Source organism: Amycolatopsis sp. NPDC045836, assembly GCF_056431745.1.
The window spans coordinates 169,286-222,731 of sequence record NZ_JBWKKF010000007.1 but is presented as its reverse complement, the minus strand read 5'-3'; the positions used below and the strand labels follow the sequence as shown (position 1 = coordinate 222,731).

General features: G+C 72.9%; 62 protein-coding genes (2 of these 62 cut by a window edge). 30 read left to right on the top strand and 32 right to left on the bottom strand.

What is annotated here, in order from left to right; all coding sequences use genetic code 11:
- A protein-coding gene (locus AC07EG_RS15410) for a TetR/AcrR family transcriptional regulator (RefSeq protein WP_478253736.1) crosses the window boundary here: on the bottom strand, nt 1–58 show its beginning. Its footprint begins 530 nt before the window's first position; the window shows 58 of its 588 coding nt (coding positions 1–58); its start codon is at nt 56–58; its stop codon lies beyond the left edge, outside the window.
- A 74-nt stretch (nt 59–132) separates the two neighbouring features.
- On the opposite strand from AC07EG_RS15410, the gene AC07EG_RS15405 reads away from it, so the two are divergent.
- Entirely contained in the window at nt 133–1,035 is a 903-nt protein-coding gene (locus AC07EG_RS15405) for an NAD(P)-dependent oxidoreductase (protein ID WP_478253735.1), read from the top strand.
- On the opposite strand, the gene AC07EG_RS15400 is transcribed toward AC07EG_RS15405, so the two are convergent.
- Complete coding sequence (locus AC07EG_RS15400) at nt 1,032–2,033, bottom strand: LacI family DNA-binding transcriptional regulator (RefSeq protein WP_478253734.1); 1,002 nt, start codon at nt 2,031–2,033, stop codon at nt 1,032–1,034. The two genes, AC07EG_RS15405 and AC07EG_RS15400, sit on opposite strands and share 4 nt — an antisense overlap.
- Before the next feature lie 88 nt (nt 2,034–2,121).
- On the opposite strand from AC07EG_RS15400, the gene AC07EG_RS15395 reads away from it, so the two are divergent.
- From AC07EG_RS15395 to AC07EG_RS15370, 6 genes are all read left to right on the top strand, one after another.
- Nucleotides 2,122–2,940: a phytanoyl-CoA dioxygenase family protein gene (locus AC07EG_RS15395; protein ID WP_478253733.1), complete on the top strand. Its 819-nt coding sequence runs from the start codon at nt 2,122–2,124 to the stop codon at nt 2,938–2,940.
- Between the two features lie 6 nt (nt 2,941–2,946).
- Nucleotides 2,947–3,231, top strand: a complete 285-nt coding sequence (locus tag AC07EG_RS15390; RefSeq protein WP_478253732.1) for a hypothetical protein — start codon at nt 2,947–2,949, stop codon at nt 3,229–3,231.
- Nucleotides 3,210–4,085 (top strand): NAD-dependent protein deacetylase, encoded by an 876-nt coding sequence (locus AC07EG_RS15385; RefSeq protein ID WP_478253731.1) that lies wholly within the window; start codon nt 3,210–3,212, stop codon nt 4,083–4,085. Before AC07EG_RS15390 ends, AC07EG_RS15385 begins: the two co-directional genes overlap by 22 nt.
- A 386-nt stretch (nt 4,086–4,471) precedes the next feature.
- Nucleotides 4,472–5,377 (top strand): SDR family NAD(P)-dependent oxidoreductase, encoded by a 906-nt coding sequence (locus AC07EG_RS15380; protein WP_478253730.1) that lies wholly within the window; start codon nt 4,472–4,474, stop codon nt 5,375–5,377.
- A 66-nt stretch (nt 5,378–5,443) separates the two neighbouring features.
- Nucleotides 5,444–6,310, top strand: coding sequence for a sigma-70 family RNA polymerase sigma factor (locus AC07EG_RS15375; RefSeq protein ID WP_478253923.1), 867 nt, complete (start codon nt 5,444–5,446; stop codon nt 6,308–6,310).
- A 34-nt stretch (nt 6,311–6,344) separates the two neighbouring features.
- The gene (locus AC07EG_RS15370; protein ID WP_478253729.1) at nt 6,345–6,740 is read left to right on the top strand and encodes an SgcJ/EcaC family oxidoreductase; all 396 of its coding nucleotides are present in this window, start codon (nt 6,345–6,347) and stop codon (nt 6,738–6,740) included.
- Nucleotides 6,741–6,745: 5 nt separating this feature from the next.
- Here the strand turns inward: AC07EG_RS15370 and AC07EG_RS15365 are convergent, their stop codons facing one another.
- The 3 genes from AC07EG_RS15365 to AC07EG_RS15355 are packed head-to-tail and all read right to left on the bottom strand — an operon-like array spanning nt 6,746 to nt 8,487.
- Complete coding sequence (locus AC07EG_RS15365) at nt 6,746–6,886, bottom strand: hypothetical protein (protein WP_478253728.1); 141 nt, start codon at nt 6,884–6,886, stop codon at nt 6,746–6,748.
- A 3-nt stretch (nt 6,887–6,889) separates the two neighbouring features.
- On the bottom strand, nt 6,890–8,146 hold the full coding sequence (locus AC07EG_RS15360; protein WP_478253727.1) for a hypothetical protein: 1,257 nt from the start codon (nt 8,144–8,146) through the stop codon (nt 6,890–6,892).
- Nucleotides 8,143–8,487, bottom strand: coding sequence for a cupredoxin domain-containing protein (locus AC07EG_RS15355; RefSeq protein WP_478253726.1), 345 nt, complete (start codon nt 8,485–8,487; stop codon nt 8,143–8,145). Before AC07EG_RS15355 ends, AC07EG_RS15360 begins: the two co-directional genes overlap by 4 nt.
- 105 nt (nt 8,488–8,592) lie before the next feature.
- Between AC07EG_RS15355 and AC07EG_RS15350 the strand changes: the two genes are divergently transcribed.
- Together AC07EG_RS15350 and AC07EG_RS15345 are read left to right on the top strand one after the other, a co-directional pair.
- The gene (locus AC07EG_RS15350) at nt 8,593–10,404 is read left to right on the top strand and encodes a hypothetical protein (RefSeq protein ID WP_478253725.1); all 1,812 of its coding nucleotides are present in this window, start codon (nt 8,593–8,595) and stop codon (nt 10,402–10,404) included.
- Nucleotides 10,405–10,407: 3 nt separating this feature from the next.
- Nucleotides 10,408–10,863 (top strand): GNAT family N-acetyltransferase, encoded by a 456-nt coding sequence (locus tag AC07EG_RS15345; RefSeq protein WP_478253724.1) that lies wholly within the window; start codon nt 10,408–10,410, stop codon nt 10,861–10,863.
- A 41-nt stretch (nt 10,864–10,904) separates the two neighbouring features.
- Here the strand turns inward: AC07EG_RS15345 and AC07EG_RS15340 are convergent, their stop codons facing one another.
- Nucleotides 10,905–11,741 carry a poly(ethylene terephthalate) hydrolase family protein gene (locus AC07EG_RS15340; protein WP_478253723.1) on the bottom strand — a complete coding sequence of 279 codons (837 nt, stop codon included), beginning with the start codon at nt 11,739–11,741 and terminating at the stop codon, nt 10,905–10,907.
- Nucleotides 11,742–11,863: 122 nt separating this feature from the next.
- Nucleotides 11,864–12,808, bottom strand: coding sequence for a hypothetical protein (locus AC07EG_RS15335; RefSeq protein WP_478253722.1), 945 nt, complete (start codon nt 12,806–12,808; stop codon nt 11,864–11,866).
- 452 nt (nt 12,809–13,260) lie between these two features.
- Between AC07EG_RS15335 and AC07EG_RS15330 the strand changes: the two genes are divergently transcribed.
- Nucleotides 13,261–13,944, top strand: a complete 684-nt coding sequence (locus tag AC07EG_RS15330) for an AfsR/SARP family transcriptional regulator (RefSeq protein WP_478253721.1) — start codon at nt 13,261–13,263, stop codon at nt 13,942–13,944.
- Between the two features lie 25 nt (nt 13,945–13,969).
- Here the strand turns inward: AC07EG_RS15330 and AC07EG_RS15325 are convergent, their stop codons facing one another.
- A complete protein-coding gene (locus AC07EG_RS15325; protein WP_478253720.1) occupies nt 13,970–14,716 on the bottom strand; it encodes a glycosyltransferase family 2 protein in 747 nt (248 codons plus the stop codon).
- A gap of 154 nt (nt 14,717–14,870) precedes the next feature.
- On the opposite strand from AC07EG_RS15325, the gene AC07EG_RS15320 reads away from it, so the two are divergent.
- Entirely contained in the window at nt 14,871–15,833 is a 963-nt protein-coding gene (locus AC07EG_RS15320; protein WP_478253719.1) for a BTAD domain-containing putative transcriptional regulator, read from the top strand.
- A gap of 192 nt (nt 15,834–16,025) precedes the next feature.
- On the opposite strand, the gene AC07EG_RS15315 is transcribed toward AC07EG_RS15320, so the two are convergent.
- The 3 genes from AC07EG_RS15315 to AC07EG_RS15305 form a co-directional block, all read right to left on the bottom strand.
- The gene (locus AC07EG_RS15315; protein ID WP_478253718.1) at nt 16,026–17,180 is read right to left on the bottom strand and encodes a metallophosphoesterase; all 1,155 of its coding nucleotides are present in this window, start codon (nt 17,178–17,180) and stop codon (nt 16,026–16,028) included.
- Nucleotides 17,181–17,567: 387 nt separating this feature from the next.
- Nucleotides 17,568–18,443 (bottom strand): LLM class F420-dependent oxidoreductase, encoded by an 876-nt coding sequence (locus tag AC07EG_RS15310; protein ID WP_478253717.1) that lies wholly within the window; start codon nt 18,441–18,443, stop codon nt 17,568–17,570.
- Nucleotides 18,444–18,453: 10 nt separating this feature from the next.
- Nucleotides 18,454–19,710 (bottom strand): PP2C family protein-serine/threonine phosphatase, encoded by a 1,257-nt coding sequence (locus AC07EG_RS15305; RefSeq protein WP_478253716.1) that lies wholly within the window; start codon nt 19,708–19,710, stop codon nt 18,454–18,456.
- A 110-nt stretch (nt 19,711–19,820) separates the two neighbouring features.
- Here AC07EG_RS15305 and AC07EG_RS15300 point away from each other — a divergent pair, with 110 nt between their 5' ends.
- Genes AC07EG_RS15300 through AC07EG_RS15290 form a run of 3 tightly spaced genes read left to right on the top strand, consistent with a single transcriptional unit; the run spans nt 19,821 to nt 22,086 of the window.
- Nucleotides 19,821–20,714 (top strand): hypothetical protein, encoded by an 894-nt coding sequence (locus AC07EG_RS15300; RefSeq protein ID WP_478253715.1) that lies wholly within the window; start codon nt 19,821–19,823, stop codon nt 20,712–20,714.
- 2 nt (nt 20,715–20,716) lie between these two features.
- Nucleotides 20,717–21,562, top strand: coding sequence for an aminoglycoside 6-adenylyltransferase (locus tag AC07EG_RS15295; protein ID WP_478253714.1), 846 nt, complete (start codon nt 20,717–20,719; stop codon nt 21,560–21,562).
- 20 nt (nt 21,563–21,582) lie between these two features.
- Complete coding sequence (locus AC07EG_RS15290; RefSeq protein ID WP_478253713.1) at nt 21,583–22,086, top strand: hypothetical protein; 504 nt, start codon at nt 21,583–21,585, stop codon at nt 22,084–22,086.
- A gap of 212 nt (nt 22,087–22,298) precedes the next feature.
- Here AC07EG_RS15290 and AC07EG_RS15285 read toward each other — a convergent pair whose 3' ends face one another.
- The 3 genes from AC07EG_RS15285 to AC07EG_RS15275 all read right to left on the bottom strand — a co-directional run bounded on the left by AC07EG_RS15285 (nt 22,299) and on the right by AC07EG_RS15275 (nt 25,638).
- On the bottom strand, nt 22,299–22,571 hold the full coding sequence (locus AC07EG_RS15285; protein WP_478253922.1) for an ATP-binding cassette domain-containing protein: 273 nt from the start codon (nt 22,569–22,571) through the stop codon (nt 22,299–22,301).
- Nucleotides 22,572–22,840: 269 nt separating this feature from the next.
- Nucleotides 22,841–24,448: an ABC-F family ATP-binding cassette domain-containing protein gene (locus tag AC07EG_RS15280; protein ID WP_478253712.1), complete on the bottom strand. Its 1,608-nt coding sequence runs from the start codon at nt 24,446–24,448 to the stop codon at nt 22,841–22,843.
- A 218-nt stretch (nt 24,449–24,666) separates the two neighbouring features.
- Entirely contained in the window at nt 24,667–25,638 is a 972-nt protein-coding gene (locus tag AC07EG_RS15275; protein WP_478253711.1) for a helix-turn-helix transcriptional regulator, read from the bottom strand.
- A gap of 91 nt (nt 25,639–25,729) precedes the next feature.
- On the opposite strand from AC07EG_RS15275, the gene AC07EG_RS15270 reads away from it, so the two are divergent.
- Nucleotides 25,730–26,083, top strand: coding sequence for a YybH family protein (locus AC07EG_RS15270; protein ID WP_478253710.1), 354 nt, complete (start codon nt 25,730–25,732; stop codon nt 26,081–26,083).
- A 93-nt stretch (nt 26,084–26,176) separates the two neighbouring features.
- Here AC07EG_RS15270 and AC07EG_RS15265 read toward each other — a convergent pair whose 3' ends face one another.
- The 5 genes from AC07EG_RS15265 to AC07EG_RS15245 all read right to left on the bottom strand — a co-directional run bounded on the left by AC07EG_RS15265 (nt 26,177) and on the right by AC07EG_RS15245 (nt 28,920).
- A complete protein-coding gene (locus AC07EG_RS15265; protein WP_478253709.1) occupies nt 26,177–26,566 on the bottom strand; it encodes a hypothetical protein in 390 nt (129 codons plus the stop codon).
- A 27-nt stretch (nt 26,567–26,593) separates the two neighbouring features.
- Nucleotides 26,594–26,836 carry a hypothetical protein gene (locus tag AC07EG_RS15260; protein WP_478253708.1) on the bottom strand — a complete coding sequence of 81 codons (243 nt, stop codon included), beginning with the start codon at nt 26,834–26,836 and terminating at the stop codon, nt 26,594–26,596.
- 91 nt (nt 26,837–26,927) lie between these two features.
- Nucleotides 26,928–28,178 (bottom strand): PucR family transcriptional regulator, encoded by a 1,251-nt coding sequence (locus AC07EG_RS15255; RefSeq protein ID WP_478253707.1) that lies wholly within the window; start codon nt 28,176–28,178, stop codon nt 26,928–26,930.
- A 17-nt stretch (nt 28,179–28,195) separates the two neighbouring features.
- A complete protein-coding gene (locus AC07EG_RS15250) occupies nt 28,196–28,348 on the bottom strand; it encodes an alpha/beta fold hydrolase (protein ID WP_478253706.1) in 153 nt (50 codons plus the stop codon).
- 107 nt (nt 28,349–28,455) lie between these two features.
- Entirely contained in the window at nt 28,456–28,920 is a 465-nt protein-coding gene (locus tag AC07EG_RS15245; RefSeq protein ID WP_478253705.1) for an alpha/beta fold hydrolase, read from the bottom strand.
- A gap of 39 nt (nt 28,921–28,959) precedes the next feature.
- Here AC07EG_RS15245 and AC07EG_RS15240 point away from each other — a divergent pair, with 39 nt between their 5' ends.
- A complete protein-coding gene (locus AC07EG_RS15240; protein WP_478253704.1) occupies nt 28,960–29,643 on the top strand; it encodes an AraC family transcriptional regulator in 684 nt (227 codons plus the stop codon).
- On the opposite strand, the gene AC07EG_RS15235 is transcribed toward AC07EG_RS15240, so the two are convergent.
- Together AC07EG_RS15235 and AC07EG_RS15230 are read right to left on the bottom strand one after the other, a co-directional pair.
- Complete coding sequence (locus AC07EG_RS15235) at nt 29,622–30,269, bottom strand: class I SAM-dependent methyltransferase (protein WP_478253703.1); 648 nt, start codon at nt 30,267–30,269, stop codon at nt 29,622–29,624. The two genes, AC07EG_RS15240 and AC07EG_RS15235, sit on opposite strands and share 22 nt — an antisense overlap.
- A 46-nt stretch (nt 30,270–30,315) precedes the next feature.
- Entirely contained in the window at nt 30,316–31,251 is a 936-nt protein-coding gene (locus tag AC07EG_RS15230) for a GlxA family transcriptional regulator (RefSeq protein WP_478253702.1), read from the bottom strand.
- A gap of 71 nt (nt 31,252–31,322) precedes the next feature.
- Between AC07EG_RS15230 and AC07EG_RS15225 the strand changes: the two genes are divergently transcribed.
- Genes AC07EG_RS15225 through AC07EG_RS15215 form a run of 3 tightly spaced genes read left to right on the top strand, consistent with a single transcriptional unit; the run spans nt 31,323 to nt 33,092 of the window.
- Nucleotides 31,323–31,658, top strand: a complete 336-nt coding sequence (locus tag AC07EG_RS15225) for a cupin domain-containing protein (protein ID WP_478253701.1) — start codon at nt 31,323–31,325, stop codon at nt 31,656–31,658.
- Between the two features lie 55 nt (nt 31,659–31,713).
- Nucleotides 31,714–32,289 carry a TetR/AcrR family transcriptional regulator gene (locus AC07EG_RS15220; protein ID WP_478253700.1) on the top strand — a complete coding sequence of 192 codons (576 nt, stop codon included), beginning with the start codon at nt 31,714–31,716 and terminating at the stop codon, nt 32,287–32,289.
- An 11-nt stretch (nt 32,290–32,300) separates the two neighbouring features.
- Nucleotides 32,301–33,092, top strand: a complete 792-nt coding sequence (locus AC07EG_RS15215; RefSeq protein WP_478253699.1) for an alpha/beta fold hydrolase — start codon at nt 32,301–32,303, stop codon at nt 33,090–33,092.
- A gap of 35 nt (nt 33,093–33,127) precedes the next feature.
- Here AC07EG_RS15215 and AC07EG_RS15210 read toward each other — a convergent pair whose 3' ends face one another.
- Entirely contained in the window at nt 33,128–33,685 is a 558-nt protein-coding gene (locus AC07EG_RS15210) for a TetR/AcrR family transcriptional regulator (protein ID WP_478253698.1), read from the bottom strand.
- 97 nt (nt 33,686–33,782) lie between these two features.
- Between AC07EG_RS15210 and AC07EG_RS15205 the strand changes: the two genes are divergently transcribed.
- Both AC07EG_RS15205 and AC07EG_RS15200 read left to right on the top strand, forming a co-directional pair.
- A complete protein-coding gene (locus AC07EG_RS15205; RefSeq protein ID WP_478253697.1) occupies nt 33,783–34,802 on the top strand; it encodes an aldo/keto reductase in 1,020 nt (339 codons plus the stop codon).
- Nucleotides 34,803–34,837: 35 nt separating this feature from the next.
- On the top strand, nt 34,838–35,677 hold the full coding sequence (locus AC07EG_RS15200) for an LLM class flavin-dependent oxidoreductase (protein ID WP_478253921.1): 840 nt from the start codon (nt 34,838–34,840) through the stop codon (nt 35,675–35,677).
- On the opposite strand, the gene AC07EG_RS15195 is transcribed toward AC07EG_RS15200, so the two are convergent.
- Genes AC07EG_RS15195 through AC07EG_RS15185 form a run of 3 tightly spaced genes read right to left on the bottom strand, consistent with a single transcriptional unit; the run spans nt 35,664 to nt 40,040 of the window.
- A complete protein-coding gene (locus tag AC07EG_RS15195) occupies nt 35,664–37,385 on the bottom strand; it encodes an ABC transporter ATP-binding protein (protein WP_478253696.1) in 1,722 nt (573 codons plus the stop codon). The genes AC07EG_RS15200 and AC07EG_RS15195 overlap by 14 nt on opposite strands.
- Entirely contained in the window at nt 37,382–39,139 is a 1,758-nt protein-coding gene (locus AC07EG_RS15190) for an ABC transporter ATP-binding protein (protein ID WP_478253695.1), read from the bottom strand. Before AC07EG_RS15190 ends, AC07EG_RS15195 begins: the two co-directional genes overlap by 4 nt.
- A 1-nt stretch (nt 39,140) precedes the next feature.
- Nucleotides 39,141–40,040, bottom strand: a complete 900-nt coding sequence (locus tag AC07EG_RS15185) for an alpha/beta hydrolase (protein ID WP_478253920.1) — start codon at nt 40,038–40,040, stop codon at nt 39,141–39,143.
- Between the two features lie 95 nt (nt 40,041–40,135).
- On the opposite strand from AC07EG_RS15185, the gene AC07EG_RS15180 reads away from it, so the two are divergent.
- A complete protein-coding gene (locus AC07EG_RS15180; RefSeq protein WP_478253694.1) occupies nt 40,136–41,170 on the top strand; it encodes a PucR family transcriptional regulator in 1,035 nt (344 codons plus the stop codon).
- Here the strand turns inward: AC07EG_RS15180 and AC07EG_RS15175 are convergent.
- Nucleotides 41,142–42,059: an RNA polymerase sigma-70 factor gene (locus tag AC07EG_RS15175; RefSeq protein WP_478253693.1), complete on the bottom strand. Its 918-nt coding sequence runs from the start codon at nt 42,057–42,059 to the stop codon at nt 41,142–41,144. The genes AC07EG_RS15180 and AC07EG_RS15175 overlap by 29 nt on opposite strands.
- 139 nt (nt 42,060–42,198) lie before the next feature.
- Here AC07EG_RS15175 and AC07EG_RS15170 point away from each other — a divergent pair, with 139 nt between their 5' ends.
- A complete protein-coding gene (locus AC07EG_RS15170; protein WP_478253692.1) occupies nt 42,199–42,684 on the top strand; it encodes a carboxymuconolactone decarboxylase family protein in 486 nt (161 codons plus the stop codon).
- Here the strand turns inward: AC07EG_RS15170 and AC07EG_RS15165 are convergent.
- Both AC07EG_RS15165 and AC07EG_RS15160 read right to left on the bottom strand, forming a co-directional pair.
- Nucleotides 42,674–43,366 carry a class I SAM-dependent methyltransferase gene (locus tag AC07EG_RS15165; protein WP_478253691.1) on the bottom strand — a complete coding sequence of 231 codons (693 nt, stop codon included), beginning with the start codon at nt 43,364–43,366 and terminating at the stop codon, nt 42,674–42,676. The two genes, AC07EG_RS15170 and AC07EG_RS15165, sit on opposite strands and share 11 nt — an antisense overlap.
- An 88-nt stretch (nt 43,367–43,454) precedes the next feature.
- On the bottom strand, nt 43,455–43,655 hold the full coding sequence (locus tag AC07EG_RS15160; RefSeq protein ID WP_478253690.1) for a DUF3072 domain-containing protein: 201 nt from the start codon (nt 43,653–43,655) through the stop codon (nt 43,455–43,457).
- A 119-nt stretch (nt 43,656–43,774) separates the two neighbouring features.
- On the opposite strand from AC07EG_RS15160, the gene AC07EG_RS15155 reads away from it, so the two are divergent.
- Nucleotides 43,775–44,206: a hypothetical protein gene (locus tag AC07EG_RS15155; RefSeq protein ID WP_478253689.1), complete on the top strand. Its 432-nt coding sequence runs from the start codon at nt 43,775–43,777 to the stop codon at nt 44,204–44,206.
- Here the strand turns inward: AC07EG_RS15155 and AC07EG_RS15150 are convergent.
- On the bottom strand, nt 44,193–45,491 hold the full coding sequence (locus AC07EG_RS15150; RefSeq protein ID WP_478253688.1) for an FAD-binding oxidoreductase: 1,299 nt from the start codon (nt 45,489–45,491) through the stop codon (nt 44,193–44,195). The genes AC07EG_RS15155 and AC07EG_RS15150 overlap by 14 nt on opposite strands.
- Before the next feature lie 150 nt (nt 45,492–45,641).
- Here AC07EG_RS15150 and AC07EG_RS15145 point away from each other — a divergent pair, with 150 nt between their 5' ends.
- The 5 genes from AC07EG_RS15145 to AC07EG_RS15125 all read left to right on the top strand — a co-directional run bounded on the left by AC07EG_RS15145 (nt 45,642) and on the right by AC07EG_RS15125 (nt 50,431).
- Nucleotides 45,642–46,637 (top strand): adenylate cyclase, encoded by a 996-nt coding sequence (locus AC07EG_RS15145; RefSeq protein ID WP_478253687.1) that lies wholly within the window; start codon nt 45,642–45,644, stop codon nt 46,635–46,637.
- 3 nt (nt 46,638–46,640) lie between these two features.
- The gene (locus AC07EG_RS15140) at nt 46,641–47,615 is read left to right on the top strand and encodes a hypothetical protein (RefSeq protein ID WP_478253686.1); all 975 of its coding nucleotides are present in this window, start codon (nt 46,641–46,643) and stop codon (nt 47,613–47,615) included.
- The gene (locus AC07EG_RS15135) at nt 47,612–48,760 is read left to right on the top strand and encodes an adenylosuccinate synthetase (protein ID WP_478253685.1); all 1,149 of its coding nucleotides are present in this window, start codon (nt 47,612–47,614) and stop codon (nt 48,758–48,760) included. Before AC07EG_RS15140 ends, AC07EG_RS15135 begins: the two co-directional genes overlap by 4 nt.
- Nucleotides 48,757–49,389 carry an NUDIX domain-containing protein gene (locus AC07EG_RS15130; protein WP_478253684.1) on the top strand — a complete coding sequence of 211 codons (633 nt, stop codon included), beginning with the start codon at nt 48,757–48,759 and terminating at the stop codon, nt 49,387–49,389. The genes AC07EG_RS15135 and AC07EG_RS15130 overlap by 4 nt, the downstream gene beginning before the upstream one ends.
- A 457-nt stretch (nt 49,390–49,846) precedes the next feature.
- The gene (locus tag AC07EG_RS15125; RefSeq protein WP_478253683.1) at nt 49,847–50,431 is read left to right on the top strand and encodes an HAD family hydrolase; all 585 of its coding nucleotides are present in this window, start codon (nt 49,847–49,849) and stop codon (nt 50,429–50,431) included.
- Here AC07EG_RS15125 and AC07EG_RS15120 read toward each other — a convergent pair.
- The 3 genes from AC07EG_RS15120 to AC07EG_RS15110 all read right to left on the bottom strand — a co-directional run bounded on the left by AC07EG_RS15120 (nt 50,368) and on the right by AC07EG_RS15110 (nt 52,527).
- The gene (locus AC07EG_RS15120) at nt 50,368–50,679 is read right to left on the bottom strand and encodes a hypothetical protein (RefSeq protein ID WP_478253682.1); all 312 of its coding nucleotides are present in this window, start codon (nt 50,677–50,679) and stop codon (nt 50,368–50,370) included. The two genes, AC07EG_RS15125 and AC07EG_RS15120, sit on opposite strands and share 64 nt — an antisense overlap.
- 29 nt (nt 50,680–50,708) lie before the next feature.
- Entirely contained in the window at nt 50,709–51,428 is a 720-nt protein-coding gene (locus AC07EG_RS15115) for a MerR family transcriptional regulator (RefSeq protein ID WP_478253681.1), read from the bottom strand.
- A gap of 70 nt (nt 51,429–51,498) precedes the next feature.
- Nucleotides 51,499–52,527, bottom strand: coding sequence for a terpene synthase family protein (locus AC07EG_RS15110; protein WP_478253680.1), 1,029 nt, complete (start codon nt 52,525–52,527; stop codon nt 51,499–51,501).
- 360 nt (nt 52,528–52,887) lie between these two features.
- Here AC07EG_RS15110 and AC07EG_RS15105 point away from each other — a divergent pair, with 360 nt between their 5' ends.
- A protein-coding gene (locus AC07EG_RS15105; RefSeq protein ID WP_478253679.1) for a 3-oxoacyl-[acyl-carrier-protein] synthase III C-terminal domain-containing protein crosses the window boundary here: on the top strand, nt 52,888–53,446 show its 5' portion. Its footprint extends 368 nt past the window's final position; 559 of the gene's 927 nt are visible here — the first part of the coding sequence; it begins with the start codon at nt 52,888–52,890; the stop codon falls past the right edge of the window.

The following is a 53,446-nucleotide window of genomic DNA, read 5'->3' as shown; positions in this document are numbered from 1 at the left end:
CCAGCTGCGCCGCGCTGTAGACCAGCCGCTCCCGCGGCGGGCGCCCCCGCTCGGCCATCCCTCTTCCCACCTTCCATGACACCTGTCATAGTGACCGCACAGATCATGACAACCGTCATAGTAGGGGGAAGCATGGCAACGGGATTCCTCGGACTCGGCGTGATGGGCCAGCCGATGGCGCTCAACCTGGCGCGCGCGGGCACCCCGCTCGCGGTGTGGAACCGCACCCCGAGCCGGGCCGAACCGCTGTGGGCGGCCGGTGCCACCGTGCTGCCCGGCGCCGCCGCCGTGTTCGAGCGCGCGGACACGGTCTTCCTCATGCTCAGCAACGGCGACGCCATCGACGCGGTCCTCCGCCGCGGCACCCCGGACTTCGCGGAGCTGGTCGCGGACCACGTCGTCGTGCACATGGGCACCACGTCCCCGGAGTACTCGCACGGTCTCGAAGCCGACGTCCGCGCGGCCGGTGGCGCCTACGCCGAGGCGCCCGTTTCCGGATCCCGGCAGCCCGCCGAGGCCGGGCAACTGGTGGCGATGCTGGCGGGTGCGGCCGAGACCACCCGGGTGGTGCGCCCGCTGCTGGCCCCGATGTGCCGCGAGGTGGTCGACTGCGGGGCCGCGCCGAACGGCATGCTGATGAAGCTGTCGGTCAACCTGTTCCTGATCACCATGGTCACCGGCCTCGCCGAAGCGGTGCACTTCGCCGACCGGCAGGGCCTCGACCTGCCGACGCTGCTCGGCGTGCTGGACGCCGGGCCGATGGCCAGCGCGGTCTCCCGGGTGAAGGCCCGCAAGCTCGCCGACCGCGATTTCACCGTGCAGGCCGCCATCGCCGACGTGCGCTACAACAACGAGCTGATCGCCGCCGCCGCCGAGTCGGCCGGCATCGCGGCACCGCTGCTGAACGACTGCCTCGGCCTGTTCCGCGAAACCGAAGCCCTCGGCCTCGGCGGCGCCGACATGGCCGCGGTCGTCCAGGCCATCGAGCAGCGAACGGACGAAGCCGCCGGCGTGGTGACCAGTGGCGCGCCCTAGCCGGACCCGCGCTGACTGCTGCCGCGGACGATCAGTTCGTGCGGGGCGACGATGGCCCGCGGCGCGGGCGAACTCCCGGCCAGGCAGTCGAGCGCCGATCGGGCGATGGCGTCCTTGTCGGGGGAGATGGTGGTCAGCGACGGCACGCTGAACCGGCCGTCCTCGATGTCGTCGAACCCGGCCAGCGCCAGGTCCCCGGGCACGGCGACCCCCCGGTCGGCCGCCGCGCGCAGGGCGCCGAGGGCGAGTTCGTCGGTGAAGCAGAACACCGCGTCCGGCGGTTCGGCGAGGTCGAGCAGGCCGAGCATGGCGCGGTGGCCGTCGGCGCGGTGCAGCGTCTCGACCGGCACCTCCAGCTCCGGCACGGGAGCCAGCCCGGCACCCGCCAGCGCCTCGCGGTAACCCCGCAGCCGGCGGCGGGCGGTCGCGTTCGCCACGTGCGGCTGCAGGCCCAGCGCGGCGACGCGGCGGCGGCCGGAGGCGAGCAGGTGCTCGGTCGCCGTGCGCGCGGCGGCGACGTTGTCGATGGCCACGTGGTCGACGGCGGCGGTGCTGTCGTGCTCGCCGAGCAGCACCAGCGGAACGGTGTCGGTCCGCGCGGAGAGCTCGTCGGGGGAGACCGCCCACGGGTTGAACAGCATGCCGTCGACCAGTTGCGTGCGCTGGCCGTGCAGCAGCCGCCGCTCGCGCTCGGCGTCGCCGTCGGTCTGGTCGATCAGCACGGTCAGGCCGCGGGCCTCGGCGATGCGCACGGTCCGCGCGGCCAGTTCGGCGAAGTACGGTGAGTCGACCTCGGGGATGACCAGGGCGACCAGCCCGGTCCGCCCGCGCCGGAGCGAGCGCGCGGCCATGTTGGGCCGGTACCCGAATTCGTCGATGCTGGCCTGGACCCGGGCCCTGGTCTCGTCGGCGACGTAGCGGAAGCCGTTGACCACGTTGGACACCGTGCGCACCGAAACGCCGGCGTGCTCGGCCACCTCACGCAGGCTCGCGCCCATGCCACCTCCAGGAGAACTCCGCCCAGGCTACCTCTTGCAACGTTGCATGCCACGTTGCAAACTGGACGACACACCGAAGGAGGTCGTGATGGACGAAGCACAGCTGGCCGCGGTCACCGCCCGGATCGAGCGGGACGGCATCGCCGGGCTGCCCGGCGCCTTCGAGCGGGAGTGGGTGGCGCGCCTGGGCGAAGACGTGGACGCCGCGTTCACCGAGGCGCTGGCGCGCGAGGGCGGCGCGGTCGGCCGGGGCCCGAACCGGTACTACGTGGAGATCCACCCGGAGCAGCTGCGCGGCTTCACCGATCTGGTCACGCACCCGTGGATCGACGCGGTGTGCGAGGCGGTGCTCGGCCCGGACTACCGGATCGTCGAGGTCGGGTTCGACGTGCCGCTGGCGGGTGCGGTCGACCAGCCGTGGCACCGGGACTTCCCGATGCCCGCCGAAACCAGGGAAACCGGCAGGCTCACCTCGCTCGCCATCAACGTGACCACAGTGGACACCGAGGCGGACATGGGGCCGTTCGAGATCGCGCCGGGCACGCACCGGGAAACCGGCGAGGACTTCGAGCACGGCATGTTCCCGCCCAAGGAGAACTACCCGCGTTACCGTTCGCTGGCCACCCGGAAGTACCCGAAGATGGGCGACATCTCGATCCGCTCCGCGCTGACCGTCCACCGCGGCACGGCGAACGTCTCGGCCAAGTCGCGGCCGGTGCTGGTGCTCGGTGTCGACGCACCGGGCGCGGGCAACGACGAACGGCACGACACCGCGGTGACCCGAGAGTTCTGGGACACCCTGCCGGACTCGCTGCGGCACCACCTGCGCTGCCCGGTGGTCGACCGCCTCCAGCCGATCACCCAGAAGCACACCATCGAGGGGCTGGTGATGGGCGCCGCCGAGTAGGGGCTCGTGGCCGGTCGCCACCGGCTCGGCCGCGCCCTCGGCGAGGGTGGCGTGGGGGTGAGCTGGCGGGCCGTGGACGAACTGGCCGCGGGGCTGCGGCATCGGCCTGCCCCCGGCCGGCCGCTGCGGGACAAGGTGAACGACCTGCTCCAGGCCGCGCTGGACGACGGCCGGTGGCAGGCCCACGACCGCACGCTCGGCCCGTCCGGCTCGCCGGCCACCCGTCCCGCTCGACCGCTACTGGTCCGGCCGGCCGGTACGCTGGGATCATGCGGACTCGACCGACGCTGACCTGGGCGTCCACCGGTGAACCGCAGCCGCGCACCCGCAGCCTCGACGAGGTCGCCGAGGTGCTCGCCGAGCGGGGCGCGCTGGTGCTCAGCGGTGCCGGGCTGTCCACCGAGTCCGGCATCCCCGACTACCGCGGTGACGGCGGCAGCCTGCGCCGCCACACCCCGATGACCTACGACGAGTTCGTCGGCAGCGCGGCGGGCCGCCGCCGGTACTGGGCCCGCAGCCACCTCGGCTGGCGCACCATCGCCCGCGCCCACCCCAACGACGGCCACCACGCGGTCACCGCGCTGCAGGAACGCGGTTACGTCTCCGGGGTGATCACGCAGAACGTCGACGGGCTGCACCAGGCCGCCGGGGCCGGTGACGTGGTGGAACTGCACGGCAGCCTGGACCGGGTGAGCTGCCTGGACTGCCGCCGCACCAGCCCGCGCGAGGAGCTGGACCGGCGGCTGCGGGCGGCGAACCCGGGCTTCGGCGGCGCGGCCACCCGGATCAACCCGGACGGCGACGTGGAACTGGCCGAGGAGGACGTGCGCGGGTTCGAGCTGGTGGCCTGCGCGGACTGCGGGACCGGGGTGCTCAAGCCCGACGTGGTGTTCTTCGGCGAGAACGTGCCCAAACCGCGGGTGGAGCACTGCTACCGCCTGGTCGACGAGGCCGGGGCGCTGGTGGTCCTCGGCTCCTCGCTGACGGTCATGTCGGGCCTGCGGTTCGTCCGGCACGCCGCCAAGGCGGGCAAACCGGTGCTGATCATCAACCTCGGCCAGACCCGCGGCGACCGGTACGCCACGGTGCGCGTGGACCGCCCGCTCGGCCAGGCCCTCACCGAACTGGTCACCCGGCTCGGCTGAACTCCGGCCAGCCGCGCGAACGCCGTGTGCAGCGCGGCGAGCGGGCCGGCGAGCCCGGCCGGGTCCGGGCTCTCCAGCACGAACCGGGCGAGCACACGCAGGGGCAACTCGTCCGGATCGCCGCCCGCCTCCTCGGCGATGACCGGCCCCGCAACGCCGGGGTCGGACGGACCCCGCCGGGCCAGGAAGCCGCGGAGCGCTTCGAGGATCGGCACGCCTTCGCCGCGCTCGCGCACCGCCGCGACCGGCGCCGTACCCGGGCACCAGCGCCTCCTTGCCGCCGGAGGAGTGGGCGAACAGCGTGGCCACCGCGCCGCGTCCGCCAGCGCCTGCCGGGTCGCCGCCTTCTTGCGCTCACGCCGGGTGGGTGTGCTTTTCTGGCGGTCATGACCTGGGACGTGCACCGGCTGCCGCGTGCCGAGCGGAAGACCTTCCTGATCACCGGTGGCAACGCCGGGATCGGTTACTTCGCCGCCGAGCAGCTGGCCGGTACCGGGGCCACCGTGGTGCTCGGCAGCCGCGACCCGGCCAAGGCCGGGGCCGCGATGACCGCGATCCGCACGCGGGTGCCCGGTGCCCGCGTCCGCCACCTGCGGCTCGACCTCGCCGATCCGGCCTCGATCGAGGTCACCGGGCGGTTCGACGCGGTGGTCTGCAACGCCGGGGTGCTGCTCGACGGGCCCGGGCGGCGGGAAGCTCCCGGCGGCACCGAGCTGATGTTCACCACCAACCACCTCGGCCACTTCACCCTGGTGCGGTGGCTGCTGCCGTCGCTGGCCGCGGCCGGCCGGGTGGTCACCACCGGCAGCTTCACCGCGAAATCCGTCGAACTGGACTTCGACGACCTGCAGAGCACCCGCGACTACCGGGCCAAGCGCACCTACTCGCGGGCCAAGCTGGCCCAGATGCTGTTCGGGTTCGAGCTGGACCGCCGCCTGCGCGCGGCGGGCAGCGGGATCCGCAGCGTGGTCTGCCACCCCGGCGGCGCGCTCGACTCGCTGACCCCGTCGCGTCCGCCGGTCCGCGTGCGCTCCGCCGGTGAGCGGCTCCGCGGCCTGCCTGCCGGGCTGCTGCTGCAGGGCAAGCAGGCCGGGGCGTGGACGGCGGTCCGGGCGGTGCTCGACCCGGCGGTGACCGGCGGTCAGCTGCTGGGGCCAAGGGTGTTCGGCCTGCGGGGCGCACCGGTGGCCGAGCCGGTCCGCGGGGTGCTGGCCGATCGGGAGGCGGCGGCCCGGCTGTGGGCGGCGAGCGCCGAGCTGACCGGTGCCGAGCCCACTGTCACATCCGCTTGACCCGCGGGGTCATCTCCGGTGGAGTCCGGCGAGGAAGGATCGTGACGGGTGGAGACGGTGGAATCGGTGCGGGAAAGCGATTGGCTGGCGGCGGAGTTCGAACAGCAGCGGCCGCGGTTGCGCGGGGTGGCCTACCGGGTGCTCGGTTCGCTCAGCGAGGCCGACGACGCCGTGCAGGAGACCTGGCTGCGGCTGAACCGCACCGGCGGCGCGGAGATCGAAAACCTGGCTGGCTGGCTGACCACGGTGGTGGCACGCGTCTGCCTCAACCTGCTCCGTTCCCGGGAGAACCGGCGTGAGGAACCCCTGGACGCGGTCGACGGCCGTGAGGACACCGCGGACCCGGCCGAGGAAGCCGTGCTGGCCGATTCGGTGGGCGTGGCCCTGCTGGTGGTGCTGGACACGCTCACCCCGGCCGAGCGCGTCGCCTTCGTGCTGCACGACCTGTTCGCCGTGCCGTTCGAGGAGATCGCCGCGCTGCTCGACCGGACGGCGGCCGCGGCGAGGCAGCTCGCCAGCCGCGCCCGGCGCCGGGTCCGGGGCACCCACCCGGCGCCCGCCGACCTCGGCAGGCGGCACGAGGTGGTCAGCGCCTTCCTGACCGCGTCGCGGGGTGGCGACTTCGGCGCGCTGGTCGCCCTGCTCGACCCGGACGTGGTGCTGCACGCCGACGCGGAAGCCGGGCCCGCTCCGCGGCCGCTCACGCTGCGCGGCGCCGCGCACGTGGCGAAGGGTGCGATCGCCGCGGGCGCGGCGCGGGCGGCGTTCTCCGGGCCGGCGCTGATCAACGGTTCGCCGGGGGTGGTGCTGGCGCCGCACGGCAAGGTCTTCGTGGTGCTGCGGTTCACCGTGGAGGACCGGCGGATCACCCGGATCGACGTGATCGCGGCGCCGGACCGCCTGCGGGACCTGGAGATCGCGGTCGGTGGTTGACCTCCAGCACGATCGAGGTAGTTGGCTGGAAGTCATGGAGAACGAAGAGCTCGGGGCGATCGAGCGGGTGGTCGCCACCGTGGAGCACGCGCAGCAGCACGAACTCGTCGACGAGTTCGTCGGCCTGTTCCGGGCCGACGCGATCTGGACCACCGGCGGGGGCAAGCGGTTGCTCGGCCGGGACGAGATCGCCGCCTTCACCCGGCAGGTGCTGCCGGGTGCCATGCGGGGACTGCGCTGCACGATGGAGGTCGTGCACGTGGTGTTCATCCGCCCCGACGTCGCGGCGGTGAAGGTGCGCCAGCGCTACTGGAGCACGGACGGCACGCCCCGAGAGGACGAGGGGGAGGGCACGCCGTTGTTCGTCATGGCCGAGGAGGACGGTGACTGGCGGCTGGTCGCCTGCCAGAACACCGCCGTGGCGGCCTGAAAACCTCACTCGTCGGCGTCGTCCCCCTCTTCCGGGGGCGGCGCCTGCCGCCTGGCCAGCACGACGAGCAGCACGATGATGCCGACCGGGCCGCCGAAGACCATGATCTCGTCCCAGCCGCCCTGGTGCGCCAGCACCCCGTGCACCGCTCACCCTCCCGAAACCAGGTAGATGCCGATGGCGGTGTAACCGACCATCAGCGCCAGCACCGGGTACTGGCCCGCCTTCTCGTAGTGTGCCCGCAGCACCGCGAGGGCCCGGTCGTGGGCGGAGACCACGCCGAGCACGTGCCCCACCACGATCGCGCCGATCTGCACCGCGGCGATCAGCGCCGGGGACAGCACGGTGTAGTCGACCGGGCGCAGCAGGCCCTGCTGCCCCTCGAACACGGCGAACGAGAAGTAGTGCGCCACGGTGTACCCGACCGTGATCGGCACCAGCGAGTGCGCGAACTCCCGGTACGGCTCGGTGCCCTTGCGCAGGAAGGGGCGGGTCAGCCGGACCGCGCCGGCGTAGGCGGCGGAGATCAGGCCGATCGCCACCGCGAGACCCGCCGTGCCGAGCAGCACCGCGGTGGTGCCGTCCAGTTCCCGGGTGCCGTCCGTCCACAGCGGAAGGCGGGTCAGCCCGTCGAAGGCGGTGGCGCCGAGCAGCACCAGGATGAACGGGGTCGACCCCGGCGAGCGGCCGAGCGTGAGCAGGCCGTCGAGCGGGTTGCGCAGCACCAGCGCGCCGTCGGCGCGCCTGCCGACCGGGGCCAGGGCCGCGACCAGTCCGAAGTAGACCTCGAAGGCGTCACCGCGGGCGAACCACGCCGGTCCGTACCGCACCCCCGCCACGACCTGGGCGAGCACGTACGCCGAGAGGAACACGGCCACCGCGAGCGGGGCGTCGGAATGCGGGAAAACCAGTTCCAGCCAGAGGAAAGCGAGCATCCCGGCGATCGCGGCGCGGGAACCGGGCCGGGTGGGTGCCGGGCGGGTGACCCGCAGGGCGGGCACGGCCAGCCGCACCGCCGCGGCGATCGTGCGGGCCGGGTTGACCAGCCGCCACACCGGGCCCAGCAGCAGCGAAACCGCCACCAGGCCGACCCAGAACCAGGCGTAGAACCACGCCGGGGCCGGGTTTTCGCCGCTGTCCCCGCCGGAGAACGCGGTGCCAAGCACCACCGCCAGCGCGGCCACGCCGAGCACCCGCAACGCGGCCCTGATCACCGGCGAATCGGCCACCCGCGCGACGACCCGGGGCAGGGGCCGCCCGGCCCGTTCCCCTTTCAGGCGCGGGGTCTTCCACAGCGCGGTCAGCGCGAAGAACGAAATCAGCACCGCCGCGGCACCGGCGTAGAGGGCCAGCCACAGCGGCACGGGCAGATCGGAACGGCCGCCGAGGCCGTGCGCCAGGATCACCGCACCCGCAGCTGGGTCAGCGGGCCGGTCTCGTGCATCTCGACCTCGAACACCCCGGGCACGTCGGCGGTGAAGGTCAGCGACGCCGGGGTGCCGGGCTCGCACGGGGCGGCCTTGTCGTAGCCGTGGACGTGCAGTTCGTCGGTGGCGTCGCAGGTGACCCGGATGGTCACCGAGGAACCGGTGGCGGCTTCGATCCGATCAGGACCCTCGGTCCGGGTGCCGCCGCTGACGGCGAAGCGGTGGTCGGAGCCGGAACCGTCCTGCCCGGTTTCGCCGGATCCGCAGGCGGCCAGCCCCAGCACCGCCAGCACCACCACACCACGAGCGCACCAGTTCACAGGAGTTCCTTCCGCCGGCTCGACTTTACGTGTAACCAACGGTAACATGCTATTTCCAGTAACTGTTACCAGGGGTAACACGTAGTTTGCCGGAAGGGTCCATCAGTGAATCTCGCGCAGCCGACCAGTCCGCCCGCCGGTGGTGCCGAGTTGGGGCAGATCGCCATCGCCGGACTGATGTTCTTCGTCATCTTCCTGCCGCTCGCGGTGTTCGTGCTGCGTGAACGCGCGGGCAGGCGCACCGCCGCGGGCAGGCTGGCGGACTGGGCGGCCCGGCGGTCCGGCCTGCCGCGGTGGGCGGCGCTGCCGATGTTCCTCGCCGGGCTGTCGGGGCTCTCGGCGCTGATCGGCGTGTACTGGGACGTGCCGATCCACATGGAACTCGGGCGCGACGAGGGGCCGCTGGCCAATCCGTCGCACTACCCGATCTACTTCGGGCTGATGGGCATCTTCGCCAGCGGGGTGCTCAGCGCCGGGCTGGCGAAGGGCAAGCTGCCCGCCCGCACCTTCGCGCTGGGCCCGCACTGGCGGGTGCCGATGGGCAGCGTGCAGATGATGGCCACCGGCCTGGTCGGCGTGGCCGGTTTCCCGCTGGACGACGTGTGGCACCGGCTGTTCGGCCAGGACGTCACCGAATGGGGCCCCACCCACGTGCTGATGATCGGCGGCGGCATCGGCGTGGTGATCGGGCTGCAGCTGCTGCTGGCCGAGGCGCGGCAGGTCGGCGCCACCGGTCCGCTGGTGCGGCTGCTCGGGCCGCTGCTGGCCGGGGCCTGGATGATGGGCGCGTCGGCGTTCCTGATGGAGTTCGACCTCGGCGTGCCGCAGTTCCCGATGCTGGCGCAGGTGGTGCTGGTCGGCCTGATCGGCGGCTGGACCCTGCTCTACGGCAGGCTGGCGTGGGGACCGGGCGGCACGCTGATCGTGCTCGCGGTGTTCCTGGTGACGCGCGCGGTGTTCGCGATCATCCCGTTCGCCGACGACCTGCACGTGGCCTCGCTGCTGCCGTACGTGGTCGAAGCCGTGGTGATCGAGGTCGTCGCGCTGCTCGCCGCCCGCGCGGGGGTGCACCGGCTGGCGCTGCTGGCCGGGATCGGGGCGGGCACCATCGGCATGCTGGGGGAGTGGGCGTTCTCCCAGTGGCTGATGCCGAACCCGTGGCCCGCCGGCCACCTGCCGCTGTTCCTGGTCTTCGGCACGGCCGCCGCGGTCGCCGGGTGCCTGATCGGGGCCTGGCAGTACCAGCAGGTGGAAAGCATCGCCGAAACCACGGACGCGACCGCGGGCACGCCCGCGCGCAAGGTCCGGCACGTCGCCGGGCTGATCGGCGCCCTGGGGGCGGTGGGCCTGATGGCCGCGGTGGTGGTGCCGCAGGACCCCCCGGCCGGGCTGACCGCGGAGGTGGCGCTGACCGAGTCGGCCACCAGCCTGCCGGTGTCCGGCCCGCACGGCGGCGGTGAACCGCGCTGGGTCGACGCCACGGTGCGCATCAGCGATCCGGAACTGGCCGAGGACGCGCTCTGGCTGAACGGCTTTTCCTGGCAGGGCGGGGACTTCTTCACCGAACCGCTGGAGCGGATCGGCGAGGGCGTCTACCGCACCACCGAACCGCTGCCGGTCTACGGCGCCTGGAAGACCGGGTTCCGGCTGCACACCGCGAACCGGATGCTCGCGCTGGCCCCGGTCTACGCCCCGGACGACCCGGCAGCCGGTGCCCCGCCGATCGAGGCGGTCCCGGGGAGCCGCCCGTTCATGTCGGAGATCGAGTTCCTGCAGCGGGAACGCAAGAGCGAGACGCCCGCCGTGCTGTGGACGGTCGCCTACGTCGCCGTCGGCCTCATCTTCGGCGGCATGTGGCTGCTGTTCGGCTGGCTCTACACCGCGAGCGCCGGGGTGCGGCCGAAGGCTACCGTCTAGGGCATGGAGATCATCGTCGATGACCTGTCGGGACCGGAGATCGCGGAGTTCCTCGCCGAGCACGTCGCCGAGATGCGCTCGCTGACGCCGCTGGAGAGCAAGCACGCGCTGGACCTCGACGACCTCCGCAAGCCGGACGTGACCTTCTGGTCGGTCCACGACGGCGGGGCGCTGGTCGGCTGCGGGGCGCTCAAGGCGCTCGACGCCGAGCACGCGGAACTGAAGTCGATGCGGACGAGCACCACGCGCAAGCGCAGCGGGATCGGCTCGCACCTGCTGACCCACATCCTCACCGAAGCGCGGCGCATGGGTTTCAGCCGGATCAGCCTGGAAACCGGTTCGGCCGGCTTCTTCGCCCCGGCACGGCGGCTCTACGAGAAGTTCGGCTTCACCGAATGCGCGCCGTTCGCCGACTACCGCCTCGACCCGCACAGCGTCTACCTGACCCGGACGCTGTGACACGGGTGCGGCCCCGGGGAGCCGCACCCGTGTCGCGGGCGTCAGGCCAGGTTCTTCTGCTGCACGTCCCATTCGGTCGAACACAGGCCGCAGTCCGGGCCCGCGAACTGGGCTTTGCTCGTCTGGTCACCCTTGAGGTGCCACTTCAGCCAGTGCCCGCCGACGCGGCCGAATTCTCCGCCGTTCGGCTGGTCGAAGGTGCCGAAGTGCCCGACGTCGAGGTTGCCCATGAACGCGGGCAGCCCGGCGGGCAGCCGCTGCCAGTCGTCCATCGCGTTGGGGTAGGCGATGTCGCTCGGGCCGCCGATGAAGTAGGCGATCGGTGCGTGCAGCCGCTGCAGCAGGTGGTTCTGGCTGTCGCCGAGCAGGCCGCTGTTCCACAGCACGGTGGTGGTGATCCGCTGGTCGTCGGCCACCTCGTAGGTTTCGATGCCGCCGCACGACTGACCCATCACGGCGACCTTGGTGGTGTCGATCTTCCCGCGGTACTTGCTGCCGATGCGGGAGTTCTCCGCGATGGCCCAGTCGATCGACTCGATCAGCATGTCCGGGTCGGTCTGCCCGAACCCGCCCGGCCTGCCGTTCGCGATCACCAGGAAGCCGTGCGAGGCCCATTCGGTGAGGATGTTCTCGAACCAGGTGCCGTCCGCGCGGCAGGCGCCGTTGCCCCACGCCACGATCGGCAGCTTGATGCCGCTGGGCAGCGTGTTCGGCCGGTAGATGGTGTGGTCGGACAGCCGGATGGTGGTTTCGTAACCGGCGGGGTACGGCCCGGAACCACCGAGCGCGGACGGCGGTGGGCCCGCCGCGCCGGCGGTGGCGGGGAGCAGGGTGGCGGCCAGGGCGAGGACGCCGAGCAGGGCGGTGCGCAGTCGCATGGTTCCCTCCGGGGTAGGGGAGTCGGCCCTGCCGGATTGTGTCGGCCCGCCACCGCCCCCGGCCAGGGCGGCGGTGGCGGACCGGCGAAATCGCCGATAGCTCGCGAGTCCGAAGTGGACGGTCAGCCCTCGTTCGCGGTCAGCTGCACGTAGCCGACGCCCAGCTGGGCGAACGCCTCCACGGCGAACCGGGCCAGCTGGTCCACCGTGGTGTTGTTCGCCAGCAGCAGCTGGGTGTTCTGCAGCCGCGCGCCGGTGAGCCCCTTCAGCTCCTTGTACTCGATCTTCACCGTGGTCCCCGCGATGCCGGTCACCTCCACCTTGACGTCCTGGTACACCCCGGTCAGCTTCGAGGTGATCTTCGAGACCAGGTTCTGGATGGCCACCGCCGCGGTCAGCGTCGCGACCACCACCGCGATGGTCATCGGCTCGACGCCGACCGATTCGGCCTGCGCGGGAGTGGTCCACGCCCCGCCGCTGTAGAGCCGGGTCGCGCTGCTCTGCGAAGTCAGGTCGATCTCGATGGCATCCGACCGCGCCTCGCTGAACATGGTGCTGGTGGTGAGCTTCTGGTCGAACCACACCTGCACGCACTCCTTCGGGACCAGCAGGTCGTCACCGGGCACGATCGGCTCCTCGGCGACGTAGATCGGCGTCGTGGTGGTCTGCCCGGACAGATCGGTGCACACCGAGCTCAGCGCCGGGTGGATCGAGCCGAACTGGTTGACCAGCGTGATGCCCTCGGGCTGGCCGCCGGAGGCCGCCTCCCCGAGGTAACCGTCCGCGTCGAGGACCGCCTGCTGGCCGAGGCCGATGGGGACCTGGTTCGTGGACACGTCGACGGTCGTGCTGCCGTCGTCCTTGAACTCGTTGCTGCCGAAGAGCTCGTACACCGGCTGCCAGGAGAACTTGTTGCCGGTCAGGTAGTCGGTGGCCGACTGCCAGACCACGTTGTAGGTGTCGTTGACCTTCTTCGCCACGCAGAGCTTGTAGTGGGCGTGCTTGAGGGTGTGCAGGTCCGCCGGGGCGATCTGGATGTCGACGGTCTTGATCATCGGGTTCGGCATGGCTTTCTCCTTCGTTCTGCGGAATTCCCGGGCCGGTGCGACCCTGGGACCGAAGCTTCCGGAAAGGGCGTCTGCGCCGCGTCGCCCGAACGCACGCCCGCCGGTCTGCCGGGTGTGCGTTCACCCACTGGGCTGGACAAAGGCGGGAAAATGACGCTGGGCCATTGGCATTAACCGCCTCGGCGGAATTGCGCCGCGGTGCTGCACGCGCAGTCGCGTTACCGCCGGAAAGGTCTCTTCCGGGTGGTCGTCAGTGGGAAGCGGAACTCCCATCGGGGGGCCGCCACGCCTCGTACGTGCAGCTGACGGAGCCGGTGACGCCGGGCCAGTCACCGGGGAGATGCGCCCGAGACACCTGCGGTGCGATGCTCGGATTCCGGTGGAAGGTGACGAAGGAAATGAGGCTGGCGATGGGCGGATCGGCGGACGAGAACAAATCGGATCGGGCCGGGATGGCGGTTTTGACACTGCTCGGCCGGTTCGAACTCCTGGTCGGCAACGAAGTGGCCGCGTTGCCGAGGGGAGCGCAGCGCCTGCTCGCTTTCCTCGGCGTGCGGAACGGAACGCCGGTGCACCGCTCGGCGGCGGCCGAGCAGCTCTGGCCGGAGAGCCGCAGGCAGCGCGCGGCGGCCAACCTGCGGCAGGCGCTGTGGCAGGTGCGGCGCGAGCACCCGGTCGTCGAGACCACCGGGGAGCACCTGCGCCTGTCCCCGGCGGTCGCGGTCGACTTCTGCCGCGCGCTGGACTCGGCCCACCACACCGATCCGGGAGCCGACGAGTGGCTGGCCGGGCTGCTCGGCCGGGAACTGCTGCCGTACTGGGCCGAGGAGTGGCTGGTCGCGGAGCGCCAGCGCTGGGAACAGGTCCGGCTGCACACCCTGGAGGCCATCGCCAGGCGGCTGCTCTCGGCGGGCTCGCACCTGCCCGCGCTGGAGGCGGCGCTGACCGCCATCGCCATCGACCCGGTGCGGGAAAGCGCGCACTGCACGGTGATCGCGGTGCACCTGGCGCAGGGCAACACCGGTTCCGCGCTGCGGCACTACCAGCACTACCGCGGCCTGCTGCACCGGGAACTCGGGGTGCTGCCGTCACCGCGGATGACCAAACTGGTTTCCGCGCCGCACGCCACGCTGTGACCACGGCGGCCCGCCGCCGTGGGGGTCAGCCGGGTGTCCGCTCGCGGACCGGCCAGGTCCAGCCCGCTTCCCGCAGGGCGTCCGCGCGCTGCCGGGCGGCGGTGGCCCGCGTGGCCGATTCGGCCTCCCGCCAGTAACGCGGCGAAGCCGTGGTCTGCGTGGGGTGCTTCCGGTACAGCAGGCTGGGCTCGGCGATGAACCAGCCGTCCGCCACCGCTTCGGCGGCCAGGAGCAGGCCCACGGTTTCCGCCCCGGTGAGCGCGGGCCAGCCGCCCAGCGCCCGGACCAGCCCGGTGTGCGCGGCGAAGGTGGCGGCCTGCACCGAAAGGCGGTCCTCGGCGTGCTCGCGGTAGAAGCGCCCCGGCGGGACCGGGCCGTCCGGCGGGTCGTACGGGCCGGGTGCCGTGGTCCCGTCCGGCAGCAGGTCCAGGCACGCCGACGTGCACCACGGAACGCGCCGCAGCACCTCGATGTCCCGGTGCAGGGCGCCGGGGAGCAGCACGTCGTCGGCGTCGAGGGTGCGGACCACCGAGCCGTTCGCCCTGGTCAGGGCCATGGTGCGGGCGACACCGGCCCGGCCGGGCAGCCCGGAGCCGAACGAGATGCGCGGATCCGGGGGCAGCTCGACGGCCGAGGTCCCCCCGTCCTCCTGCAGGCACCACTGCCACGCCCAGCCGTCCGGCAGGTCCTGCTTGACCAGCGATTCATAGGCGTCGAGCAGGTACTCACCACCGCGCACCGCGGTGACGACGCTGATGATCGAGACCGTCACCCGTCCGGTCTACCGGAACACGATCAACACGGACAGCGGAAGTGAGCACGCGAACCGGGGCCGACCGGCCACGAATGGCCGGTGCCCGGCCTGGCCGGCGGCACGTTCCCGGCGGCACGATCCCGGCAGATCGCCGGACGAACGGAGAGCCGCCGTGGCGCTGACCCACTTCGACGCGCAGAACGCGCTGCTGACCCCGGGTGAACGGGGGGTGCTGCGTGCCCTCTGCCGCGGCCTGTCCACCGCGGAGGTCGCCGCCGAACTGGCCATCGCCGAGGGGGCGGTGGGCCACCACCTCGGGCGCATCCTCACCCGGCTCGGGCTGGACGAGGAGGACGACCGGCCGGCGCTGTCCGGCGCCGCGCCGGATCCGCTGCGGCTGGCCGTGCTCGGCCCGTTGCGGGCGTGGCGCGGTGAGGCGCCGGTGGACCTGGGACCGGTGCGGCAGCAGGCGCTGCTGGCCGCGCTGGTGCTGCGCTCCGGTCACCCGGTCGGCAGCGGTGAGCTGCTCGACGCGGTCTGGGGGCTGGAACCGCCGTCCGCGAAGGTGGTGCCGGTCTACGTCTACCGGCTGCGCAAGTGCCTGCACTCGGCGACCCCGCTGATCCACCGCGACCGGAACGGCTACCGCTTCTCCGGCGACGGCGTCCGGCTCGACCTGGACCGGATGGAACGGATCGCCGCCGAAGCGGGCGCGTTCCGGCGGGCCGGTGACCGGGCTGCCGCGGTGGACCGGTACCGCGACGCGCTGGCGCTGTTCCGCGGTGAACCGCTGGCCGGACTACCCGGCCCGTTCGCCGACGGCGAGCGCCGACGGCTGATCGAACGCCGGATCGTGCTGTCGCAGGAGAAGCTGGAACTGCAACTGCTGCTGGGCCACTACGCCGACGCGATCGGTGAGCTGACCGTGCTGACCTCCGCCCACCCGCACAGCGAACCGCTGGCCGCGTTGTTGATGCGGGCGCTGGACGGTGGCGGGCGCCGGGCGGATGCGCTGGGGGTGTTCACCCGGCTGCGCCGCCGCTTGGTGGCGGACCTCGGGGTCGAGCCGGGGGAGCTGGCGCGGCGGGTGCACCAGGCGGTGCTGCGGGGTGACGGTTTCGGTGTGGTGCCCTGAAGTCCACTGTGGACAGGTGCGGTCAGCGGGCGACGCGGGGTGCCTGGTGCGAACACCGGCAGCGGCAGGCCCGGAATTCGGTGCCCGGCTGGTGTGGCCGTACCGAGGCAGAGCCCCGTGAACGGGCCAGGGGTGGCGCAGGGTGATCCCGCGGTGCGGGCTGGGTGGTGCCGTGCCGGGCCCGTGAACGGATCAGTGGGCGGCGCGCAGGGTCAGCAGTGTGATCTCGCTCGGCGCGAACACCCGCAGCGGTGGCCCCCAGAAGCCGGTGCCCCGGCTGGTGTAGAGCTGGGTGCTGCCGTGCCGCGACAGGCCCTGCAGCACCGGCTGGTCGGTCCGCACGAGCAGGTGGAACGGCCAGATCTGCCCGCCGTGGGTGTGCCCCGCGAGCTGCAGGTCGACCTGCCCCGCGGTCTCGGCGATCTGCTTGGGCTGGTGGGCCAGCAGCACGATCGGCGTGTCGCCGGGAATTCCGTCGAGCGCCGCGTCCAGGCGGGCGCCGTGGCCGTCCAGGCCGGAAGCCAGTGCGGTGGCGTCGTCGATCCCGGCCAGTGCCAGGCGGTCACCACCGCGTTCGACCACGACGTGGCGGTTGTGCAGCGGCTCCCACCCGAGCGACTCCAGGTGGTCCAGCCACGCCTGCGCCTCACCGAAGTACTCGTGGTTGCCGGTCGCGTACACCTTGGCCAGGCGGGCGTTGATGGTGCCGAGCGGCGCGGCCTGCTCCCGGCGCTGCGCCACCGTGCCGTCGGCGACGTCACCGGCGTGGCAGACGATGTCCGGTTCCAGCTCGTTCACCGCAGCGGCCACGCGCCGCGACCACCGGGAGCGGTCGATCGGGCCGAAGTGGGTGTCGGTCAGCAGGACCACCGTGGTGCCGTCGAACCCGGCCCCGAGCCGGGGCAGCGTCACCTCGACGCGGCGGATCCGCGGCAGCCGCATCGCCTCGCGCACCCCGTGCAGCACCAGCACCACGCTGATCCCGAGCACCAGCCCGGCCACCAGCCGCGACCGCAGCGGCTCGGCGACGCCCAGCAGCGCGAGCCGGGCCAGCAGGCCGAGCACCGACCAGGCGAACAGCACCCAGACCACGCCGAGCACGGTGTCGCCCGCCACCGCTGCCCGGTCCCGTCCGCGCCCGTGACCGAGGAACATCAGCACCGGGAAGGCGATCGCGGTCAGTCCGAAGAGGACAGCCCCGAGCACGGGCACCGGCTGCGGCCACGGCAGCGCGATCGTCGCCCACGGCACGCCGAACAACAGCAGCAGGGCGAGCACCACCACACCCGCGAACACCCCGCGCCGGCGGGCTCGCGGTGGCCGGGTGCGTTGCTGGGTCTGCGCCATGCCACCACGGTACCCGCGTTGCACTTCAGCGGGATTTCACGGCTGGGGAAAGGATCTGCCGCACACCGGGAAGCCGTCCGGGGCTTCCGGTGACGCGGGGGGTGAGCCTGGGCACACCGTCCCTCGCCGCCACCCAGCCGATCAGGCCCGGCGAGCCGTTCCGCGTGGCCAGCCAGCCCAAGACCTTCGTCGCGGTCGTGGTGCGGCAACTGGCCGGGGCGCCCCGGACGAGCCGATCGAGCGCCACCTGCCCGGGGGCCACGGCAACGGCCACGACGGCACGTTCAAGCCGCCGGAAGCGGTGCGGGCCGGGCTGAGCACGGCGCGGGCGGCCTCCGTGGCAAGGTGATCGACTCCGCCCCTGCGAAACCCCCGCGTAGCCGGTCGTCAGCCCAGTTCGGCGAGCTTCGGCACGGCCGGGGCCATGCCGTCGATCCAGGCGGCCGGGGAGCCCGTGGTCGGCGTGACGATCACGGCCTGCACGCCGAGTTCGGCGTAGGCGGCCATGGCCCGGACGAACTCGTCCCGGTTCTCCGGGCCCGGCCGCGGGTTGTTCGCCAGGATGGTCTTGCGGATGCCGTCGTAGTCGCGGCCCGCGTCGTCGCAGTGCCGCCGCAGCACGTCCAGCTTGTGCCGCACGTCCTCCGGTGAGCTGCCGAACAGGTTGCACGCGTCCCCGTACCGCGCGACCAGCCGCAGCGTCTTGCGCTCCCCGCCGCCGCCGATGAGCACCCTCGGCCGGTGGAGCGGCTGCGGGGAGCAGAGCGTCTCGGCCAGCTGGTAGTGCTTGCCCTCGAACGGCCCGTTGTCCGCCGGGTCCCACATCTGCCCGCAGATGCGCAGGGTCTCCTCCAGGCGTTCGAACCGCTCGGCCACCGGCGGGTAGGGCACCCCGAGGCCGAGGTGCTCCCGCTCGAACCAGGCGGCCCCGATGCCGAGCGCGGCCCGGCCGCCGGAGAGCACGTCGAGGGTGGTGACGATCTTGGCCAGCAGCCCGGGGTGGCGGTAGGTCACGCCGGTCACCAGCAGGCCGAGTTCGATGCAGGTGGTGTGGGCGGCGAGGAAGCCGAGCGTGGTGTAGCCCTCGAGCATGCTGGCTTCGGCGGGCAGGCCGGTCGGCTCGATCTGGAAGTAGTGGTCCATGAACGACAGCCAGCTCGCCCCGGCGGCTTCGGCCGCGGCCCCCACCCTGGCCAGCTCGCCGGCGATGGCACCGGGGCCGCCGTCGATGTCGAAGATGGGCAGGTGGAAGCCGAGTTCCATGGGGCGCTCCTCAGTCGGGTGGGGTGGCACCCACGCTAGGACCTGGAGGGCGCTCCAGCGCAACCCGTTTGCGGAGCAGGAGCATGGCGATGTCGTCGGGCACCGGATCCCGGCCGACCAGTTCGGCCATGACCCGGGCGCACACCTGCTCCGGCGATCCGGCGGTGAGGGTGGCGAGCAGCTTGCGCATGCCTTCGTCGATCGACGCGCCCCGGCGCTCGACCAGGCCGTCGGTGTACCAGCACAGCAGCGCACCCGGCGGCACCTCGACCGTGGTGCTGCGGCGTTCGCCGACGGCGATCGGCAGGCCGATCGGCGGGTCCGGCTCGACCGGCAGGCTGATCGCCGGACCGGACGGCCCGGCCAGCGCCGGCGGCAGGTGCCCGGCCAGCGAAATGACCATCCGCTCGTGGGCGGCGTCCAGCACGCCGTAGCCGACGGTGGCCATCACCCCGGTCTCGAAGTGGCGGGCCTTGCGGTCGAGCTTGGTCAGCACGTCGGCGGGGTTGTCGTAGTCCAGCGCGTAGGCCCGCAGGGCGCTGCGGAGGCGGCCCATCACCACGGCGGCACCGAGCCCGTGGCCGGCCACGTCGCCGATGACCACGCCGATCCGGCCGCCGGGCAGTTCGAACTGGTCGTACCAGTCCCCGCCGATGCCGGTGTTCGTGCCGGGCACGTAGCGGGCGGCGAAGTCCAGCTCACCGAGGGCGGGCAGGTGCGCCGGGAGCAGCCCCCGCTGCAACGCGGTCGCGGCGGCCCGGTCGGAGGCGGAGTCCTCGAGCTGCACGGCCAGCGCCAGCCGGGTCCCCACCATCTGCAGGAGTTCGGTGTCGGTGTCGGTGAACACGCGCTGTTCGACCGAGCCGACGTGCAGCACGCCGACCAGGTTGTCGCCCGCCAGCAGCGGCACGCCGAGCAGGGTGGCCAGCCCGCGCTCCCACAGCAGGGGGTTGACCACGGTTTCCGGGCCGACCCGGTCCACCACCAGCGGACGGCGGGTGGCCGCGATGGTGCCGGCGAACCCGGCGCCGACCGGGACGCGCACCCCCTGGAAGACCTCCTCCTCGATGCCGGAGGAGGAGATGGCGCTGAGCAGCCCGGCGTCGGCGTCGTGGCGCAGCACCGTGGCGGTGTCCACCTCGAGCAGGGAGCGGACGCGTTCGAGCAGAGCCACCAGGAGCTTGTCGAACTCCAGGTGGCTCAGCGCGGAATCGGTGATGGCTTCGAGTACCCGGAGCCGATCGTCTGAGCGCGGCTCGTCGGACACCGGATCAGCCTAACAACGAACCAGGCGGTGGGCACGCGGGCAGCCCCTGGTCCGGCGGGAAAATCGGCGAATCGCCCGACCCGGTGCAGTTGATCTTGTAGCCTGCCGCCGTGCCCAACCTCACCGCGAACCAGTACGACCGGCTGCGGCACCTGGTCCGGCGCAGCCCGGTGTTCACCGGCATGCGGGTGGTGGTCGGCGAAGACCGGGTGGAGGTCCTCGAACCCGACCAGCTCGGCTTCGGCATCGACCCGGTGGCCGACGCCGTGACCGGGGTGCCGATGGACCAGTGGGCCGACTTCGTCGACGCCAAGCTGGAGGGCATCCTCGCCGCCCTGACCGGCGGTTCCGGCGCCGACGTGCCCACCGGGCAGCTCCTCGACCGCGTCTACGCCCGGCTGCGGCCGAGCGGGGGCAGCCCGCTCGACTGGTGGTCCTACGCGCCCGAGGTGGCGCCGGGCCTGCTGGCGGTGCTCGCCGTCGACCACCCCGAGCACCTGGCCATCCTCAACGACGAGCAGGTTCGGCAACACGGCTTCGACCGCCTGTTCGACGCCGGTCTCGAGAACCTGTGCGGGCAGCTGCCACCGGAGTACGCCGTCGGCGCGCACTTCTTCGGCTTCACCGGCGGGGACCACGTCGCCTCGACCGTGCTGGTCCTGCCGTACGTGCTCGCAGCCGTGACCGGTTCGCCAGAGGCGCCGCACGGAGCGCTGGTCGCGATGCCGAACCACGGCGTGCTCCTGTGCCACGTGCTCCAGGACGGCGCCCGTGCCCGGTCCGCGGTGCGGGAGCTGGCCGAACTGGCGGCCGAGCACCACGAGGAGGCCGCCACCGGCGGTCCGGCGCAGGTCAGCCCGGTGGTGTACTGGTGGCGCGCCACCGAACCGGTGCTGCAGCCGCTCGCCCACCACGACCACGGCGGCACCGGGGTGATCGGCGACAGCCTGGTCACCCGGTACCCGCCCGAATTCGACGACCTGCTCGAGGAGCTGAGCCGCTAGCCGTGGAAGACCCCGCTGAACTGCTGGCCGCGATCCTGCACTGGGCCCGCGCCGACGACCGCGTGGAAGCCGTGGTGCAGACCGGCTCCCGGGCCAGGAACACCCGGGTCGACCGCTATTCGGACTTGGACGTCGAACTGCTCGGCCCCCGCTGGCGGGAACTGGCGGCCGACCCCGCGTGGAGCGGCGCCTTCGGGCCGGTGCTGGTCTGCGTTTCCTCGGAAGCGGACGACGAGTGGGCTTCGCGCCTGGTCGTCTACCGGCGTGGCCGCAAGGTCGACTTCAGCTTCGCCGGGCCGGACCGGCTGCGGCGGATGAAATCCGGCCTCGACGACCTCTACCAGCGCGGTTACCGCGTCCACCTGGACAAGACCGGCATCACCGCGGCACTCCCGGCCCCCACCGGCGCGGCACCGGTGCCACCCCGGCCGACGCGGGCCGAGTTCGACGAGGCACTGGACGAGTTCTGGTTCGAGGCGTCCCAGATCCCGGTCTACCTCGCCCGCGGTGACCTCTGGGTGGTCAAGTTCCGGGACAACACCATGAAGGAATACCTCCTGGAGATGCTCCAGTGGTACGCCGCCACCGAGCCGTCCGGCGCGCCCGACACCTGGCACATCGGCCACCACCTGGACGAATGGCTGCCCGAGCGGGTCTACTCGGCGGTCGGGGAGACCTTCGGGCGGTTCGACGCGGCGGACAGCTGGCGCGCCCTGCACGCCACCACCGCCGTGTTCCGCGAGGTGTCGGCGGCCGTCGCCACCCGGTGCGGCTTCCCGCCGCGCACCGAACTGGCCGAGGGGGTCACCGCGCACCTGACCGCCATCGAACGGGCGGCACGCTCGTGAGGAACCGGCTGGTCTGGCTCTTGGCCCTCTTCGTGGTGCTGGCCGGTTGCGGTCCGGCGTCCACCGGCCGGGAGTCGCCGGACGCGGTGATCAAGGCCGTGGAGGCCTTCGCCGGTCCGGACGCGCGGGTCTCGCAGAGCCGGGTGCTGGCACACCCACCCGGCGGCGAACTCCGCTGGCTGACCCTGGTCGTCGGCTGCAAACCGGATGGCGGTTGCGTGGTGGTGGCCCCGGATGGCGCCACCCATCCCGATCTGGAGACCTTCGTCCAGGACACCTCGCTGCTCGAACCGGGTACCACCGTGCGGGGCAACGCGGACCTGGCTGTCCCCGGTGCGGACGTGCGCTCGGAAACGTTCACCAAGGCCGATCCGTGGACCACGGTGTGGTTCGTCGGCGGGGGCGTGGCGGTGGTGCTGGCTGTGGCCGCCGGGATTTGGCTGGTTTTCCGGTCCCGCCGACGCCGCCGCGAAAGCGAGCGCCTGCTGCGTGCCTGGGACGAATCGGCGGAACCGGAAGCGTAGGTGGCGCGGTGAGCCGCTTCGCCGGACCTGGATCGAGCTGATGCGGACCGACACCACCACCCAGGCGCGCTCCGGACCGGGTGTGGTGCGAGGTGGTTGTTGTGTCGGGGCAGGGTTGCGGGGATGGGGAGTGCGGCGAGCCGGACCCGAGTTGGAGCCGGACCCGGGTTGAGCGCTCCTTCGGCGTTCCAGGCCGACAGGCCGGGGAAAGCTCAAGCGAGGTGCATCGTCGTACCTGGCCAGCGGGCGCGTAGCCAGCGGTCGTGGCTGGCGACCACGATCGCGCCCGGTCCCGGCGCCAGGGCGTCCTCCAGTTCGTCGCACAGGCGGGGGGACAGGTGGTTGGTCGGCTCGTCGAGCAGCAGCGCGGACGGCCGCCGCACCAGCAGCCCGGCCAGCGCCAGCCGCCCGCGCTGCCCGCCGGACAGCGAGCCGAGCGTGCGGCCGCGGTCCACCGAGCCGAGTCCGAGTCCGTCGAGGACGATCGTGGCGCGGCGGTCCGCGTCCCAGGCTTCGTGCCGTTGCGCGCTGTCCAGGCGTTCCGCGTACTCGGCGAGCAGCCCGGCGTCCTCCGGCGCGGCGGTGAGCAGCGAGCCGATCCTGCGGCAGGTAACCGAGATCCGGTGGCCGGGTGACCCGGCCGCGGTCCGGCTCGTCCACCCCGGCCAGCGAAACCCCGTCGAGCACCCGCCGTCCCCCGAAGGAACGCACGAGTTCGTGCGCGAGCAAAGCCGCGTGTCATCGCCGGACCGCCTCAGCCCGTCACCAGCCTGCCTTCCTCCAGGCGCAGCCAGCGTTCGACGCCGATGTTCGCCAGGAAGCGCTCGTCGTGGCTGACCACCACGAAGGCGCCCTGGTAGGCGTTGAGCGCGCTCTCCAGCTGCCCGGCGCTGACCAGGTCGAGGTTGTTGGTCGGCTCGTCGAGCAGGAGCAGCTGGGGCGACGGCTCGGCGAACAGCGTGCACGCCAGCGTGGCGCGCAGCCGTTCCCCGCCGGAGAGCACCCCGACCGGCAGCTGCACCCGTGCCCCGCGGAACAGGAAGCGGGCCAGGGTGTTCATCCGCTGCGCCGGTGGCATGCCCGGCGCGAAGGCGGCGAAGTTGTCGGCGACCGTCCGATCGGGATCGAGCAGGTCGAGCCGCTGGGACAGGTAGGCGATCCGGCCGTCGGCACGCCGGACCGCACCGCCGTCCGGTTCGAGTTCGCCGTGCACCAGGCGCAGCAGCGTGGACTTCCCGGAACCGTTGGCGCCGGTCAGCGCGATCCGCTCGGGCCCGCGGATGGCCAGGTCGACACCGTCGCCGCCGAACAGCTCGCGCACCTTCAGCCGCTCGCCGAGGAACAGGGTGCGCCCGGCGGGCACCGCTGTCTGCGGCAGCTCCAGCGCGATCTTCTGGTCCTCGCGCCGGGACCGCTCGGCCTGGTCCAGCTTGGCTTTCGCGGCGCTGAGCCGGGCCCCGTGCGTGCCGTCGGCCTTGGCGGCCGACTCCTGCGCGTTGCGCTTCATGGTGCCGGCGAAGATCTTGGGCAGCCCGGCGTTGCCCAGGTTCCGCGACGCGTTGCTGGCCCGTCGCGCCGCGCGCTCACGGGCCTGCTGCATTTCCCGCTTCTCGCGCTTGACCTCCTGCTCGGCGTTGCGGATGTTCTTCTCCGCCACCTCGCGCGCGGCCCGCACCGCCTGCTCGTACTCGGTGAAGTTGCCGCCGTGGAAGCGGAGTTCACCGCGGTCGAGTTCGGCGATGCGGTCCATCCGGTCGAGCAGCGCGCGGTCGTGGCTGACCACCAGCAGGCAGCCGGTCCAGTCGTCGAGCACGTCGTGCAGCTGGCGCCGCGCGTCGGCGTCCAGGTTGTTGGTCGGCTCGTCGAGCAGCAGCACGTCGGGGCGTTCGAGCAGCTGGGCGGCCAGGCCGAGGGACACGATCTGACCGCCGCTCAGGGTGGCCAGCCGGCGGTCGAGGCCGACTTCACCGAGGCCGAGCCGGGCGAGCTGGGCGCGGGTGCGTTCCTCGATGTCCCAGTCGGTGCCGATGGTGGTGAAGTGCGCTTCGTCGGTGTCACCGGCTTCGATGGCCTCCAGCGCCCGCAGCACGGCGTCGACGCCCAGCACCTCGGCGACGGTCAGTTCGGCGGTCAGCGGCAGGTCCTGGGGCAGGTAACCGAGCACGCCGTCGACCGCGACGCTGCCCGCCGACGGCCGCAGTTCACCCGCGATCAGCTTGAGCAGGGTGGACTTCCCGGCCCCGTTGGGCGCGACCAGCCCGGTGCGGCCGCCGGGCAGGGAGAACGCAAGGCCGTCGAACACGGGTGTGTCGTCGGGCCAGGAAAAGGACAGGGCGGAGCAGACGACAAAGGCGTCGGACATGGAACGAACCTCGAGAAGGTGTGGCGGGGCACCACGAGCACCCCGAAGGAACTGGTGTGGACGACAACACGGCCACGCCGGCCGCGAACGGCCCGCCGGTGGCCTGCTACCCCCGGATCTCACCCGGAGATGTCGTCTTCACCTGCCACGTCAACGCTCCTCGATCATGGACTACCGGTTCGACGATAGCAGTTCTCCGCGAATCCGACCCGCAGGGCTCACGCTTGGTAGCGGGTGGCGACCGCCGTGGCGCGGTCGTGCAGCCGGGTGCGCAACCACCGCGGCGCCAGGACTTCCGCGTTCGCAGCGAGCTGCCACATCGCCCATTCGGCGTGCCGGGCGTCCTGGAAGCCGACCTCCAGCCGCGCCCAGCCGTCCGCGCCGGTTTCCTCGGCGTGCACCGCGATGGCGGTGCCCGTGAGCTCCCCGCGCCGCGCCGGGTGCACCCGGACCAGCGCGGTGACCTGGTCGCCGCCGGTGCGGAACCGCGTGCTGCGGTCCTGCCACGCCCGGCCGAGGTCGACCCGCTCCGGTCGCTGGGCGGGTTCTGCGAGTTCCTCGGCGGCCAGCACCCGCGACAGCCGGTAGGTGCGGTCCTCGCCGGATCGGGTGGCCAGCAGGTAACCCTGGCCGCGCACGGTGACCAGGCCGATCGGGTCCACCGTGCGCCACCGCGGCTCCTGGTCCGCGGCCGCGTAGTGCAGGCGCAGCTTGTGCCCGGCGAACACCGCGCGCCGGACCTCGGCCAGCACGGCGCCGGGCAGCTCCTCCTCGTCGGCCTGCCGCCGGGCGAGCAGGTCGATCTCCGGATCGATGAGCAGCCGCTGGGCCGCGCCCGCCGCGGTGGCCCGGTAGCTCTCGGGCAGCGCGTCGACCACCTTGCGCATGGCCGAAGCGAGCGCCGCGCTGAGGCCGAAGGCCTGCGCGCCCCGCCGCGAACCGGCGACCAGCAGGGCCAGCGCCTCGTCGTGGTTCAGCCCGGTGAGCTCGGTCTGGAAACCGGGCAGCAGGGCGAACCCGCCGTGCCTGCCGCGTTCGGCGTAGACCGGGACGCCCGCCGCGGACAGCGCCTCGATGTCGCGCAGCACGGTGCGGGTGGACACCTCCAGCTCGCGGGCCAGCGCGGTCGCGGACAGCCTGCCGTGCTGCCGCAGCAGGAGCACCAGCGAAACCAGCCGGTCGGCACGCATGGGAAAAATCCTACGGGAATACACGACACAGGATGTCGTGATTCGCTGGGAGGCTCTCTTCATGACAAGCGAGCCCATGACAAGCGAGCCCATGACAAGCAAGACAGCGGCCACCGAGCCGAACGACCTGGGCAGGTTCTTCATCGAGCGCGGCAACGCGGGTGATGTGGACGGACTGGTGGCGTTGTACGAACCGGACGCCGTGCTGGCGTTCCCGCCCGGCAACCTCGCCACCGGGCACGCGGAGATCCGCAAGGTGTACGAGGGGTTCGTCGCCGCCGCGCCGGTGCTCACACCGGGCAGGCAGCACCCGGCGCTGGTGAGCGGGGACCTGGCGCTCACCGTGTCCACGCTGACCACCGGGGAGATGACCGTGGAGATCGCCCGCCGCCAGCCGGACGGTTCGTGGTTGTGGGCCGTGGACCAGCCGGTGCTGGTGCCGTGAGGGGGTGGTGGCGGTGGGTTTCCGGCCACCGCCACCGTCCGCGGCCGGACCGGGCTGCCGGACGCGAGTGGTTCGGACCAGCGGTGCGGAGGCTCAGTCCATCGGGGTGGTGAGCCGCCGCCGGGCGAGCAGCGCGGCCGTCACGATGGCCAGGCCGAACACGAAGGCGACGAGCCAGAGCTCACCGGCCAGCGGGGCGGACAGCGCCAGCGCGATACCGGGGCCGATCCGCGTGGACCGGCCCCGCCGCCACAGTTCCACCGTGTCGATCACCAGCGTGACCACCGCCGCGGCCAGCACCGGCAGCAGCACCAGGGAGAAAACCACCGCGTACCCGTGCGGGTCGCCGTCGGTGACCACCGAGTCGTCCCCGCTGAGCAGCCGGACGACCCGGATCACCGACCACAGCGCGACGAGCAGCCCGGCGGGCAGCAGCAGCCGCCGGAGCAGGAGGTGGCGTTGCCGGACGGCATCGGTGACCATGCCGCCATGCTAGGCGAATCCCGCCGGTCAGGAAGCCAGGACGAGGCGGCGGGCGGACAACGCCAGGCACCGGTCGCACGGCATGCCGCGGAACCCGGGCAGCAGTTCCGCCTGCCGCGACTGGAGCCGTTCCCCGCACAACGCGGCCAGCTCCCGCGGCACGCCCCGGTCCGGTTCGGCGGGCACCAGGTGGCACACGCGTCTGGTCTCGCCGACGACGCCACGCTGGAAGCGAACGACCATCATCGGGAGATCGGTACCGTGTGCCATGCCGGTAAGGCTAGGGCCGGGCGGGCGAACGGGCTTCGTGCCAACGGACCAAGGAATTCCGGGGTCGCTGGTCCGGCGGACCGAAATCGCTTCAGCGCCTGGCCAGCACCGCGCGCCCGAGCCGGTGGCACAGGTTCAGCGCGAGTTCCACGTCGAGCCGGTTGTCCGCCACGGGCTTGCCGAGCAGTTCCTGCGCCTTGCGCACCCGGTACTGCACGGAGTTCTTGTGCATGAGCAGCCGTTCGGCCGCCGCGGTGTAGCTGCCGCCCTCGGCGAGGAACACCCGCAGCGTTTCGCGCAGCCGCTCGTGTTGCTCGTCGTCACCAGCCAGGTCACCGAGCGTGTCCTCGATCCACGTCCGCGTCGCGGGGAAGTCCGAGGTCATCAGCGCCATCGCACCGACGTCGCGGAAGGTCAGCACGCGGTCGCAGCCCTCACCCGCCGCGACCGCCAGCGCGTGCACGCGGGCCGCCTGCCGGTGCGTCTTGCGGAACCCCGCGATGCCGTGGCCGGGTTCCCCCACCGCGACCCGGACCTCCGGGTCGGTCCCGAGCGCGTCCTTGATCTCGGCCTCGGTCGGCCCGGCCTGCCCGTCCACCGGCACCCACACCCACGCGCACAACTCGTCGTTGGGCACGAACAGCGGCCGGGCACCACCGGAGCGCAGCGCGCCGAACCGGCCGGCCAGTGCTTCCAGCCCGGCCAGCGGGTCCGGCGGGCGGGTGGCCCCGGGGTACCAGGCGACCAGCCCGACGTGGTGGCCGCGCAGCCGGTAGCCGAGCGCGGCCTCGCTGGCGCCGATGTCCGCGCCCTCACCGTCGAGCAGGGCGCGGACGCGGGCCGCGCGCACGGCACTGCGGTTGAGCAGCCAGGTGTCGCGCTCCTCCTCGTAGGCGGCCACCACCTGCTGGGTGACCCGGTCGATGAAGACCAGTGCACCGTGGAGCGCTTCGCGGGTCAGCGCGCCGAGCACCCCCGCGTCGCGGATCTGCCGGGTGCCCTCCTGGATCGCCAGGTCCAGCATCGCCATCTGGCCGAGGTAGTAGGCCCGGATCAGGTCGATCACCGAGGTGCCGCGCTGGGCCAGCCGCCGCGCGTACTCCACCGCGGCGGCCGGCGCCTCGACGCGGGTGGGGTCGATGCCGTGCTCGAAGATGCGCAGCGCGGTGTCGATGTTCTGGTAGACGCTGGCGGAGAGCAGGCTCACCATGCCCTCGTCGTCGTGGACGAGGTGCGGCAGCTCCCGTTCGTAGAGGGCCACCAGCTCGGCCGTCACCTCCGCGGCGCGCTCGTTCAGCGCCGCGGCGACGCGGGAAAGGCGGCTGAGGTGGGATTCCTCCACGTGATCACCCTAAGCCGTTACACCCGCGCTCCCGGTGTAAAAACCCCGCGCAGGAACCCGGCGAGCAGGTCGCCGAACTCCTCCGGTCGTTCCAGCGCGACCTGGTGCCCGGCGCCCTCGAACGAGACCCGTTCCGCGTGCGGGTTCGAGCGCACCGCCAGCTCCGCCACCTCGTGGATGTCCCGGGTGTCGAGGTCGCCCGGAGCAGGTCGGGGAACCGGGCCCGGACCCGCCGGTCCACCTCCTCGGGTGTCCGATGTGGACAATCGACCGGCAGTCACACCACGTGTGCCGTGGCCAGCGGGAAGTCCTGCTCGCCCAGCGCCGCGGCCCCCTTCTCGCACTGGGCGGGGGTGAACGGGTCGCGTTCGACCATGCCGCTGATGCCCGGTGAAGCCAGGAACAACGCGGTGACCCGCTCCGGGTGGGCCAGGGCGAAGTCGATGGAGGTGCGGCTGCCGAGCGAACTGCCCACCAGGGTCGCCCGGCCGATGCCGAGCGCGTCCAGCAGCAGGCGGAGGTCGTGGTAGTGGGAGAACCCGCTGTCCGGCCCGGGTTCGGCGGAGTCGCCGGGCCCGCGGGCGTCGAACCAGACCACCCGGTGGCGCCCGGCGAACACGGGCACCGACTCGGCCCGGATCGACCGGCTGGTGCCGCCGGGGTGCAGGAACACCAGTGGCGGGCCGTCGCCGCTCTCCTGGTAGGCCAGCCGGCCGTCGCCGGTGCCGACGAATCCGCTCATCCACGCCCTCCCCGGCGTCCGGCTGGCAGTATCGCGCGGGTGAGCGCCGGATCGGAACTGGTTTCGCCCTTCACCGCCGGGGTGGGCTACGCGGTGTACCGCGGTCCGGTGACGGACTGCGGCATCCACCGCCACGCCGCTTTCCAGATCGCCATCGCCGAACGCGGTGAGGTCGCCATGGTGGACGCGTCGGGGATCCGCCACCACGGCGTGGCGCTGGTCGTGCCGCCGATGGTGCCGCACCGCCTGCCCGCCACGGCCGGGTTGCGCACCTACTACGTCGAACCCCAGTGCGTGTTCGCCGATCGCCTGCGCGGGTACCGCGGCATCACCGCGGTCCCCGGACTGCGTGGTCTGCACGCGGCGGACATCGCCGGGCACCCGTCCACCGCACTGGACCCCCGCCTGGTGGCGGCGCTGGACCGGTTGCGGGAGCGGAACCTGCCGATGCCCGCGCTGGCCGAGGCGGTCGGCCTGTCCGCCCAGCGGCTGCGGGCGCTGGCCCGGCAGCAGCTGGGCCTGCCGCTGGCGCGCTGGCGGGTGTGGGAGGGGCTGCGCCGGGCGGCGGAAGCGTTGCAGGAGGGGCAGTCCCCGGCCGGTGCGGCGGTCGCCGCGGGCTTCACCGACCAGGCGCACCTCACCCGCCGGATGCGCGAGATGCTGGGCCTCACGCCCGCGGCGGTGCTGCCGTTGCTGCGTGGTCAGTCCCGCCGCGCGACGTAGATCGAGATCGAGCCGGAAACCGTGGGCACCACCTCGGTTTCACGCACGTCGGTGAAACCGGCTCCGGTCATCAGGCCCGGCAGGGCACCGTCGGCGTTGGGCTGGGTGTCCGCCTTGCCGTCGGCCAGCTGGACGATCCGGAAAGCCAGGCGCATCAACGGGGTCCGCTGCCGTCCGTAGTCGGCGAGCACCAGCTTCCCGCCCGGCCGCAGCACCGCGGCCATCGACGCCAGCACGGCCCGTTTGACCGGGACGGGGCACTGGTGGAGCACGAGGCTGGAGACGACGGTGTCCGCCGAACCCGCTCCCAGCAGTCCGGGCAGCGCGTCGCCGAGGCCGGTGAGCCACCGCACCGCCGCACCGGTGTCCTTGCGCCGGGCGAGCGCCAGCACCTCGGGATCGGGGTTCACGCCGACGATCCGGGCCTCCGGCTCCGTCCTGGCCAGCAGCAACGCCAGTGAGCCGGTGCCACACCCCACGTCGACGACCACTTCGCCGGGTCGCGGTGCCACGTGGAGGGCGGTCAGCGCCCGCCACAGCCGTTCGCGGGTCAGTGCGATCACGGGGTCGTAGAGCCGCGTCGGGGCGAAGCGGCCCAGTGCGGGGGTGAAGGCGTTCTCGGTCATGCGCGCAGTTTCGCCCGCGCGCGGGAACCGGTCTTGTACGGAACGCTCAGCGTGCCCGGAACGCCCGCCGGTAGGCACCCGGGGTGGTGCCGACCCGCGGCTGGAAGCGGCGGCGCAGGTTGACCGCCGAGGTCAGGCCGACCCGGGCCGCGATCGCCTCCACCGGCAGGTCCGTGCCCTCCAGCAGGGTGCGGGCCTCGGCCACCCGGCGGGACAGCAGCCACGCGCCGGGGCTGGTGCCGAGCTGCTCGGCGAACCGCCGCGCCAGGGTGCGGGAGGAGACCCCGAGGTAGGCGGCCAGGTCGTCCACCGACAGCGGGGCGTCGAGGCGCGCGCCCGCCCAGTCGAGCAGGCCGTCCAGCGCGTCGGCGGGTGGCGGGGGCGGGGCGTACTGCACCTGGCCGCCGTCGCGGTGCGGTGGCATCACCATGTGCCGCGCGACGAGGGCGGCGTGCGCGGTCCCGTGGTCCTTCCGGACCAGGTGCAGGCAGAGGTCGATGCCCGCCCCCGCGCCGGCGCTGGTGGCGACGTCGCCGTGGTCGACGTAGAGCTTGTCCGGCTCCACGCGGACCCGGGGGAACTCCCGCCGCAGCCGCTCGGCGCGGGCCCAGTGCGTGGTGGCCGAGCGGCCGTCGAGCAGGCCGGTGCGGGCCAGCGCGAACACCCCGGAGCAGATGGTGATCAGCCGCGCCCCGCGGGCGTGGGCCCGCAGCAGCGCGCGGCGCACGCGGGCGGACAGCGGTGCGCTGACCGGTGCCCAGCCGGGGATGAGCACGGTGTCCGCGGACGCGAGCGCGGACAGCCCGAGGGAGACGGACATCGCGTAACCGGCGGTGGTCGGCACCGGGCCGGGGCTTTCCGCGCACACCTCGAATTCGTAGTGCTGCGGCACCCCGTCGCGCGGGGTGCCGAACACCTCGGCGCCGCAGCCGAGTTCGAAGGTCGACTGCACCGGCCGCACCAGGGCCACCACACGATGCATGGCAGGAAAGTACTCCACGGTGTCTTCGCTGACACTTCCCGGTCGGCCGCGCGGGCGGCACCGTGGGAACCATGCACCCCGAAATCCTCGCCCAGGCGGGCTACACCTTCGTATCAGTCGAGGAATCCCCGGTCCGCGAACTGTTCCCCGGCATCCGCTTTCGTCCACTGTGGACAAGCCCGGCCGGGGCGCACGCCGGCGTGCTGGAGATGGACCCCGGCACCTCCTGGCCCCACCGCGACGTCCACGAACCGGGCCCGGAGGAGGTGTTTGTGGTCGAGGGCACCTTCAACGACGGCGCCCGTGACCACCCGGCCGGAACCTTCCTGCACGCCCCGGCCGGTTCGTGGCACGTGCCCGCCTCGGCCACCGGCTGCACGCTTTTCCTGTTCTACCCGGAGGGCTAGGCTGGCTTCCTAGGGTTCCTAGGATATAACTAGGACGTCTAGGAAAGGAGGGAGCATGGCGCGGGCCGGACTGACGGCGGAGCGGGTGACGCTGGCGGGTGCCGAACTGGCCGATGAAATCGGCCTGGACCAGGTGACCATGTCGGCGGTGGCGCGGCGGCTCGGGGTGAAGGACGCGAGCCTCTACGGGCACGTGCGCAACCGGGAGGAACTGCGCGGGCGGATCGCGTTGCTGGCGGCGGACGAGAAAACCGTGCGCATCGCGGAGGCGACCGCCGGGCGGGCGGGCAAGGACGCGCTGGTGGCCTTCGCAACCGCCTGGCGGGAGTACGCCCACGAGCACCCCGGTCGCTACACCGCGACCCAGCTCCCGATCGACATCGATCCCGAACTGGTGGCCAACGCGCCGGGTCCGCGGCGGGCGGTCGAGCTGACCTACCGCATGTTGAGTGCCTACGGGCTGGACGAACCCGACCTGACCGACGCGGTCCGGTTGCTGCGCAGCACCTTCCACGGGTTCGTCGCGCTGGAGGCAGCCGGCGGGTTCGCGCACCGGCGTTCACCGCAGCAGTCGTGGACCCGCGCACTCGACGCGCTGCACGCCCTCCTCGGGAACTGGCCTTCGGAATGACGGAACTACGCGTGCCCGGCGCGACCCTGCACTACGAGGTGCACGGCGACGGCCCGCTGCTGTTGCTGATTCCCGGTGGCACCGGCGGTGCGGCTGCTTTCGAGGACGTGGTGCCGGATCTGGCGGAGGAGTACACCGTCCTCACCTACGACCCTCGGGGCATCTCGCGCAGCACGCTCGACGACCCGGACGCCGCGCAACACGTGGCCGAACACGCCGACGATGCGTTGCGCCTGCTGGACGCGCTCTCGCCGGACGAGCCCGCCCGGGTGTTCGGCTCCAGTTCGGGCGCGATCGCCGCCCTGCACCTGCTGGCCACCCGGCCGGACCGGGTGCTGCGGGTGGTCGCGCACGAACCGCCGGTGGTGGCGGTCCTGCCGGACGCCGCTGCCCACCGGGCCCTGCTGGCGCGGGTGTCGACGGCTTTCCGCGAGGAGGGTCTCATGGCGGCCATGACCGTCTTCGCCGCCGGAATGCGGGGTGGCGGGGAGGCCGCCGAACTACCGCCACGGGCCGCTGCTCGCGTAGCGCGGACGATGGGGAACCTGCCGTTCTTCGTCGGCCGCATCGTGCCGAGCTTCATGTCCTATGTGCCCGATGTCGACCACTTGACGAGGCTTTCGGGGCGGCTCGTGCTCGCTTGCGGGGAGGACTCGCGTGGGGAATTGCCGTCTCGGCCAGCGGCTTGGCTGGCTTCGCGGCTGGGTTCGGAGTTGGTGCGTTTTCCGGGTGGGCACGTCGGCCTGACCACGCATCCGGCGGAGTTCGCGGCGCACCTCAGGGAAGTTCTCCAGGCTGGCTGACCGGTCAGCTCGGGCAGCTGCCAAGCCGGTGCACGTCAAAGCTGGCGCAACCCGTTGATGAGCAGGCCGACCATGCGGCGCGCGTCGTAGCGGTCGGTGTGTTCCGCGCCCACGCACAGGTTTCCCACGGCCCGCAGGAATTCGAAGGGTTCGACGTCCGGGCGGATTTCGCCGGCCGAGGCGGCGGCGTCCAGCAACTGCTCGCACACCGGTACCAGCCGTTCCAGGAAATAGGCGTGCAAAGCCTGGAAACCGCTGTCGTCGGACTGCATGGCTTCGGCGAGGCCGTGTTTGGTGACCAGGAAGTCGACGAAGAGATTGATCCAGTCGGCCAGGGCGGCGTGCGGGGAGGCGGCTGCCGCCAGCAGGGCGGGCCCGGCCTCGGCGCAGGCTTCCACCTGGTGCCGGTAGACGGCGACGATCAGGTCGGCCCGCGTCGGGAAGTGCCGGTAGATGGTGCCGACGCCGACGCCCGCCCTGGCCGCGATCTCCCGCACGGGCACATCGACGCCGGCCGCGACGAACGCCGCGGCGGCCGCGTCCAGCAGAGCCTTCTCGTTGCGCCTGGCGTCCGCCCGCTTCCGTGGAACCACGTCGACCTCCCGCACTTGGCAAACGGAACGATGTTCCGTATGTTCGGTAGCGGAACAGCGCTCCGCTTGTTCCAAGGATGCCAGAGGAGGCACAACCATGCGGTACCGCACCCTGGGGCGCACCGGCGTGCAGGTCAGCACCCTGGTGCTCGGCGCGATGAACTTCGGCGCCATCGGGCGCACCACGCAGGACGAGGCCACCGCCATGGTCGACGTCGCGCTGGAAGCCGGGATCAACCTCATCGACACCGCCGACGCCTACGGCCAGGGCCAGTCCGAGGAGATGGTCGGCAACGCCATCGCCGGTCGCCGCGACGACCTCGTGCTGGCCACCAAGGCGCACCTGCCGATGGGCGGCGAGCGCAACCACCGCGGCAGTTCACGGCGCTGGCTGGTCACCGCACTGGACAACAGCCTGCGGCGCCTCCGGGTGGACCACGTCGACCTCTACCAGATCCACCGCTGGGACCCGGGGACCAGCGACGAGGAAACGCTGTCGGCGCTGACCGACCTGCGGCGCGCGGGCAAGATCCGCTACTTCGGCTCCTCGACCTACCCCGCCCACCGCATCGTGCAGGCGCAGTGGGCCGCACACGAGCACCACCTCGGCCGCTACGTCACCGAACAGCCCCCGTACTCGATCCTGCAACGCGGCATCGAGGCCCACGTCCTGCCGGTGACCCAGGAGTACGGGCTCGGCGTGCTGGTGTGGAGCCCGCTGGCCTCCGGCTGGCTGTCCGGTGCGATCCGGGCGGACCGGGAGATCACCACCAGCCGCTCGGCGGTGCTGCCCGAGCGCTTCGACACCAGCCTCCCGGTCAACCGCGCCAAGCTGGGCGCCGTGGAACGGCTGGCCGAGGTCGCCGACGAGGCCGGTCTGACGCTGATCCAGCTCGCGCTCGGCTTCGCCACCGCGCACCCCGGCGTGACCAGCGCGATCATCGGCCCCCGCACGGTGGAGCACCTGCGTTCGCAGCTCGCCGCCGCGGACACCGTGCTCCCCGCCGGCGTGCTCGACGCGATCGACGAGATCGTCGCGCCCGGGGTGGACCTGGCGCCGGAGGAGAAGCACGACACCCCGCCGTCCCTGCTCGACGCGAACCTGCGCCGGCGCTGAAGGGCCACACCGTGACAAGAACGCGCTACGGCATCATGACCGCACCGTCGCAGGTCGGCTACGACGAACTCCGGCGGGTCTGGCTGGAGGCCGACGCCGTGCCGGAGATCGAGCACATCTGGTTGTACGACCACCTCATGCCGATCTTCGGTGACCCGGACGGCCCGACCTTCGAGGGCTGGACCCTGCTCTCGGCGCTCGCCGCGCAGACCCGGCGGCTGCGCCTCGGGCTGCTGGTGACCAGCAACCGGTTCCGGCCACCGGCCGTGCTGGCCAAGATCGCCACCACGGTGGACGTCGTTTCCGGCGGACGGCTCGACTTCGGCATCGGCGCGGGGTCCCGTCCCGGCGTCCCGATGGCCCGGCGCGAGTACGACGCCCACGGCCTGCCGTACCACGACGCCGCGCACGCCGTGGCGAGCCTCGCCGAGGCGTGCGCGGTCATCCGCACTCTGTGGACGGAGGACGAGCCGTTCGACTTCCACGGCGAACACGTGCAGCTGACCGGGGCGTTCGGCAATCCCAAGCCGGTGCAGCGGCCGCACCCGCCGATCGTCATCGGCGGGCGGTCGGCCGGCGTGCTGCGGATCGTGGCCGAGCACGCCGACGTGTGGAACACCCCCGGCGGCGACCTCGCCGGCGTGGTGCAGCGCAGCGCCCTGCTGGACCGCTACTGCACCGAGATCGGGCGCGACCCGGCGACGCTGACCCGCTCGATCCACCTGCCGGTTTCCTACGAGCAGCCCGGCCGGGTGCGCCACGCGATCGGTGAAGCGGTGGACGCCGGGTTCCGGCACATCGTGCTCGGCCTGCCCTCGCCCCATCCCGAAGGGGTGGCGCGGTGGGTGGCCGACGAGCTGATCAGGAATCCGTGAAGGCCGCCGGGGAAAGCGAAAGCCGCCAGAAGCCGGCATAGCGGCCACCTCGGCGCAGCAGTTCCTCGTGGCTGCCTTCCTCGACGATCCGGCCGCCGTCGAGGAAGGCGATGCGGTCGGCCCGCTGCACGGTCCGCAGCCGGTGGGCCACCATGACCACCGTGCGGCCGGCCACCAGCCGCTCGATGCCCGCGTGCACGGCCGCCTCCTGCACCGGGTCGAGTGCCGAGGTGACCTCGTCCAGCAGCACGATCGGGGCGTCCTTCAGCAGCGCCCGCGCGATGGAGACCCGCTGGCGCTCACCGCCGGACAGCAGCGCCCCGCCCTCCCCGACGTGCGCCGACCAGCCGCCGGGCAGCCGGTCGACCACCTCGTCCAGCTGGGCCGCGGTCGCCGCCGCCCGCACCTGCGCTTCGGTCGCCTCCGGGCGGCCGAAGCGCACGTTCTCCTCGATGGTGCCGTCGAAGAGGTAGACCTCCTGGAACACCACGGCGATGCGCTGCATGAGCACCTCGGTGCTGATCGAACGCACGTCGGCACCACCGACGCGCACCGCGCCGCCGTCCACGTCGTAGAACCGCGCGATGAGTTGCAGCAGCGTGCTCTTGCCCGCACCCGACGGCCCGACCACGGCGAGCCGCTGCCCGTCCGGGACGGTGAACGACACGCCGTCGCACACGGTCCGCTCGCCGTGCCGGAAGACCACCGAGTCGAACTCCAGGTCGTGCCGCCGCGGTTCGACCGGCTCGGGCGCCTCCGGCAGCGGCTCGGTGCGCAGCACCGCGTCGAGCCGGACCAGTTCGGCGTTCGCCGCCCGCAGCTTGCCGCCGATGTCCGCCAGCGACAGCAGGGGATCGGCGCACCGCGCGGCGAGCACCAGGATCGCCAGCAACTGCGCCACCCCGATGCTGGCGCCGAGCACGAGGGCGGCGCCGAGGGCCAGCAACGCGGTGAAGAACGCCTGCACGGTCAGCGTCAGGCCGAGCACACCGGGCAGGGTGGCGAAGGTGGACCGGCGGGCCGAGCGCTGCAACCCGGACAACGCGTCGTCGAGCGCGCGGAAGCGTTCACCCGTGCGGCCACCCGTGCGCAGCACCGGCTGCGCCTGGAGGTATTCGATGACCCGGCCGGAGGCTTCGTGCTCGCGTTCGGCGCGTTCGGTGTCGGCGGCGGCGGTCGACCGGCGGGTCCAGCGCTGGATCCCCGCCACCACCGGCACGGCGAGCAACGCCGCCAGCCCCAGCCGCCAGTCGAAGGCGAGCATCACCGCGACGGTGGTCAGCGGGGTCACGCAGGCGGAGATGAACGGCGCCAGCAGGTGCGCCGCCACCCCCATCGCGTTCAGCACGCCCTCGCTGGCCAGCACCGAGACCTCGCCGACGCGCCGGGCGGTGAACCAGCCGATGGGCAGGCGGGCCAGGTGATCGCCGAACCGGTGGTACACCCCGCGCAGCAACGAGGTCCCGACGCGGAAACCGGACAGGTCACCGAGGTAGCGCAGGACCGCGTACCCCGCGACCGCGGCCCCGAAGGCGAGCAGCCACGGCCAGACCTCGCCGGGGTGCTCGCCGAACAGCACCTGCAGCACCGGCACCAGCAGGGCGTAGGACAGGCCCTCGGCCACCGCGGCCGCGGTCATCACGGCCGCGGTGCGGCGCATCGGTTTCGCGTGCTGGTGGCCCAGCACGCGCAGCAGCGTCCGGATCATCGGGTCTCATTCCCTTCGACGGCTTGGTGGGAGCGCCAGAACTCGGCGAACTTCCCGCCGCGCGCCAGCAGTTCGGCGGGTGCCCCGCGCTCGGTGACGACCCCGTCCTCGAGCACCACGACGGTGTCGGCGTCGGCGACGGTTTCCAGCCGGTGGGCGATCACCAGCACCGTCCGGTCGCCCGCCAGCTCCGCCAGCGCGGTGCGCACGGCCTGCTCGGTCTGCGGGTCGGCGAAGGCGGTCGCCTCGTCGAGCACCAGGACCGGGGTGTCGGCGAGCAGCGCTCGGGCGAGCGAAATCCGTTGCGCCTCACCGCCGGAGAGCCGGACGTCCTCGCCGACGACCGTGTCGTACCCGTGCGGTAGTTCCAGGATGCGGTCGTGGATGTTCGCCAGCCGGGCGGCGCGGACCACGTCGTCCCGGCCCGCCCGCGGGACCGCCAGCGCGATGTTGTCCGCGATGGACGCGCGGAGCAGGCGGACGTCCTGGAAGACGAAGGAAACCAGCCGGTGCAGCCGTTCGCTGCCGATCCGGTGCAGCTCCACCCCGCCGAGCCGCACCGACCCGTGGTCCGGGTCGAAGAACCGCGGCAGCAACTGCACCAGCGTGGACTTGCCGCTGCCCGACGGGCCGACGAGCGCGGTGACCGTGCCGGGTTCGAGCACCAGGTCGATGCCCCGCAGCACCTCGTGCCCGGGTTCGTAGCCGAACCGGACGCCCCGCAGCTCCACCCGGTGCCCTCGGGGTGCCTCCGGCCGGTCGGGTTCGGGCAACGGCGGCACGGCGAGCACCTCCCGGATCCGGCCGATCGCGCGCCGGGCGGTCTGCACGTCGTCGAACCCGTGGCCGAGCGCCGCCACCGGAGCGGTCAGCCCGAGGCCCAGCAGCAGGAACGGCAGCAGGTCCGCCGGGGCCAGGCCGCCGGAGCCGATCAGCACCGCACCGCCGATGAGCACGACCAGCAGCACGAACGGCGGGGACAGCGCCAGCTGCAGGCCCGCGGCGATCAGCGAGACCCCGCGCACCCACCGGAAGAAGATGCGGGCGTAGTCGTCGGCGGCGGTGAGGAACCGGCGGTGGGCGCGCCCGGTCCCGCCGAACGCCTTGACCACCGCGATGCCCTGCACGAACTCGACCACCGAACTGGTGATCCGGCCCATCGCCCCGTCGAACTCCGCCTGCTCGCGCAGCCGGGCCGGGGTCATCATCAGCGGGACCAGCGCCACCGCCAGCACCACCGGGATCAGCGTGATCAGCGTCAGCCGCCAGTCGACGGTGACCAGGTAGACCAGCGAGACCAGCGGCACCACGAAGGCGGAGACCAGCTCACCGGGGGCGTGGGCGATCAGCGGGTGCACGGCGCTCACGTCCGCCCCCACCACCTTCGCCAGTTCACCGGTCCGGCGCCCGGAAAGCCAGCCGATCGGCACGCGGCCGAGGTGCGCGGCCAGCCGCCGCCGGAACGACAGCTGCACCCGGCTGTCGAGCAGGTGCCCGATGCCGGAGGACGCCGCCGTGGCCAGCAGCCGCACCAGCAGGCCACCGGCTCCGGCCAGCACCACGAACCAGACGTGGCCGGGGTCGGCCGGACCGGGCGAGAGCAGGGTGCGGCCCAGTTCGACGACCGCGAGCAGCGGTGCCAGCCCCGCGACGGCGCCGATCACCTGCAGGAGCACCACGGCGGTGAAACCACGCACGTGCGGTCGCAGCAGCCCGGTCAGCGCGGTTGCCCCGGCGGTTTCGGTGTTGCCCACCTCAGCCCGCCAGCGCCCGGTTCAGCACCGCGCCGAGTTCGGCCAGCTGCCGCTGCGACACCTCGGCCGACAGGATCGCCTGCGAACCGTGGAAGGTGCCCGCCCACTGGTGCAGCTCGACCGACACCCCGGCTTCCAGCAGGCGCATCCCGTAGGCCAGGTCCTCGTCGCGGTTGGGGCAGAACTCCGCGGTGGCGATGTGCGCGGGTGGCAGGCCGGACAGGTCGGTGGCGCGCGCCGGCGCGGCGTACGGCGAGGCGGGCGCGCCGCCCAGGTAGTGCTGCCACGCCGCGGTCACCTTGTCGCGGTTCATCCACGGCGTCTCGGTGAAGTTCCGCGCCGACCACGACTGCTGCCGGTCGTCCAGCCCCGGCTGGTTGAGCAGCTGGAAGCAGATGCGCGGCCCCTGCTCGTCACGGGCCCGCAGGGTCAGCCCGGCGGCGAGGCCGGCGCCCGCGCTGTGCCCGCCGACCGCGATCCGATCGGGGTCGATGCCCAGTTCGGCCGCGTTCGCCGCGGCCCAGGTCAGCACCGCGTAGGCGTCGTCGAGCGCGGCTGGGAACGGGTGCTCGGGCGCCAGCCGGTAGCCCACCGAGAGCACCACCACCCCGGCGCTGTCCGCGAGCCGGATGGCCCACGGGTGCTCGGTGTCCACGTCACCCATCACCCACCCGCCGCCGTGCAGCCAGATGACCGCACCGCGGGTCGCCTGCTGCGGGCGGTAGATCCGCACCGGCACCTCCGGGTCACCGGGCACCAGCCGGTCCTCGATCGCCATGCCGGGGACCTCGGGCAGCGGAATGGCGGTGGCCAGCGCGGCGAAACCCTGCCGGTCGGTCACCGGGTCGGACAGGCTGGACTTGGGGAAGAGCGGGATGAACGCTTCGAGTTCGGGATCCATGACCACGATCCTGGCCAGGCGCGGACGGGAGTTCATCCGCCGCGCGTCGGGCATTCCGGCCCCGCGGCGCGACGATCGCCGCTTATCCTGCGGTCATGGAAGCATTGGCCGCGCGGTTGACGCAGCTGGACTCGGAGGCCGGGGGCGCGCTGCGCGTGGTGATGTTCTACGACACGCTGATGCGCCGCCGCGTCGACCTCCCGGCGCTGGCGCGGGCCTCGGCGGGCCTGGCCGAGTGCGTGGCGGGCATCCGGTTGCACGGCACCGGGCGCACGCTGCGCATGGCGCCCGGCGGCGGGGAGGCGACCGCGCCCGCCCGGGCGCCGTCGTCCACGCTGCCGATCACCCTCGACGGCGAGGAGATCGGGGTGGTCTGGCTGGAGCGCCCCGGCGCACCGCGGTTGCTCGACGAACTGGTGCTGGACCGGCTGGCCATCGCCACCGCCGGGGTCGTCGAGCGCTACGGTCCCGCCCGCACCACCATGGCCGATCCCGCGCTGGTCGAGCTGGTGATCAGCGCGGACAGCGACGAGGCGGCCAGGGACCGGGCCCTGCGGTTGCTGGGCTTCCCCGCCGACCTGCCGGTCCGCGTGCTCGCCGTGCGCACCGAACTGCCGCTCGACCGGGTCGCCGGCCTGGTCTGCCCCGGCCGTCCGGTGAAGGCGGCGTCGGTGGCCGACCTGGGCGTCATCCTGGCCACCGCGGTGGACCCGGCCCGGCTGCCCGCCGGGGTGCGCGCGGGCTTCGGCGCCGCCGACCGGCCCGAGCGGGCGTGGCCGGAAGCCCGCACGGCGCTGCGGTTCACCACCAGCCGCCAGCCGGTGGTGCACCACGCCGAGCTGGGGGTGCTGGCGCTGCTCGCGCAGGTGCCCGCCGACGCCGCGCGGGCCAACACCGACGTCACCGCGATCGCCCGGCTGGCGGACAACCCGGACGAGCTGGACACCCTGGACGTCTACTGCGCCACCGGTTCCCTCCGCCGGGCCGCCGACCGGCTCCACCTGCACCACAGCAGCGTCGCCCGGCGGCTCGAACAGCTCGGGAAGGCGCTGGGCTTCGACCTCACCGAGCCCGCCGGACTGCTGCGGGCCCGGCTCGCCCTCACCGCGTGGCGGCTCCTCGACGGCTGAGCACGGTCTCCTCGCGCATGTGCGACAGCTTCTCCGGATTGCGCACCGCGTAGAGCCCGGTGATCCGCCCTTCGTCGATCCGCACCGCCACCACCGTGTCGAGTTCGCCGCCGAGCTGGACGGTCAGCGCCGGGAAGCCGTTGACCTGGGCCGGCTGGAACGCGATCGCGTCCGCCACCCGGCCGAACCCCTTGACCAGCACGCGGGCCACCCGGTCGGCGCCGACCACGGGCTTCGGCACGGCCTGCACCACCCCGCCGCCGTCGCCGAGCAGCACCACGTCCGGCGCCAGGATGTCCAGCAGGCCCTGCAGGTCACCGGTTTCCACGGCGTGCTTGAACGCGTCGAGCGCGTTGCGCGTCTGGGCCGGGGAAACCGGGCCGCGCGGGCGGCGGGCGGCCACGTGCGCCCGTGCCCGGTGCGCGATCTGGCGGACCGCGGCCGGGCTCTTGTCCACGGCTTCGGCGATCTCGTCGTAGCCCAGCGCGAACACCTCACGCAGCACGAACACCGCGCGCTCGGTGGGCGCGAGCGTTTCCAGCACCAGCAGCATCGCCATCGAGACGCTGTCGGCCAGTTCGACGTCCTCGGCCACGTCGGGCGCGGTCAGCAGCGGCTCGGGCAGCCACGGGCCGACGTAGGACTCCTTGCGCCTGCCGAGCGTCCGCAGCCTGCCGAGCGCCTGGCGCGTGGTGATCCGGACCAGGTACGCACGCGGGTGCTGCACCGCGTCGAGGTCCACGTCCACCCAGCGCAGCCAGGTCTCCTGGAGCACGTCCTCGGCGTCGGCGGCCGAGCCGAGCATTTCGTAGGCGACGGTGAAGAGCAGGTTGCGGTGGGCGAGGAAAACCTCGGTGGCGGGGTCCGGGCGATCGTCCACTGCGGACATGGTCTTCCTCCTGGTGCTCGGTGCTGACCCCATCAGACACCGGACCACGCGGATTTGTGACAAGGGGGCGGTGTCACAGATCCGGGACCGGCGGCATCTGGTGGGCGTCCGATGCGGAACCCCAGGAAGGGATCAACCCATGGAACCCCGGTTCAACCTGTTCGAGAACGCGTTCGCGGTGAAGGCCGCCAAGCGGTTCGCCGCCGTCGCGCTGCTCATCGAGCAGTCGGCGCTGCCGAAGTCCACCCGTGAACTGGTGTCGCTGCGCGCCAGCCAGCTCAACGGCTGCGGCCAGTGCGTCGACATGCACACCAAGGAGGCCGCGGCGGCGGGGGAGACCCCGGTCCGGCTCCACCTGGTCGCCGCCTGGCGCGAGGCCACGGTGTTCACCGAGGCCGAACGGGCCGCGCTGGCGCTCACCGAGGAGGCCACCCGGCTCGCCGACGCGCACCGGGGCGTCTCCGACGAGACCTGGGCCCGGGTGCGCGAGCACCACGACGACGACCAGGTCGCCGCGCTGCTCTACCTGGTCGCGATGATCAACGCGGCGAACCGGCTCGGGGTGGTGACCCGGACGCCGGGTGGCGCCTACGAGCCGGGCATGTTCGCCGCGTTCACCGGCTGAGGTCCGGGAGGCCGGCGATCTCCCACAGCGCCAGCGCCTTGTCGGCGTACGCGCCGTTCTCCTCGGTGCAGCCCTCGAACAGCACCTCCAGCGGCTGCGGGAAGTCGAACGGCGCCCGGCGCAGGTTCAGCGGCCGCCAGTCGCCGGTGGCGATGTCGGTGTTGGCGGCCGTCTCCGGGAACGTGGTGGTGAGCAGGTACTTCGAGCCGCTGCGCCGGAGGTTGCCGAGCGCGCGCCGGATGTCGTCGTCGCTGAGGTGGACCAGGCAGTCGCGGCAGAGCACCAGATCCGCCGCGGGCAGCGGGTCGCTGGTCAGGTCGAGCACCCGGAACTCGCGTGCCGGGTCGTGCCCGAACCGGTCGGTGTTCCGGTCGACGAGTTCGGGCACGATGTCGGCACCGACGTACCGTTCGACGCCGAGGTCCACGCCGCTCAGCCAGCCGAAGTCCCCGCAGGGCAGGTCCAGCAGCGTCCGCACGCCGTGGCGGGCCAGCAGGTCCGGCAGCTTCGCCTGGAGGTCACGCGTCTGGCCGGCTTCGGAACCCGGTCCCGAGACCGATGCCGAGGCCCAGAGATTGGCCTGGAAGATGTAGCTGAACCGCTCCCGGTTGTCCATGCGTTCGAGCGCTTCGGCGTGCTGCCGGTAGTTCCGCTGCGCCACGGTGATCGGCCGATCGTCCATGCCTCCCACCATAGGCCGGGAAACGCCTGGGCTGCGGACGAACCGGGCGGGGTCACCGACAACCCGCGTCGGTGACCCCGCCTGCGGATCAGGAGTCGGCGGGCGCGCCGCGACCGGTCTGGCGCTGCAGCTCGTCGATGCGCCGGGAGGCCTCCACCTTGGTCAGGTTCTCCGGCACCTCCACCCCGGCTTCCTGGGCGAGCGTGCTCAGGTAGGAAGCCTGCGGCCCGGTCATCGGCTCGTCGCCCGTGGTCCAGTCGTCGGGGTCCTTCTCCGGTGTCTGGCTCATCGCACTTCCTTTCGTCGAACGCGGGTTCGACATACCCCGCCCCCGCGCATTCGACACCTGCCGGTTTTCCCCCGGTCCGGCCGATTGACCCCGCGTCCGGCGGCGGTTAGAACCACGGGATGAGCTTCCTCCCGGTGCTGCTCGCGGCCGGCCTGCTGGTCGCCGATCCCCACGCCGACGCCATCGCGCCCACCACCACCGCGGTGGTGCAGAACGGTGCCCGGGCGCTCGGCGCCCCGGACGGCCTCCACGCCACGGTGTCGGGGACCGCGAACACGCACGTGGTGTTCGACCTCGGTGCGGGGGAGGAGGGCACCGGTGACCTCCTGGTGCACTTCCACGGGTACGGCCTGGCCACGCAGACCACCGTGGACTTCCTCGACGGCGCCGGGCAGCAGGTCTCGACCGCGCCGCTGGCCATGATCGGCCTCGGGAACCGGACCGCCACCGTGGACAACCCCTCGTCCGCGCCCTACCGCTACGTCCGCATCCAAGCCGGTTTCGTGCTCAACCCGCTGCAGTTCGGCGTGGACGCCATCACCGCCGGCTGAGGAGTACCGGAACGTTGCTGCGGAAGGTGTTCGCCGGGTCGTGACGGCGTTTGACCTCCCGCAGCCGGGCCAGCGCGCCCGGGGTGAAGGCGTCGGCGGCGGATTCGCCCGGGTTCAGGAAGGTCAGCGGTTTGCGCCCGCTGGTGGGCAGGGCGCCGGCCAGCTCCTGTTGCCTGGCCGCGACTCCCGCGCCGGGCAGGCCGAACAGGTACAGCGCGTACGGCTCGGCCAGCGCGCCGTGCGGGCTGTCCGACGGCCGGGCCAGCGCTCCGCCCAGGTGCCGGAGCTGGGCGGTCATCACCGGCGCGATCGGCTCGGCCAGCAGGGTTTTGACGGTGACCTCGGACAGTTCGGTGAGCAGCTCACCACGGGACACCCCCGGCCCGGGGTCGGTGGGTTCGGCGGTGATGCCGCCGATCTCGGACACCGCCATGACCCGCCTGCTGTCGGAAACGGGCCGCGGCAGGTGGTCCAGCGCGGCGGTCAGCTCACGTGCCTCGGCCGCCGGGCCGAGGTGGGTGAGGTCGATCGCGACCATCGGTGCCGCACCGGGGAAGTGCAGCAGTTCCAGCCAGGCGGTCAGCTGCTCGGGGGCGGTGGCGGTCAGCTGCCGGTACGCCTCCGCGACCTCGGGGGCGTGCTCGGCGGTCCACCGCACCCGCCCGCCGTAGAGGTGCGGGGCCGGGTGCAGGACCAGTTCCACCGCGGTGACGACGGCGTAGTCGCCACCACCGCCGCGCAGCGCCCAGAACAGGTCGGGATCGGTCTCGGCGTCGACCCGCCGGGCACGTCCCGCGGCATCGACGATCTCGAAGGCGGTGACGCTGTCGGCGACCCAGCCGTGTGCTCGGCTGAACCAGCTCAACCCGCCGCCGAGGGCGACCCCGGTGACGCTGACCACCGGTGAACTGCCGGGCAGGCCGGTCAGGCCGTGCTCGGCCGCGGCGGCCTGCAGGCGCCCGGAGGGCACGCCGGCGCCGACGCGGGCCCGGCGGGTGACGGGATCGATCTCGATGGTGTCGAGCAGGCGGGTGCGCAGCAGGATGGCGCCGCCGGTGCGGCCCGTGGCACCGTGCCCGTTGGGCTGGGTGGCGATGCCGAGCCCGGCTCCGCGGGCGAACTCGACCAGTGCGGCGACGTCCTCGGCGTCGGCCGCCTCGACCACCGCCGCGGCGGGCTGCTCGACGGCGAGGTTCCAGGCGCGGCGGGCCGGGTCGAATCCCGGCTCACCCGGCAGCCAGACGCGGCCGCGGACGGTGGAACGCAGGGTGGACAGCTCGCTCATGGTCTTCCTTCTTTCCCGTGGTGCGGACTCCACCACGATCACCTGACGGGAGACCGCCAACAACGACGCTTTCCGCATCGATCGATAACCCAGCGGTTAACGATCAAGAACCGCTTGCCCGGGCAGGTAAGAGTCTTGTAGACTCAAACTATGCTCACCAGGGAAGACGCCGTGAAGGTGGTCGAAACGGCGACCGATGCCGCCGCGCTTTTCGCGGCCGATCCCGGCGCCGCTCATCGCCGGTACCGCGCGCTGGCGGCCGCTCTCCACCCCGACCGGAACCCCGGCGACCCGCGTGCCCACCAGGCGGCCGCGCGGCTCAACCGCTTCTACGACGAGTGGAAGCGCCAGGCCGTGACCACCGTCGCCACCGTCACCACGGCCACCGCGCGCTATTCGCTCACCCGCCCGCACGCGGTGGGCAGCATCGCCACGACCTACCGCACCACCGGCCCCCACCTGGTCAAGCTGGTGCGCAAGCCGTCGCTCAACCCGCTGCTCCACGCCGAATGGGCGGCGCTGCGCGCCCTGGACGACCTGACCGAGCAGCACCGCTGGCTGCGCCCGTACTACCCGCGCCTGATCGACACCTCGGGCCCGGTGCCCCGCGGCGAACGGGCGTTCACCGTGCTCGAACCGCTCATCGACGGCTTCACCACGCTCGCCGCGATCCGGGCGGCCTTCCCCGGCGGGCTCGACGGCCGGGACTACGCCTGGATGCACCGGCGCCTGCTGCGGGCCGTGGCGGGGGCGCACCGCGCCGGGGTGGTCCACGGCCACCTCACCCCGGACAACGTGCTGGTGCACCCGGAAGAACACGGCATCGTGCTCGTCGGCTGGTCCTTCGCCACCGGCGACGGTGAACTCCCGCTGGCCGCCGACGGATCCGTGCGGTACCCGCCTGAAGTCCACAATGGACAACCGGTCACCGCGGCCACCGACGTCCACATGCTGCACCGGATGATGCTGGACCTGCTGGCACCCGGCGAAAACCGCCAGCGCACCTTCGCCGGGTGGTGCGCCCAGGACGCACCCGCACAACGACCCGGCGCCGCCGACCTGCTCGGCGAATACGACGAACTGCTCGACGAGCTGTACGGGCCACGCACCTTCCGGCCCTTCGAAATCCCCGAGACAGGAGCCTGAACCATGGGATACGGACGCTGGGACGACAACGCCTACGCCGCGGCGAAGACCTTCCGCGCCGCCAAGGGCGAAGACGACTTCGGCTACACCGCCGGGCTGCGCGGCAGGCCGGCCACCGAGTGGAAGGTCGCACCGGCGCTGGACCCGCTGAACGCGGTCCGGGAGTGCCGTGATTCGGCCGACCACGCCGATTCGACCCCGATCGCGGTGCTGTTCGACGTCACCGGCTCGATGCGCCGGGTACCGCGGATCATGCAGGGCAAGCTCGGCAAGCTGCACGGGCTGGTCCAGCGCAAGGGTTACCTGGCCGATCCGCAGGTGCTCTTCGGGGCCATCGGCGACGCCGACAGCGACCGGGTCCCGTTGCAGATCGGGCAGTTCGAGTCCGACAACCGGATGGACGAGCAGCTGCGCACGATCTTCCTCGAAGGCGGAGGCGGCGGGCAGAAGAGCGAGTCCTACGAACTGGCCGCGTACTTCATGGCCCGGCACGTGGTCACCGACGCGTGGCGCAAACGCGGGCGCAAGGGCTACCTGTTCATCATCGGTGACGAGCTGAACAAGCCGGCCCTGCGGGCCGAGCACGTGCGGCGGGTCATCGGCGACGACGTCCGCCAGGACATCGACCCGGCTTCGGTGTACCGGGAACTGGCCCGCAAGTGGCACGTCTACTACGTGCTGCCCAACCAGTCCTCGTACTACCGCGACCCCGAGATCGAGGCGCACTGGAGCGGCCTGCTCGGGCAGAACTTCCTCAAGCTCGACGACCCCGGCGCGGTGTGCGAGCTGATCGCGGCCACGATCGGCACGGAGGAGCAGGTGGTCGACGTGGACCGGGCGCTGGCCGATCTGGCCGACGTCGGCTCGGCCGCGGAGGGCGCGGCGGTCGGCCGGGCGCTGGCGCACCGGGGTGCGGGTGCGGTGGTCACCTCGGCGGTGCCCGGCCCGGGTGGCCCGGACGACGTGGTGCTGCGGTGAACGGGCACGTGGTGGTGGTCGGGCTCGGGTTCGGCGACGAGGGCAAGGGCGCCGTGGTCGACGCCCTGTGCGCCGACCGGCCCACCACCGCGGTGATCCGGTTCAACGGCGGCGCGCAGGCCGCGCACAACGTGGTCGACGGCGGGCGGCACCACACGTTCAGCCAGTTCGGGGCGGGCACCTTCAGCGGGGTGCCCACCCACCTGTCGCGGTTCGTGCTGGTCGAGCCGTTCGCGCTGGCCACCGAGGCGCGGCAGCTCGAAGCCGCCGGGGTCCGGAACCCGCTCGCCCGGCTGAGCGTGGCCGGTGGGGCGCTGCTGACCACGCCGTTCCACATCCACGCCAACCGCGCGCGGGAGGACGCGCGTGGTGAGCGGCGGCACGGTTCGTGCGGGAAGGGCATCGGCGAGACCGTCTGGTACTCGCTGCGCCGACCGGGACAGGCGCCGACCGTCGCCGACTGCACCCGGCCCGAGGTGCTGCGGCGCAAGCTCGACGGCCTCGCCCGGTTCTACGCCCCGCTCGCCGCCCCCCGGCACGGCGTGGACGAACTCGTTGCGCTGTACCGGGATTTCGCCGCCGCGGTGCGGATCACCGACGACGAGGAGGCCGGGCGGCTGGCCGACCGCGGCCGGGTGGTGTTCGAAGGCGCGCAGGGGGTGCTGCTCGACGAGCACCACGGGTTCCACCCGCACACCACCTGGTCCACCACCACCCCGCACAACGCCCGCGCGCTGCTGGCCGGGCGCCCGCACACGGTGGTCGGCGTGACGCGCACCTACCACACCCGGCACGGCGCGGGCCCGTTCCCCACCGAGGACGCCGGTGTGCTGGCGCGGTACCCGGAGGTCCACAACGGCACCGGGGAATACCAGGGGGCCTGGCGCGCGGGCCACCTCGACGCCACGCTGCTGGACTACGCGATCGCGGTCTGCCAGGGCGTCGACGTGCTCGCGGTGACCCACCTCGACGCCGACCGGCCGCGGGTGGTGCCCGCGCCCGGCGCCCCGGCCGTTCCCCTCGGCGACCCGCTGGCGTGGTTCGGGGCCCGGCGGCCGGTCGCGATCGCCGGGTACGGGCCCGGCCGCGCCGACTACCGGGTGCTGGCACGCAGCGACCGGGCGCCGGTCACAATCGGTGCGTGATCGACTCGACGCCGGTGTCCGTGGACGTGCTGGTCCTGCGGTTCGACCCCGGGGCGCGGACCGTGCTGCTGGGGGTGGCCCCCCGGGCCGCCGAACCGTTCCGGGGGGAACTCGCGCTGCCCGGGGTGCTGCTCGGCCTGGGGGAGCGGCTGCGGGAGGCGGCGCGCCGGGCGGTGGTCACCAAGCTGGGCCTGCCCGCCGCCGCCCTGTCGGGGACCGGGCAGCTCACCACCTTCGACGAGCCCTCGCGTGATCCGCGTGGCCCGACCCTGTCCATCGCGCTGTGGGCGACCGCGACCGCCGGTGCGGAGGACGTGGTGTGGTGCCCGCTGGACGAGGTGCCGCCGCTGGCGTTCGACCACAACCGGATCGTGGCGGACTGCCGCCCGCTGCTGGCGGACCGCCTGTGGCGGGACGTCGCCTTCACCGCGGGGCTGATGGGGAACGGCTTCACCACCGCGCAGGCGCTGGACGCCACCGAGGCGCTGACCGGCGACCGGCCCTATCCGGCCAACCTGGGGCGGACCATGGAACGCCTGCCCGGCCTGCGGCGGACCGCCGAGCACGCCAGCGCCCAGCCCCGGGGTGGGCGGCCGCCGTCGTTGTGGCGGTGGGAGGGGGCTTTCTAGTTTGTTGGTGGTTTGGGGGTGTGTGTGGTTGGGGTCGGGTGGCCGGGGTGGGGGTGCTCGGCTTGTGGTGGAGTGTTGAGTGCATGAGCGTTCGGCTGCGGGGTGGGTGGCCGCCGTTGTTGTGGCGGTGGGAGGGGCTTTCTAGTTTGTTGGTGGTTTGGGGGTGTGTGGTTGGAGTCGGCCGGGGTGGGGGTGCTCGGCTTGTGGCGGACCGCCGAGCACGCCAGCGCCCAGCCCCGGGGTGGGCGGCCGCCGTCGTTGTGGCGGTGGGAGGGGCGCTCTAGTTCGTCGGTGGCTTGAAGACGTGCGTGGTCAAACCCGACCGGTCGGCGTGGAGCGGTGCTCGGCCTGCGGCGGACCGCCTGAACAGGTTGTCGCGCAGCTCCGGGGCGGTTCGTCAGCGGCTTGAAGACCGGCGTGGCCGGTACCGTGGCAGGAACCGACCGGGGAGGGTGTCATGCGGGTGGAGGACCGGCTCACCGAGTGCGACCACCTGCTGGTCGCCTTCGCCGGACCGGTGGCGGAGCTGCCCTCCACCAGGCCGATCGCCGAGCGGCTGCGGGTGCTGGTGGCCGGCGGGCGGCTACCCCGGCGGATCGCCCGCACCGGCGACCCGTTCGCCGTGCTCGACTACGCGGCCACGATCGGGCCCGCCACCGAGCGGGCGGTCCGCACCCAGCTGCGCCGACTGGAAGCCGAGCTGGTGGCCACCGCGCGGCCCGCGCCGGGCGTCGGTGAGGCGTTCGCGTCGATCGCCGCGGCGGGTACCCGGCTCACCGTGGTCAGCGGCCTGGCGGCCGAGGCGGTCCGCGCCTTCCTGGTGTTGCACGGCCTGGACGGGCACGTGCGTAACGTCGCCGGGCGGGACCACAGACCGTTGTCACAGGTGATCGCGTCAGGGGAGTCGTGCCTGTTCCTCGCCGGTGCGGGCGAAGAACTCGCCGCCGCCCGGGAGGCGGGGATCGAGGTCATCCGGTTTCAGCCGGGCAGCGGGAACAGCGCGGGCTGGCCGGGGTCGTCGGGCAAGCCGGTCAGGCGCTGACACTTGCGGCAGCTGACCGGCAGCGCGGTCGGCGTGATCTCCCCGCCCGAACCCAGCCCCGACCAGCCCTGGTGGCAGGCGGGCGCGGGCAGGGCCAAGCCGTTGAGCCAGTTCACCCAGCTGACCGCGTGCACCACCCCGGACCGCCCGATGTGCAGCCGGGCGCCGCTGAACAGCCGCTGCTGGTCGGCGGCGAAGCGCTCCGGATCGACCCGGGTCAACGGGAACAGCTCGATCGACTCGCTCATCCCGCCAGTATGACCCAAGCGCCGGCCCGTCAGTCCCGGAGCAGCTGGTGGACCCGGCGCATGACGTCGAGCTGGGCCGGGTGGTAGAGGTCCACGAGCGCCTTGCTGACCGTCTCCGCGGCGAACCGGGCGCCGCCCGGTGCCTCGGTGTTGATCTCCCGCAGCTGCGGGTACCGCTCGTGCAACCGGCGGACGCAGGGCGCCAGCCGTTCGGCCAGGTCCTGCCGGGTCGCCTCGCCGGCGTCCTCCGGCAGGTCGTCGAACTCGGTGGTCGCCGGATCGCTGGGCGCGTCCCGCAGGATGTCGGCGTAGTCCCGCAGGCTCTGCGGGCCGAGCACCCTGGTCAGCACGATCACGAACGAGCGGTCCGCCTCGGACAGCGGCGCCGCGGCGACCGGGGCGAGTTCGCTGGGCAGGCCGGCGGGTGCGGCCCGCCGCAGGATCAGGCCGAGTTCGACGCGGGCCCGCTGGAGGCGTTCGATGGTGGCGGCCAGTTCGGCGTCGAGGGTGCGCAGGGCTTCCTCCGGGTGCTCGTCGGCGTCGCCCATGGCGGCGATCTGGGACAGGGAGAACCCGAGGTCGGTGAGCCGCTTGATGCGCAGCACCCGGATGAGGTGGGCCACGCCGTACTGCTTGTAGCCGTTGGCGCGCCGCTCGGGCTCGGCGAGCAGGCCGACCTCGTGGTAGTGCCGCACCGCCCGCAGGCTGGTACCGGCCAGCTCGGCTATTTCGCGGGTGCTCCAGGCCACGCTTCCTCCTCCGCGGCGGGATCGGACGCCCCCAGTCAAAACCGTGCCGTAGCGGCACGGTCAAGCGCGCTCAGGAGGAGGTGGCGGTGAACAGCGCGCGGATCCGCTCCCGGTCCTCCGGGTCCGGCGTGTCACCGGCGCCGGAGTAGCGGGCGCTGTCCAGGTACCAGTCGTGGGTGCCGCGCATGAACTCCGCGAGCCCCCTGGCGCAGTCCGCGGCCAGCGCGGTTTGCGCCGCGGTCAGGCCGAGCCGGGCGCAGAGCCCGGGCAACCGGGCTTCGAGCTGCCGGAACCGGGTGACGTGCCGGTCGGCGAGGGTGGTCGTGCGGGTGATCGCCTCCGCCCGGGTGCAGCCGTGTTCGTGCTGGATGGCGTGCACCAGGTTGTAGTGCTCACCGTTTTCGGCGTCGTTGTCCAGTGAGCACACGTCGTTGCACCAAGTGCTCACGTCGGCGGCGATGTGCACCATCTCCTGGTAGCCGCTGCTGGCGTACAGCCGGTCGGGCAGCGTGCCCCCGGCGGCCACCTCGGCGAAGTCGAGGAACGGCAGGCAGCCGCCGGCGATGCGGCGGTTCGCGAGCAGTTCGGCCACCGGGGGCACGGTGCCCAGCAGGCGGTGGGTGGCCTGGTTGAGGATGGCGAAGAGGTACTGGTCGAGGTGCCAGCGGAAGCGGTGCCGCCAGGCCGCGGACGTGCGTGGTTCGGTGCGGGCCCACAGCTCCGCCCAGGCCGCGCCGATCGGGCCCGGCGCGGCGGGGCCGCCGGGGGCGAGCACGGCGCGGGCGGTCCGGCCGAGCCGGTCGGGGTCCTCGCCGTACTCGCTCCCGTCGACCAGGTCGTCCCAGTGGAACGACCAGGTCAGCCAGTCGCTGAACAGGTAACCGTCGTCGGCGCCTGCCCGCGGCCACATCCGGGCCGCCAGCTGCCCGAACCCGGACAGCTCGTGACGGCGGCGGGTCCGCTCGCCCGCGAGCAGGCCGGTGCGCGTGCCCCAGTCGAGCGTCCGCTGCTGGGCCCGCGCCCCCCAGTCGGCGCACGCGGCGGGGAGGTGGCGCAGTTGCGGGGCGAGGAAGCGGGGGGAACCCGGGTGGTCCGGCACGGGACCAGGTGACCAAGCCGGGCCGGGAGGGGCAACCGGGGTGGACCGGCCGGGGGAAACCCGGACGGGTGAGCCGGCTCGGCCTTCACCCAGTGGAAAAACCGTGTCCGGCCGCCACCACACGTAGAACACTGTTCACGTATCCGTATCGAGGGGGAGACGATGGGTGTACGCATCCAGGACTTGGCGAACCGGCGGCGGCGCGGCCTCCGGGGGTGGAAGCGGTCGTGTGCCGCCGCCCCGCCCGTGCGGTGGCTGACCAGGCGGAGGAGCCGCCGATGGCTCCGGGGCGCCTGCGGGGCGCCCGTGCGTCAGTAGCCGGTCAGCGGGACGTCAGCGCCCGCGGTGACGCTGGGCGCCATGACCTCGCTGGTAGCGGTAGCCGCCTATCTGCCGTCGGCCGTGCCGATCGATTCGCTGCAGGGCGAACTCGGCCTGACCGACGCGCAGCTGCGGCGGTTGCGCCGGTTCTACGGGCTGTCCGAGGTGTGCCGCTCCGGCGAGTCCGAAGCGGAGACCCTGCTGGCCGCGGCCGGGAAGCTGACCGCGCTGGCGGGGCAGGAGCACCGCGTCCGCTACCTGGTGCGGGCGAAGACCATGCCCGGGGCGTCGCCGTACCCGGTGAACCCGATGCTGGAGGTGCGTGAAGCGCTGGGCCTGTCCCAGGCCACCGTGTTCACCCTCACCGACCACGCCTGCGCCTCCGGGCTGCTGGCCGTCGACCTGTGCGGCACGCTGCTCGCCGCCGACGGTGATCCGGACGCGCTGGCGCTGGTGCTGTGCGGGGAGAAGGCGTTCACGCACAGCGCGCAGGTGATCCCGGACGTGGCGGTCATGGGTGAAGCCACCGCCGCGGTGCTGGTCGGCCCCGGCGAGGACCGCGACACCGTGCTCGGGTTCGCCACCGCCACCCACGGCG

Bases quoted from the DNA above. Each gene is read 5' to 3' on its own strand.
- AC07EG_RS15405 (WP_478253735.1), top strand. From the start codon at position 133: ATGGCAACGGGATTCCTCGGACTCGGCGTGATGGGCCAGCCGATGGCG.
- AC07EG_RS15400 (WP_478253734.1), bottom strand. From the start codon at position 2,033: ATGGGCGCGAGCCTGCGTGAGGTGGCCGAGCACGCCGGCGTTTCGGTG.
- AC07EG_RS15395 (WP_478253733.1), top strand. From the start codon at position 2,122: ATGGACGAAGCACAGCTGGCCGCGGTCACCGCCCGGATCGAGCGGGAC.
- AC07EG_RS15385 (WP_478253731.1), top strand. From the start codon at position 3,210: ATGCGGACTCGACCGACGCTGACCTGGGCGTCCACCGGTGAACCGCAG.
- AC07EG_RS15380 (WP_478253730.1), top strand. From the start codon at position 4,472: ATGACCTGGGACGTGCACCGGCTGCCGCGTGCCGAGCGGAAGACCTTC.
- AC07EG_RS15370 (WP_478253729.1), top strand. From the start codon at position 6,345: ATGGAGAACGAAGAGCTCGGGGCGATCGAGCGGGTGGTCGCCACCGTG.
- AC07EG_RS15345 (WP_478253724.1), top strand. From the start codon at position 10,408: ATGGAGATCATCGTCGATGACCTGTCGGGACCGGAGATCGCGGAGTTC.
- AC07EG_RS15340 (WP_478253723.1), bottom strand. From the start codon at position 11,741: ATGCGACTGCGCACCGCCCTGCTCGGCGTCCTCGCCCTGGCCGCCACC.
- AC07EG_RS15335 (WP_478253722.1), bottom strand. From the start codon at position 12,808: ATGCCGAACCCGATGATCAAGACCGTCGACATCCAGATCGCCCCGGCG.
- AC07EG_RS15330 (WP_478253721.1), top strand. From the start codon at position 13,261: ATGGCGGTTTTGACACTGCTCGGCCGGTTCGAACTCCTGGTCGGCAAC.
- AC07EG_RS15315 (WP_478253718.1), bottom strand. From the start codon at position 17,180: ATGGCGCAGACCCAGCAACGCACCCGGCCACCGCGAGCCCGCCGGCGC.
- AC07EG_RS15310 (WP_478253717.1), bottom strand. From the start codon at position 18,443: ATGGAACTCGGCTTCCACCTGCCCATCTTCGACATCGACGGCGGCCCC.
- AC07EG_RS15280 (WP_478253712.1), bottom strand. From the start codon at position 24,448: ATGTCCGACGCCTTTGTCGTCTGCTCCGCCCTGTCCTTTTCCTGGCCC.
- AC07EG_RS15275 (WP_478253711.1), bottom strand. From the start codon at position 25,638: ATGCGTGCCGACCGGCTGGTTTCGCTGGTGCTCCTGCTGCGGCAGCAC.
- AC07EG_RS15270 (WP_478253710.1), top strand. From the start codon at position 25,730: ATGACAAGCAAGACAGCGGCCACCGAGCCGAACGACCTGGGCAGGTTC.
- AC07EG_RS15265 (WP_478253709.1), bottom strand. From the start codon at position 26,566: ATGGTCACCGATGCCGTCCGGCAACGCCACCTCCTGCTCCGGCGGCTG.
- AC07EG_RS15260 (WP_478253708.1), bottom strand. From the start codon at position 26,836: ATGGCACACGGTACCGATCTCCCGATGATGGTCGTTCGCTTCCAGCGT.
- AC07EG_RS15245 (WP_478253705.1), bottom strand. From the start codon at position 28,920: ATGAGCGGATTCGTCGGCACCGGCGACGGCCGGCTGGCCTACCAGGAG.
- AC07EG_RS15235 (WP_478253703.1), bottom strand. From the start codon at position 30,269: ATGACCGAGAACGCCTTCACCCCCGCACTGGGCCGCTTCGCCCCGACG.
- AC07EG_RS15230 (WP_478253702.1), bottom strand. From the start codon at position 31,251: ATGCATCGTGTGGTGGCCCTGGTGCGGCCGGTGCAGTCGACCTTCGAA.
- AC07EG_RS15225 (WP_478253701.1), top strand. From the start codon at position 31,323: ATGCACCCCGAAATCCTCGCCCAGGCGGGCTACACCTTCGTATCAGTC.
- AC07EG_RS15220 (WP_478253700.1), top strand. From the start codon at position 31,714: ATGGCGCGGGCCGGACTGACGGCGGAGCGGGTGACGCTGGCGGGTGCC.
- AC07EG_RS15205 (WP_478253697.1), top strand. From the start codon at position 33,783: ATGCGGTACCGCACCCTGGGGCGCACCGGCGTGCAGGTCAGCACCCTG.
- AC07EG_RS15200 (WP_478253921.1), top strand. From the start codon at position 34,838: ATGACCGCACCGTCGCAGGTCGGCTACGACGAACTCCGGCGGGTCTGG.
- AC07EG_RS15195 (WP_478253696.1), bottom strand. From the start codon at position 37,385: ATGATCCGGACGCTGCTGCGCGTGCTGGGCCACCAGCACGCGAAACCG.
- AC07EG_RS15185 (WP_478253920.1), bottom strand. From the start codon at position 40,040: ATGGATCCCGAACTCGAAGCGTTCATCCCGCTCTTCCCCAAGTCCAGC.
- AC07EG_RS15180 (WP_478253694.1), top strand. From the start codon at position 40,136: ATGGAAGCATTGGCCGCGCGGTTGACGCAGCTGGACTCGGAGGCCGGG.
- AC07EG_RS15175 (WP_478253693.1), bottom strand. From the start codon at position 42,059: ATGTCCGCAGTGGACGATCGCCCGGACCCCGCCACCGAGGTTTTCCTC.
- AC07EG_RS15170 (WP_478253692.1), top strand. From the start codon at position 42,199: ATGGAACCCCGGTTCAACCTGTTCGAGAACGCGTTCGCGGTGAAGGCC.
- AC07EG_RS15165 (WP_478253691.1), bottom strand. From the start codon at position 43,366: ATGGACGATCGGCCGATCACCGTGGCGCAGCGGAACTACCGGCAGCAC.
- AC07EG_RS15160 (WP_478253690.1), bottom strand. From the start codon at position 43,655: ATGAGCCAGACACCGGAGAAGGACCCCGACGACTGGACCACGGGCGAC.
- AC07EG_RS15155 (WP_478253689.1), top strand. From the start codon at position 43,775: ATGAGCTTCCTCCCGGTGCTGCTCGCGGCCGGCCTGCTGGTCGCCGAT.
- AC07EG_RS15150 (WP_478253688.1), bottom strand. From the start codon at position 45,491: ATGAGCGAGCTGTCCACCCTGCGTTCCACCGTCCGCGGCCGCGTCTGG.
- AC07EG_RS15145 (WP_478253687.1), top strand. From the start codon at position 45,642: ATGCTCACCAGGGAAGACGCCGTGAAGGTGGTCGAAACGGCGACCGAT.
- AC07EG_RS15140 (WP_478253686.1), top strand. From the start codon at position 46,641: ATGGGATACGGACGCTGGGACGACAACGCCTACGCCGCGGCGAAGACC.
- AC07EG_RS15125 (WP_478253683.1), top strand. From the start codon at position 49,847: ATGCGGGTGGAGGACCGGCTCACCGAGTGCGACCACCTGCTGGTCGCC.
- AC07EG_RS15120 (WP_478253682.1), bottom strand. From the start codon at position 50,679: ATGAGCGAGTCGATCGAGCTGTTCCCGTTGACCCGGGTCGATCCGGAG.